The sequence below is a fragment of the Bacillus benzoevorans genome, assembly GCF_014207535.1.
In the GTDB taxonomy this organism is placed as follows: domain Bacteria; phylum Bacillota; class Bacilli; order Bacillales; family Cytobacillaceae; genus Bacillus_BD; species Bacillus_BD benzoevorans.
In genome coordinates, this window is the sequence record NZ_JACHGK010000021.1 from 1 (window position 1) to 57,671 (window position 57,671).

At 39.1% G+C, this 57,671-nt stretch carries 60 protein-coding genes and 1 tRNA gene; 29 read left to right on the forward strand and 32 right to left on the reverse strand.

Annotated elements, in window-relative coordinates; all coding sequences use genetic code 11:
- Positions 1-100 precede the first annotated feature (100 nt).
- From HNR53_RS19655 to HNR53_RS19685, 7 genes are all read left to right on the forward strand, one after another.
- Positions 101-370, forward strand: a complete 270-nt coding sequence (locus tag HNR53_RS19655) for a hypothetical protein (RefSeq protein WP_184529268.1) — start codon at positions 101-103, stop codon at positions 368-370.
- Complete coding sequence (locus tag HNR53_RS19660) at positions 367-621, forward strand: hypothetical protein (RefSeq protein WP_184529270.1); 255 nt, start codon at positions 367-369, stop codon at positions 619-621. Before HNR53_RS19655 ends, HNR53_RS19660 begins: the two co-directional genes overlap by 4 nt.
- The gene (locus HNR53_RS19665) at positions 596-871 is read left to right on the forward strand and encodes a hypothetical protein (protein ID WP_184529272.1); all 276 of its coding nucleotides are present in this window, start codon (positions 596-598) and stop codon (positions 869-871) included. The genes HNR53_RS19660 and HNR53_RS19665 overlap by 26 nt, the downstream gene beginning before the upstream one ends.
- 81 nt (positions 872-952) lie before the next feature.
- A complete protein-coding gene (locus HNR53_RS19670; protein WP_184529274.1) occupies positions 953-1,207 on the forward strand; it encodes a hypothetical protein in 255 nt (84 codons plus the stop codon).
- A gap of 172 nt (positions 1,208-1,379) precedes the next feature.
- Positions 1,380-1,586, forward strand: a complete 207-nt coding sequence (locus HNR53_RS19675) for a hypothetical protein (protein WP_184529276.1) — start codon at positions 1,380-1,382, stop codon at positions 1,584-1,586.
- A 558-nt stretch (positions 1,587-2,144) separates the two neighbouring features.
- A complete protein-coding gene (locus HNR53_RS19680) occupies positions 2,145-2,471 on the forward strand; it encodes a hypothetical protein (protein ID WP_184529278.1) in 327 nt (108 codons plus the stop codon).
- 66 nt (positions 2,472-2,537) lie between these two features.
- Positions 2,538-2,753: a helix-turn-helix domain-containing protein gene (locus HNR53_RS19685; RefSeq protein WP_184529280.1), complete on the forward strand. Its 216-nt coding sequence runs from the start codon at positions 2,538-2,540 to the stop codon at positions 2,751-2,753.
- On the opposite strand, the gene HNR53_RS19690 is transcribed toward HNR53_RS19685, so the two are convergent.
- The 7 genes from HNR53_RS19690 to sspO all read right to left on the reverse strand — a co-directional run bounded on the left by HNR53_RS19690 (position 2,737) and on the right by sspO (position 6,236).
- Complete coding sequence (locus HNR53_RS19690) at positions 2,737-3,459, reverse strand: tyrosine-type recombinase/integrase (RefSeq protein ID WP_184529282.1); 723 nt, start codon at positions 3,457-3,459, stop codon at positions 2,737-2,739. The genes HNR53_RS19685 and HNR53_RS19690 overlap by 17 nt on opposite strands.
- Positions 3,460-3,626: 167 nt before the next feature.
- Positions 3,627-3,700, reverse strand: a tRNA-Arg gene (locus HNR53_RS19695).
- Positions 3,701-3,793: 93 nt separating this feature from the next.
- On the reverse strand, positions 3,794-4,843 hold the full coding sequence (gene selD / locus HNR53_RS19700) for a selenide, water dikinase SelD (RefSeq protein WP_184529284.1): 1,050 nt from the start codon (positions 4,841-4,843) through the stop codon (positions 3,794-3,796).
- A 98-nt stretch (positions 4,844-4,941) separates the two neighbouring features.
- The gene (locus HNR53_RS19705; protein ID WP_184529286.1) at positions 4,942-5,331 is read right to left on the reverse strand and encodes an Hsp20/alpha crystallin family protein; all 390 of its coding nucleotides are present in this window, start codon (positions 5,329-5,331) and stop codon (positions 4,942-4,944) included.
- Positions 5,332-5,508: 177 nt separating this feature from the next.
- The gene (locus tag HNR53_RS19710; RefSeq protein ID WP_184529288.1) at positions 5,509-5,649 is read right to left on the reverse strand and encodes a small acid-soluble spore protein P; all 141 of its coding nucleotides are present in this window, start codon (positions 5,647-5,649) and stop codon (positions 5,509-5,511) included.
- Positions 5,650-5,703: 54 nt separating this feature from the next.
- Positions 5,704-5,964 (reverse strand): hypothetical protein, encoded by a 261-nt coding sequence (locus HNR53_RS19715; protein WP_184529290.1) that lies wholly within the window; start codon positions 5,962-5,964, stop codon positions 5,704-5,706.
- 122 nt (positions 5,965-6,086) lie between these two features.
- Positions 6,087-6,236, reverse strand: a complete 150-nt coding sequence (sspO, locus tag HNR53_RS19720; RefSeq protein WP_184529292.1) for a small acid-soluble spore protein O — start codon at positions 6,234-6,236, stop codon at positions 6,087-6,089.
- A gap of 353 nt (positions 6,237-6,589) precedes the next feature.
- Between sspO and acnA the strand changes: the two genes are divergently transcribed.
- The 8 genes from acnA (at position 6,590) to HNR53_RS19760 (ending at position 14,232) form a co-directional block, all read left to right on the forward strand.
- Positions 6,590-9,292, forward strand: coding sequence for an aconitate hydratase AcnA (gene acnA, locus HNR53_RS19725; protein ID WP_184529294.1), 2,703 nt, complete (start codon positions 6,590-6,592; stop codon positions 9,290-9,292).
- Positions 9,293-9,458: 166 nt separating this feature from the next.
- The gene (locus tag HNR53_RS19730; protein ID WP_184529296.1) at positions 9,459-9,968 is read left to right on the forward strand and encodes a redoxin domain-containing protein; all 510 of its coding nucleotides are present in this window, start codon (positions 9,459-9,461) and stop codon (positions 9,966-9,968) included.
- 148 nt (positions 9,969-10,116) lie between these two features.
- Positions 10,117-10,248, forward strand: coding sequence for an FbpB family small basic protein (locus tag HNR53_RS19735; RefSeq protein WP_184529298.1), 132 nt, complete (start codon positions 10,117-10,119; stop codon positions 10,246-10,248).
- Between the two features lie 128 nt (positions 10,249-10,376).
- Positions 10,377-10,520 carry an acid-soluble spore protein N gene (locus HNR53_RS19740; RefSeq protein WP_184529300.1) on the forward strand — a complete coding sequence of 48 codons (144 nt, stop codon included), beginning with the start codon at positions 10,377-10,379 and terminating at the stop codon, positions 10,518-10,520.
- 157 nt (positions 10,521-10,677) lie between these two features.
- A complete protein-coding gene (tlp, locus tag HNR53_RS19745; protein WP_184529302.1) occupies positions 10,678-10,902 on the forward strand; it encodes a small acid-soluble spore protein Tlp in 225 nt (74 codons plus the stop codon).
- 222 nt (positions 10,903-11,124) lie between these two features.
- Complete coding sequence (locus HNR53_RS19750) at positions 11,125-13,482, forward strand: AAA family ATPase (RefSeq protein WP_184529304.1); 2,358 nt, start codon at positions 11,125-11,127, stop codon at positions 13,480-13,482.
- A gap of 2 nt (positions 13,483-13,484) precedes the next feature.
- Positions 13,485-13,913, forward strand: coding sequence for an acyl-CoA thioesterase (locus HNR53_RS19755; RefSeq protein WP_184529306.1), 429 nt, complete (start codon positions 13,485-13,487; stop codon positions 13,911-13,913).
- 25 nt (positions 13,914-13,938) lie between these two features.
- Entirely contained in the window at positions 13,939-14,232 is a 294-nt protein-coding gene (locus tag HNR53_RS19760; protein WP_184529308.1) for a hypothetical protein, read from the forward strand.
- 57 nt (positions 14,233-14,289) lie between these two features.
- On the opposite strand, the gene HNR53_RS19765 is transcribed toward HNR53_RS19760, so the two are convergent.
- Entirely contained in the window at positions 14,290-15,105 is an 816-nt protein-coding gene (locus HNR53_RS19765) for a CPBP family glutamic-type intramembrane protease (RefSeq protein ID WP_184529310.1), read from the reverse strand.
- 118 nt (positions 15,106-15,223) lie between these two features.
- On the opposite strand from HNR53_RS19765, the gene HNR53_RS19770 reads away from it, so the two are divergent.
- Entirely contained in the window at positions 15,224-15,517 is a 294-nt protein-coding gene (locus HNR53_RS19770; RefSeq protein ID WP_184529405.1) for a hypothetical protein, read from the forward strand.
- Here HNR53_RS19770 and HNR53_RS19775 read toward each other — a convergent pair.
- A complete protein-coding gene (locus HNR53_RS19775; RefSeq protein WP_184529312.1) occupies positions 15,512-15,703 on the reverse strand; it encodes a hypothetical protein in 192 nt (63 codons plus the stop codon). The genes HNR53_RS19770 and HNR53_RS19775 overlap by 6 nt on opposite strands.
- Before the next feature lie 164 nt (positions 15,704-15,867).
- Entirely contained in the window at positions 15,868-16,488 is a 621-nt protein-coding gene (plsY, locus tag HNR53_RS19780) for a glycerol-3-phosphate 1-O-acyltransferase PlsY (protein WP_184529314.1), read from the reverse strand.
- 202 nt (positions 16,489-16,690) lie between these two features.
- Between plsY and HNR53_RS19785 the strand changes: the two genes are divergently transcribed.
- The 6 genes from HNR53_RS19785 to HNR53_RS19810 all read left to right on the forward strand — a co-directional run bounded on the left by HNR53_RS19785 (position 16,691) and on the right by HNR53_RS19810 (position 25,651).
- Complete coding sequence (locus HNR53_RS19785; protein WP_184529316.1) at positions 16,691-18,412, forward strand: glycosyl hydrolase family 18 protein; 1,722 nt, start codon at positions 16,691-16,693, stop codon at positions 18,410-18,412.
- A gap of 142 nt (positions 18,413-18,554) precedes the next feature.
- Positions 18,555-18,968, forward strand: a complete 414-nt coding sequence (locus HNR53_RS19790) for a CoA-binding protein (protein ID WP_221452407.1) — start codon at positions 18,555-18,557, stop codon at positions 18,966-18,968.
- 426 nt (positions 18,969-19,394) lie between these two features.
- The gene (gene parE / locus HNR53_RS19795) at positions 19,395-21,386 is read left to right on the forward strand and encodes a DNA topoisomerase IV subunit B (RefSeq protein ID WP_221452408.1); all 1,992 of its coding nucleotides are present in this window, start codon (positions 19,395-19,397) and stop codon (positions 21,384-21,386) included.
- Positions 21,383-23,827, forward strand: a complete 2,445-nt coding sequence (gene parC, locus HNR53_RS19800) for a DNA topoisomerase IV subunit A (RefSeq protein WP_184529320.1) — start codon at positions 21,383-21,385, stop codon at positions 23,825-23,827. The genes parE and parC overlap by 4 nt, the downstream gene beginning before the upstream one ends.
- A gap of 112 nt (positions 23,828-23,939) precedes the next feature.
- Entirely contained in the window at positions 23,940-24,710 is a 771-nt protein-coding gene (locus HNR53_RS19805; protein WP_184529323.1) for a hypothetical protein, read from the forward strand.
- Positions 24,711-25,429: 719 nt separating this feature from the next.
- Positions 25,430-25,651 (forward strand): hypothetical protein, encoded by a 222-nt coding sequence (locus HNR53_RS19810; RefSeq protein ID WP_184529325.1) that lies wholly within the window; start codon positions 25,430-25,432, stop codon positions 25,649-25,651.
- Between the two features lie 257 nt (positions 25,652-25,908).
- Here HNR53_RS19810 and HNR53_RS19815 read toward each other — a convergent pair whose 3' ends face one another.
- Entirely contained in the window at positions 25,909-26,304 is a 396-nt protein-coding gene (locus tag HNR53_RS19815; protein WP_184529328.1) for a secondary thiamine-phosphate synthase enzyme YjbQ, read from the reverse strand.
- Between the two features lie 165 nt (positions 26,305-26,469).
- Here HNR53_RS19815 and HNR53_RS19820 point away from each other — a divergent pair, with 165 nt between their 5' ends.
- Positions 26,470-27,312, forward strand: coding sequence for a DegV family protein (locus HNR53_RS19820; protein ID WP_246439709.1), 843 nt, complete (start codon positions 26,470-26,472; stop codon positions 27,310-27,312).
- Positions 27,313-27,383: 71 nt separating this feature from the next.
- On the opposite strand, the gene HNR53_RS19825 is transcribed toward HNR53_RS19820, so the two are convergent.
- From HNR53_RS19825 to HNR53_RS19835, 3 genes are all read right to left on the reverse strand, one after another.
- Positions 27,384-27,935, reverse strand: a complete 552-nt coding sequence (locus HNR53_RS19825) for an OsmC family protein (protein ID WP_184529332.1) — start codon at positions 27,933-27,935, stop codon at positions 27,384-27,386.
- Between the two features lie 124 nt (positions 27,936-28,059).
- A complete protein-coding gene (locus tag HNR53_RS19830) occupies positions 28,060-28,725 on the reverse strand; it encodes a Crp/Fnr family transcriptional regulator (protein WP_184529334.1) in 666 nt (221 codons plus the stop codon).
- Between the two features lie 39 nt (positions 28,726-28,764).
- Entirely contained in the window at positions 28,765-29,514 is a 750-nt protein-coding gene (locus HNR53_RS19835; RefSeq protein ID WP_184529336.1) for a glucose 1-dehydrogenase, read from the reverse strand.
- A 221-nt stretch (positions 29,515-29,735) separates the two neighbouring features.
- Between HNR53_RS19835 and HNR53_RS19840 the strand changes: the two genes are divergently transcribed.
- Complete coding sequence (locus tag HNR53_RS19840; protein WP_184529338.1) at positions 29,736-29,891, forward strand: hypothetical protein; 156 nt, start codon at positions 29,736-29,738, stop codon at positions 29,889-29,891.
- 88 nt (positions 29,892-29,979) lie between these two features.
- Here HNR53_RS19840 and mbcS read toward each other — a convergent pair whose 3' ends face one another.
- The 3 genes from mbcS to HNR53_RS19855 form a co-directional block, all read right to left on the reverse strand.
- Positions 29,980-31,566: an acyl-CoA synthetase MbcS gene (gene mbcS, locus HNR53_RS19845; RefSeq protein ID WP_184529340.1), complete on the reverse strand. Its 1,587-nt coding sequence runs from the start codon at positions 31,564-31,566 to the stop codon at positions 29,980-29,982.
- Positions 31,567-31,768: 202 nt separating this feature from the next.
- On the reverse strand, positions 31,769-32,023 hold the full coding sequence (locus tag HNR53_RS19850; protein ID WP_184529342.1) for a hypothetical protein: 255 nt from the start codon (positions 32,021-32,023) through the stop codon (positions 31,769-31,771).
- Between the two features lie 222 nt (positions 32,024-32,245).
- On the reverse strand, positions 32,246-33,199 hold the full coding sequence (locus tag HNR53_RS19855; protein ID WP_184529344.1) for an aldolase catalytic domain-containing protein: 954 nt from the start codon (positions 33,197-33,199) through the stop codon (positions 32,246-32,248).
- 626 nt (positions 33,200-33,825) lie between these two features.
- Here HNR53_RS19855 and HNR53_RS19860 point away from each other — a divergent pair.
- Positions 33,826-34,503, forward strand: coding sequence for a cell wall hydrolase (locus tag HNR53_RS19860; RefSeq protein WP_184529346.1), 678 nt, complete (start codon positions 33,826-33,828; stop codon positions 34,501-34,503).
- 436 nt (positions 34,504-34,939) lie between these two features.
- Here HNR53_RS19860 and HNR53_RS19865 read toward each other — a convergent pair whose 3' ends face one another.
- Complete coding sequence (locus HNR53_RS19865; protein ID WP_184529348.1) at positions 34,940-35,653, reverse strand: DUF4652 domain-containing protein; 714 nt, start codon at positions 35,651-35,653, stop codon at positions 34,940-34,942.
- 481 nt (positions 35,654-36,134) lie between these two features.
- On the opposite strand from HNR53_RS19865, the gene HNR53_RS19870 reads away from it, so the two are divergent.
- The gene (locus tag HNR53_RS19870; protein WP_184529350.1) at positions 36,135-36,476 is read left to right on the forward strand and encodes a hypothetical protein; all 342 of its coding nucleotides are present in this window, start codon (positions 36,135-36,137) and stop codon (positions 36,474-36,476) included.
- A 183-nt stretch (positions 36,477-36,659) separates the two neighbouring features.
- Here HNR53_RS19870 and thrC read toward each other — a convergent pair whose 3' ends face one another.
- The 11 genes from thrC to HNR53_RS19925 all read right to left on the reverse strand — a co-directional run bounded on the left by thrC (position 36,660) and on the right by HNR53_RS19925 (position 52,671).
- Positions 36,660-38,066: a threonine synthase gene (gene thrC, locus HNR53_RS19875; protein ID WP_184529351.1), complete on the reverse strand. Its 1,407-nt coding sequence runs from the start codon at positions 38,064-38,066 to the stop codon at positions 36,660-36,662.
- A 202-nt stretch (positions 38,067-38,268) separates the two neighbouring features.
- On the reverse strand, positions 38,269-39,237 hold the full coding sequence (locus HNR53_RS19880) for a bile acid:sodium symporter family protein (RefSeq protein WP_184529353.1): 969 nt from the start codon (positions 39,235-39,237) through the stop codon (positions 38,269-38,271).
- A 392-nt stretch (positions 39,238-39,629) separates the two neighbouring features.
- Positions 39,630-41,972: an RNA polymerase recycling motor HelD gene (helD, locus tag HNR53_RS19885; protein WP_184529355.1), complete on the reverse strand. Its 2,343-nt coding sequence runs from the start codon at positions 41,970-41,972 to the stop codon at positions 39,630-39,632.
- Between the two features lie 399 nt (positions 41,973-42,371).
- The gene (locus tag HNR53_RS19890) at positions 42,372-43,544 is read right to left on the reverse strand and encodes a sulfite reductase subunit alpha (RefSeq protein ID WP_184529357.1); all 1,173 of its coding nucleotides are present in this window, start codon (positions 43,542-43,544) and stop codon (positions 42,372-42,374) included.
- A 341-nt stretch (positions 43,545-43,885) separates the two neighbouring features.
- Complete coding sequence (locus HNR53_RS19895; protein WP_184529359.1) at positions 43,886-46,978, reverse strand: AAA family ATPase; 3,093 nt, start codon at positions 46,976-46,978, stop codon at positions 43,886-43,888.
- A 15-nt stretch (positions 46,979-46,993) separates the two neighbouring features.
- Positions 46,994-48,196 carry an exonuclease SbcCD subunit D gene (locus HNR53_RS19900; RefSeq protein WP_184529361.1) on the reverse strand — a complete coding sequence of 401 codons (1,203 nt, stop codon included), beginning with the start codon at positions 48,194-48,196 and terminating at the stop codon, positions 46,994-46,996.
- Positions 48,197-48,524: 328 nt separating this feature from the next.
- Positions 48,525-48,779 carry a hypothetical protein gene (locus HNR53_RS19905; RefSeq protein WP_184529363.1) on the reverse strand — a complete coding sequence of 85 codons (255 nt, stop codon included), beginning with the start codon at positions 48,777-48,779 and terminating at the stop codon, positions 48,525-48,527.
- A 273-nt stretch (positions 48,780-49,052) separates the two neighbouring features.
- Positions 49,053-50,036 (reverse strand): SPFH domain-containing protein, encoded by a 984-nt coding sequence (locus tag HNR53_RS19910; protein ID WP_184529400.1) that lies wholly within the window; start codon positions 50,034-50,036, stop codon positions 49,053-49,055.
- Between the two features lie 40 nt (positions 50,037-50,076).
- A complete protein-coding gene (locus tag HNR53_RS19915) occupies positions 50,077-50,880 on the reverse strand; it encodes a TPM domain-containing protein (RefSeq protein ID WP_184529365.1) in 804 nt (267 codons plus the stop codon).
- The gene (locus HNR53_RS19920) at positions 50,880-51,908 is read right to left on the reverse strand and encodes a TFIIB-type zinc ribbon-containing protein (RefSeq protein ID WP_184529367.1); all 1,029 of its coding nucleotides are present in this window, start codon (positions 51,906-51,908) and stop codon (positions 50,880-50,882) included. Before HNR53_RS19920 ends, HNR53_RS19915 begins: the two co-directional genes overlap by 1 nt.
- 94 nt (positions 51,909-52,002) lie before the next feature.
- Positions 52,003-52,671 (reverse strand): PspA/IM30 family protein, encoded by a 669-nt coding sequence (locus HNR53_RS19925; protein WP_184529369.1) that lies wholly within the window; start codon positions 52,669-52,671, stop codon positions 52,003-52,005.
- Positions 52,672-53,136: 465 nt separating this feature from the next.
- Between HNR53_RS19925 and HNR53_RS19930 the strand changes: the two genes are divergently transcribed.
- Positions 53,137-54,036, forward strand: a complete 900-nt coding sequence (locus HNR53_RS19930) for an NAD(P)-dependent oxidoreductase (protein ID WP_246439711.1) — start codon at positions 53,137-53,139, stop codon at positions 54,034-54,036.
- Between the two features lie 112 nt (positions 54,037-54,148).
- On the opposite strand, the gene HNR53_RS19935 is transcribed toward HNR53_RS19930, so the two are convergent.
- On the reverse strand, positions 54,149-55,024 hold the full coding sequence (locus tag HNR53_RS19935) for a DUF1259 domain-containing protein (RefSeq protein ID WP_246439706.1): 876 nt from the start codon (positions 55,022-55,024) through the stop codon (positions 54,149-54,151).
- Between the two features lie 595 nt (positions 55,025-55,619).
- On the opposite strand from HNR53_RS19935, the gene HNR53_RS19940 reads away from it, so the two are divergent.
- The gene (locus HNR53_RS19940; RefSeq protein ID WP_184529373.1) at positions 55,620-55,913 is read left to right on the forward strand and encodes a putative quinol monooxygenase; all 294 of its coding nucleotides are present in this window, start codon (positions 55,620-55,622) and stop codon (positions 55,911-55,913) included.
- A gap of 9 nt (positions 55,914-55,922) precedes the next feature.
- Complete coding sequence (locus tag HNR53_RS23530; RefSeq protein WP_281391877.1) at positions 55,923-56,054, forward strand: hypothetical protein; 132 nt, start codon at positions 55,923-55,925, stop codon at positions 56,052-56,054.
- A gap of 37 nt (positions 56,055-56,091) precedes the next feature.
- Here the strand turns inward: HNR53_RS23530 and HNR53_RS19945 are convergent, their stop codons facing one another.
- Together HNR53_RS19945 and HNR53_RS19950 are read right to left on the reverse strand one after the other, a co-directional pair.
- Positions 56,092-57,006 (reverse strand): VOC family protein, encoded by a 915-nt coding sequence (locus HNR53_RS19945; RefSeq protein WP_184529375.1) that lies wholly within the window; start codon positions 57,004-57,006, stop codon positions 56,092-56,094.
- A 239-nt stretch (positions 57,007-57,245) separates the two neighbouring features.
- Positions 57,246-57,617 (reverse strand): DUF4430 domain-containing protein, encoded by a 372-nt coding sequence (locus HNR53_RS19950; RefSeq protein WP_184529377.1) that lies wholly within the window; start codon positions 57,615-57,617, stop codon positions 57,246-57,248.
- Positions 57,618-57,671: the final 54 nt, after the last annotated feature.

Consider the following 57,671-nt stretch of genomic DNA (forward strand, 5'->3'; position numbering starts at 1 on the left):
CAAAATATTGTTAGAGGCCGTGTCGAAAAATATTTTTTTGACACCCCACCAACGGCTTAAACCGTTGATAAATCAGCATTTATAGAGGGAGGTTATTAGATTGATAGAAGGGAAGGGGCTCGGAGGTAAACGCGTATGCCCGACTAAGCTATCCTTAACAAACAGAATGGATAGTAATTTGAAGCGTTTAGCAACATCATGCGGGATGCCAAAAGCCACATTAGCAGCGTTAATAATTGAAAGGTGCATGAGCGATCCATTATACGTGAGTCAACTGCAAAAGGAATTCAATGTAAATCCTTCTTACCTGGTTATGCCGGTTACGCGAAACGGGGAAGTCGAATTGGTCGTTAGAAGGACGGTGCAGTGATGGACTGGATAACGTTTTTCTCATGGGTACTTGCTATCGCGCTTGCTTACGCTCTATTTTCCGACAATGGAAAGGCGCAGTCGTATGATGGTGATACAAGAGGACGTCAGGCGGGATTGATGTGCGGAACCTGCCGGAAGTTTCAAAAGCATGAGGAAATTGAACCGTATTTATTTGAATGTAAAAAATGCGGTCGTGAAACCGATTTAAGGGGAGGGATAAACCATGAAAGACCAGGAATTACAAGATAGATTGAATGATATTATTTGGCGGAATGTACCATACCACGAACAAAAGCTATTAACGCGCGAATTGGCTGAACGTTTTGTAAAACTCAGATTTTATAAAGAGCCAGGTGAAGCAGCAGAATCATTCGTGGAGGAAGTAAAGGGGGAAATAAGGGACGTTTATTATGGTATTAGTTATATTTTCCTTAGAATATTCGGAAAGAAAAAAGCCATTTCATTTTTACAAAAGAAATACCAAAAAAGTAGATTTTAAGGCGTGTGACTAATCTCGCAGAATGGTGACGCCTGCCGTGTTACGGTTAAAATATCGGAATTAATAGGAGGAAGTAGAGGAATGATTAGAGTAAACGCGTTTTTATTAGAGGAAGCAACGGTCGAGTTATCGCATGATGGAGTTGAGCGCATAATGAAGTATTTATTTAACGATTGGGTTCGGATGGGCTTTCCAGGCACGTTAGAATTGCCGACGGTTCAAGCCGGAACATTTCGCGGATATGTAAATGATAACGGTGCGCCGGTTGGTCAATTTAAGACGGATGAAGGCGCGATATATAAAGTATTGGAGGATAGCGCGGAATTAATTGCGTAAGAATGACGCACCTATGATGCTTGAAGTTTGGACATGCCTTTTGTGGAAGTAGTTAATAAACTAGCAAGGTGAGGTTTTATAGATGAAACGAGTTAATTTAGTTTTGATATCTGACGACGGTGGGAATAACGTTAATTATTACGATGCAGTGCTAATAAGAGAAAACACGATAATGCTCAAGTATAAAAAAGAAAAAAAGTTAGGCATTGAACGGTCAGATTCACCATATAGAGTCGATCAGAACGGACTGGCTCATGAAGTAGGTAAAATCCGCGGAATAGAAATCGAATTAAGCGAAGAAGGATACACAAAGGACCTTGAAGAACTGGCGTCAATGACATTCGCGGAGTTATCGCAGTATTTGGGATTCCCTCGATAATTATTCGGGGATTCTCGCCCGATGAAGCTGCGACAATTGGCGGTGTCGCGTACGGAAAGGCACACAGAAAGGCGCTTAGGCAGATTATATACATATTAACGTTTTGGCGGACGTTAATACATAACGGAAAGCTTGAACATGCGGCAACATGGTCAGGCTTTTTTATTTGTCTTATATTTTCTGAATATTACAACTCAAATTAATCTTGTCCCAAAACGGAGATCGGCGTGGACATTATTATAGTATAGGCAGAATCTTTTGCTAGGTATGTCCCAAAACGGATTATCAAGGTGACATACATTAAGTATAGGCGGTTAAAAAGTTTTACGGAGTTGTCCCAATTTGACGCAGATTGTGGCGATAGTTCTAGTATTGGCGTAAAAAACTTTTATGTCTTATGTCCCAAAATTATCGACGTCATGTGGGTAGTTAGAGTATAGGAGGTAAAAAAGTTTAATGAAAAAGCGCGCGGTTTGGCATGTAGAAACGTCTATTTAAGTGAGGTCAAAAAATTTTACATTCACAGTAAAAATAAATTACAGGAATGGAGCGATTGAAATGAATAACGTTATTAGTCTAGGAGCAGAAAGAATTAAACGAATTACACCGGATGAATGGATTGCTGTTTTTAAACAAGCGCAGAAAGATGTCGCTAAGCATGAATTAGAACTTAAGCGTCAGTTAATAAATTCGGATATGAAGGCGATCAATGAGCCATCAAAATGGAAATATTTATTCGCAGGTATTTTTATGGATGAAGGTGAAACCGATCCGATTTACGTATGGGCAGATTCATCAGATGAAGCGATGCAATACGCGGCCGAATACGACCTTTGGATTTGCGCGAAGGTAGTAAATATTGAAGGGAATCTTGAAGGTTGGTAAAACGCCCGGATTCGGTCGGGCTTTCAGAAATGTGTCACGTGACACAATGGAAAGGGAGGCAATCGTATGAATCCGCAACTATTTAAACTAATGCGTCAGGCTGCCGGCTATTCTCAGAGTGGCCTGGCGGCTGCCATCGGAGTCAGTCCGACGCTTATCTGTCTGACAGAAAAAGGAGAGAAACGGATTAGCAAGCGAGTTGAGAAGGGATTCCGCGAGATAGTGGAAGTCACGGAAGAAAGGGAGATTTTGGCCGGAATGCTACTCAAAAATAAAGCCTAAATTTCCACGTTAATCGTTTAGCTACTTCGCGACTAACTGGAACATCGCGAGCCTTCCGATTCTTTGCCTTATTAGCCGGAATATTAATCTCGCAATATCTTAAATTAATCCGGTCAATCGTAATACTAACCGCTTCTTCGATGCGTAGGCCGCAATCCAATAGGAGCAGGCAAAGCGTTTTATCTCTCCATTGTGCGAATTGTCGTTCGTCAAAATAGTTGAGAATGCGTTCAACTTCTATATCCGTTAGACCTGGAACCTCGTCAACTTCATCCGCCTTCACTTTCCTTACCTTTGCCGCAGGATTAGACGCGAGCATTCCTTCTTCATACCAAAACGCGCACATCGTCTTTAAGGACCTTAAACGTAGATTAATAGTGTACGGTGATAGGCCTTTTGATTCTCGCGCACGCTTTCCAAATTCCTCATAAGCTACGCGATCCTTTGATAGATACGTAATATACTCGCGAATCAGTTTTGACGTTATCTCGTCGATATAGAAGGGATTCCGGTCGATATACCGCATTAAATGCCTTGTATGCTCGCGATAGTTTTCAATGCTACGCGGCCGCAAGCCTTCCGCCTCTTTTGATTGGATAAAGACATCGAGGGCCTCGTCAATGGTATAGCGATTCTTTACATTTTTACTGCGCGGAACTGTGGGACTATCTTTAACGTTTCTTTCACCGATATAGCCTCGTTTCATCGCGTTTTTCACCTCCAAATAAGTCTCACAAACGCGGAAATAATGTCCTACGTATCTTTTTTAGAAAAACGCAAAAAACCCGTCATATCATCGCTTATGTCACCGTTGGTTTAACGGCTTTAAACGTTGATATGACGGGTTTTCCCGTGTGTTTAACGATTATATTACGTCCCAGATAGGATTCGAACCTACGACCTACAGTTTAGGAAACTGTTGCTCTATCCTGCTGAGCTACTGGGACAGTATGTGACAACAACTAATTATACTCATTTTATACCAATTGGTCAATATTTTAACTAAAGAATGATAAGATAAGGAGAGGGAGGACCTCTCTTTATCTTTTTACCGTAATCAATTTATCTTGTTTTTCTACTACTTCTCCGATTATCCAGGATTCCTGACCGGCTTCCTTCATGGCTTGGACATATTTTTCGGCATCAGAATGATTTATGGAAACCAAAAGACCGCCGGAAGTGATCGCATCACATAGGAGCAGCTGTTCCTCCACAGCAATATCCTGATAGTCTACATCTTTCTCCAGCCACTTATGATTTGCTTTTGAACCCCCAGGAACTACTCCTTGTTTAGACAGCTCCAAAGCACCTTCAAGTACAGGAACCTTATTTAGATAAAAAACCAAGGCCACATGGCTGCCGAGTGCCATCTCGCTTCCATGACCAAGCAGTCCAAATCCCGTTACGTCAGTAACAGCATTAGGTGAGAAACTGCTTAGTACTTCGGCCGCTTTTTTATTTAACATTGCCATCAATTCTGTCACTGTTTTTTCCTGCTCAGCAGTTACAGCACCGCGTTTAATTCCGGTTGTCATGATCCCGACACCAATCGGCTTTGTTATAACAAGAACATCCCCTGGTACTGCACCAACATTTCGCCAAAATTTATCCGGGTGAACAATCCCCGTAACGGACAAACCGTATTTCGGCTCCTGGTCATCAATGGAATGCCCGCCGACCGTAATAGCGCCGGCTTCCTTCACTTTATCGGCTCCACCGCGTAAAATTTCAGCCAGTATTTCACCGCCTAATTTCTTCACGGGATAGCCGACCATATTCAGTACAGTTTTAGGTGTACCGCCCATGGCGTAAACATCGCTTAAAGCATTCGCAGCAGCGATTTGTCCAAACATATATGGATCATCTACAACAGGAGTAAAATAGTCAATTGTTTGTATTAAAGCAATAGTATCTGTCAGCAGGTATACACCGGCGTCATCAGATGTTTCATGTCCAACAAGCAGTTCAGGAACTCTCTCTTGTTCAGGTAATAAACGCAAAACTTGCGCTAAGTCCTCAGGACCAATTTTACAGCCTCAACCAGCTTTTGTTGAGAATGAGGTAAGGCGGATTTTTTCATGTTCACTCACATTAATCACCTCCAACCTCAGTATACAAGTTTTACATGAGAAAAGCACATACGATGCTTATGAAAGAAAAGTGGAGGAATTGAGAAAACGGATTTATATTATTGGACAATGAGAACTTTACGAATGATTCCTGCGCATAATTTATTTTTTGCAATAAAAACTTCAAGCACTTCATCATGAAATGCGGCTGTCACCTCATGCTCTATTACTGGAAAAGGAAAAGGTATATTCCTTTGTTTTCTATTATGTTCGGAGCTACCTTTAGAAACCCGTATACTGATATTATTGGTTTCCAAAATAATTTCTATATCTTGCAGCCGATAGGCAGGGAGCAGTGCCTCGATAATATATTCTTCGGCCGTTTCAAATAAGTCGATCCTAAATGCAGCCTCATCTAAATAAGAGGTTAAAGGATCTAAAAAATAATTTTCCAGCCACCGTTCGATATCGTCTACCTTCAGCAGCTGCTCTTTCTTACCATGTACCATGATGTTCGAATCCCCCTTAATATAATTTAAAGTATGCAACATATGGCAATGAGTGAAAGATGTTATCATAAATATGTGAATTAACTAGGGGGGATAAAACCTTTGCAGCGATTCAATCCCAAAAACTCCCAAAGAAGAAGAAAACCATTGGCGGTGAGTGCCAATGGTTTTCTTCTTTTACATATCGTGATGCGAATTATGTTTTTGTCTCGAATGATTACGATTTTTAACCTTTTTAGAACCACTTAATGGCTCAGGCTGACCTGAAACCTTTGGCGCATTCTTGCGCATATCCTGACCGTCATTTTTATTAACCATAGAATAATCCTCCTCAAATTTTATAAAGTGCAAAACCTATCTGGAGGTAAATATTTAGTAGGTTTGATTTACTTCATCTACCATTTTTCGTAAATCATTTTGAAATTGTTCTAATTGTATCCTTTGATGTTCGGAAGCCACTTCCATTGCATTTTCAATTTGCTGATAGGCTTCATTGACTTCTTGTTTTAGGTGCTTTAGCTGGTGGCCGTAGCTTGCGGAATCTTGCACAATTTCATGGTAAACCTCTTCCGCATCTTCCATACCTTGCTGTGCTGCTTGGAATGCTTGCTGCTTATTTTTATGATAAGGCATTTGATTATCCCTCCTTGCCGCTATATACTGTTACATTGCACAATTAAGTGCCTAACTATACAAAATAACAATGAAGATCCATTTAGAAAAAAGCGGATAAATTCATCCGCCTTTACAAAAACTTATTGGTTTTTCTTTCGTTTTTTATTATTCATTCTCTGTGCTGCAGTTAGTGGTTCATTTGCGAATTCCTCGTTATAACCAGCCCCTTTGCCTTGTGCACTTGCCGCATTGGCACCGGGTATAATGTGATTAGCTTTTCGTTTACTCAACTTTCTTCACCTCCACATTTCGCTATTTTCCCGCAATTTTCGCTTTTTATGTCACTTTTTCTGGCGAAAAAGTTCATTGAAAAGATGGATGTAATAATATCGAACATATTGCAAAATATAATTATAGGTCCTGTATTTCAAAAAGGAATTTATTATTTTTATGTAAAAATGGATAAAAAAACAGGATCTATAAGTATAACTTATAAGAAACAATAACTTTCTTGTTATTTACTTATAGAAGTTCCTATATTAAAATGTAATAGTTAGAGAGTTTAGAACAAAAAACAATATTCAAACTTTTCGACAAATGCTATATAATGATATGTGATATTTCATATAGGGGGGTACTACATATGTCAAATGATGTTTTTAATTCTCGTAAATCATTTACTTTAGACGGGAAGAAGTATAACTATTATGAACTTGCTGCATTAGAGCAAGCAGGTGCAGGTAATGTTGCAAAATTACCTTATTCAATTAAAGTCCTTTTAGAATCCGTTCTTCGCCAATTAGACGGCCGTGTCATCACAAAGGAACATGTAGAAAACTTAGCAAAATGGGGTACAAGTGAAGTAAAGGATATCGATGTACCTTTTAAACCTTCACGCGTTATATTACAAGACTTTACAGGTGTTCCAGCCGTAGTTGACCTTGCTTCTCTACGTAAAGCAATGGCTGATTTAGGCGGGGATCCGGATAAAATTAATCCGCTTAAACCAGTGGATCTTGTTATTGACCACTCTGTACAAGTTGACAAGTATGGTAATCAAACTGCACTTGGCGAAAACATGAAACTTGAATTTGAACGCAATGCGGAACGTTACCAGTTCTTAAGCTGGGCGCAAAAAGCATTCAATAACTACCGTGCTGTTCCACCGGCAACTGGTATCGTTCACCAAGTAAACTTAGAATTCCTTGCAAATGTTGTTCATGCACTTGAAAATGAAGACGGTGAATACGAAGCATTCCCAGACACATTAGTTGGAACTGACTCTCATACAACGATGATTAATGGTATCGGTGTTCTTGGATGGGGTGTAGGCGGTATTGAAGCTGAAGCAGGCATGCTTGGACAGCCTTCATATTTCCCTGTACCAGAAGTAGTCGGGGTAAAATTAGTCGGTGAACTGCCAGATGGCGCAATGGCTACTGACCTGGCATTAAAAGTAACTCAAGTATTACGCCAGCATGGTGTTGTAGGTAAATTCGTTGAGTTCTTCGGTCCTGGAGTACCTGCACTTCCTCTTGCAGACCGTGCAACGATTGCCAACATGGCTCCTGAATATGGTGCTACTTGCGGATTCTTCCCTGTAGATAATGAATCACTAGAATATTTACGTCTATCAGGTCGTACGGAAGAACAAATTAAAGTGGTTGAAACATACTGTAAAGCAAACGGATTATTCTTTGATCCAGCTTTAGAGCCAGTATATACAAGTGTAGTTGAAATTAACCTTGCTGAAATCGAAGCAAATCTTTCTGGTCCAAAACGTCCGCAGGATTTAATTCCGCTTTCAAAAATGAAGGAAGAATTCAATAAAGCGATCACTGCACCACAAGGGAACCAAGGTTTTGGTTTAGATGCAAATGAAATCAATAAAGAAGTGACTGTAAACTTTGATAATGGCGATACAACTGTTATGAAAACGGGTGCCATCGGCATTGCTGCTATCACTAGCTGTACAAACACTTCAAACCCTTACGTATTAGTAGGTGCTGGTTTAGTTGCAAAAAAAGCAGTAGAGCTTGGTCTACAAGTTCCTAAATTCGTAAAAACTTCTTTAGCACCAGGATCTAAAGTGGTAACAGGTTATCTACGTGATTCCGGTCTGCTTCCATATTTAGAACAAATTGGTTTTAACGTGGTTGGTTACGGATGTACCACATGTATCGGGAACTCCGGTCCATTAAAAGATGAAATTGAAAAAGCAATTTCTGAAAGTGATTTACTCGTAACTTCTGTTCTTTCAGGAAACCGTAACTTTGAAGGACGTATTCACCCGCTTGTAAAAGCAAACTATCTAGCATCACCGCCATTAGTTGTTGCTTATGCTTTAGCTGGCAATGTTAATGTTGATCTACAAAAAGAAGCAATCGGCAAAGACAAAAACGGAAATGATGTATTCTTTAAAGATATCTGGCCAACAACTGCTGAAATTAACGATGTAGTTAAACAAACGGTTACACCAGAACTATTCCGTAAAGAATATGCGAACGTATTTGGCGATAATGAGCTTTGGAATGAAATTAAAACTAGCAATGAGCCGCTTTATACATTTGACGAAAATTCAACATATATTCAAAATCCGCCATTCTTCGAAGAATTAAAACCAGATCCAGACGAAGTAAAACCATTAACAGCACTTCGTGTTGTTGGTAAATTCGGCGATTCCGTAACAACTGACCATATTTCACCAGCAGGTGCCATCGGTAAAAATACACCGGCAGGAAAATACCTTCTAGATAATGGTGTAGAAGTTCGTGACTTCAACTCTTATGGTTCACGCCGTGGTAATCATGAAGTCATGATGCGCGGAACATTCGCTAATATTCGTATCCGCAACCAAATTGCACCAGGAACTGAAGGCGGATTTACAACTTACTGGCCAACTGGTGAAGTGACATCTATCTTTGACGCTTGCATGAAGTATAAAGAAGATGGAACAGGATTAGTTATTTTAGCAGGTAAAGATTACGGAATGGGTTCATCCCGTGACTGGGCTGCAAAAGGAACAAATCTGCTTGGAATCAAAACAGTTATTGCTGAAAGCTACGAACGTATTCACCGTTCAAACCTTGTATTAATGGGTGTTCTTCCATTACAATTCAAGGATGGCGAAAGTGCAGAAACACTTGGTTTAACAGGCAAAGAAACCATCGATGTTCAAGTGGACGAAAATGTTCGCCCTCGCGATCTGATTAAAGTAACAGCTACTGATGAAGCCGGAAACAAAAAAGAATTTGAAGTGGTTGTTCGTTTCGATTCTGAAGTAGAAATTGATTACTATCGTCACGGCGGTATCCTACAAATGGTACTGCGTGAAAAATTAAAATAAGCCTTTAAATTCAAGACATAAATGCCATACAGTACAAGACTGTATGGCATTTTTTTTAAAACCTATGATTAAAACCTTCCCTGAATAGGCAAAAAGAGTTAATTTAATTTACTTTTTGGGTTAAAATAATGATATAAACATAAAGAAATAGGGGCGGGGGTTTTTTGTGATTAAAAAAGTTATTGCCGGTGTATTATTATTTGGATTACTTGCAGTGGCCATAGTACAGGCGATGGAAAAGGAAGAAAAGCCTGACAATCTACCTGGTTTACGAATTGGTGTAAAAGCACCAGATTTTGAACTAGAGAATTTATCCGGGGAAAAAGTAAAACTTTCAGACTATCGTGGGAAAAAAGTCATTTTGAACTTTTGGGCAACATGGTGCCCGCCTTGTAAAGAGGAAATGCCTGCAATGGAGAAGTTTTACCAAAAGGCAGGAGATGATGTTGAAATTTTAGCTGTCAACATTGATCCGCAATATAATGTGCAGGAATTTATAGACAAAATGGGAATTACTTTTCCTATTCTGCTTGATAAAAATGATAAAGTCAATTCAGCCTATTTGATCATGACGATTCCAACAACTTATTTTATAAATGAAGATGGTCTAATCACGAATAAATATTTAACTTCCATGACAGAAGATATTATGAAAGAATATATTGATGCCATGTAATAGAAAAAGCATTAGCAGTATAATTGCTAATGCTTTTTCTTTTTATAAAGAATAAAGAATAGAGATTAATTTTCGAAAATTTGTAATAATTTAAACATCCGCTGGGCATAATAACCTTTACAATAGTTAATAAGGAAGGTGAAGCCAGTTGAGAAAACCTAGAAAACGCTCTTTTGCAGATCTTGTTAATGAAAATAAACGCCAATTATTAAATGATCAAGAAGCCATTGAAAGAATTGAAAAACGTTTAGAAAAGAAGCATATGAGCAAGGCCCAATAAATGTTATTTTTCAAACTCATTTATGAAAACGCATTCATGGGGGATACTTAACTTGAGGGTAGCATCCGGTTAAAAGCTAGGCAGGATATCATACCTCATCTTAATGAACCCCGAGGAGGCAGAATATAATGGGTAATCCGAAAAAAGATTCCAAACATTTTACACCGGAACATATTGGTACACAGCCAAGAGGTTTTGGAGGGAATAAAGGAAAACAAATGCAGGACAAATCTGGAAAACATGCACAAGTGATCCAGACAAAAGGCGAATAGAAACATAGGAGAAATACTAAAAAGTATTTCTCCTATGTTTCTGTTTACATAATTATATTACGTTCTACTGTATTAACCTTATAATCCCAATCATTTTCTCAGAGAAATTTGACAAACTAATTTTGTACGATAAATTCATTCTTAAGGAGGAATCAATATGACATTCAATAATCGACCGAATCCAGATGACCGCAGCGATAATGTAGAAAAATTGCAGGAAATGATCGCCAATACGGATGATAATATTCGTAAGGCTGAAGCCACGATGAGAAATCTAAGCGGAGATGAAAAAGCTCAGGTGGAAGCTAAAAATGAACGACGCCGTGAAAGTATTACCAGTATGCGTGCCGAAATAAAGGATGAAAACAACAATTTACATTGATGTCAATAAAGCACGGTTTTCAAGTTTTGAAAACCAAGAATTTCCCCCATAATTTCTTATGGTTATTACGCTAACCATTTCCCCCATTGGAAAAGAAAATGCTTTTTCAATGGGGATTTCTATTCTAATCCCTCCAAACAGTTTCTTCTATCAAAGTGTGTTAAAATAATAAAATGACCCCAAAGGAAAAACTACCGATAACAAATATAAGAAGTGGTGCTTATGCAAAGATTTCAACTGTCCAAGCAGCAATTGGAACATGTTCCAATTGAACAATGGGAAAATGACCTTAGTATCCATGGTTTCATTCAAAACGAAGGTGAGTTGCTGCAATTTATAAAAAAGAATAATCTCCACAACGAAGAAAACTGCAAGAAAGCCGCACAGCTTCTAACTATTGTAGCCCGTTCCTTCGCTGGTAAAGGGAAACGTGAATCGCTTATTTTGGCTTTGATGGAGAACGCAGAGCAGCTGGATCCTGATAATCGAAAAGCACAAGAATATCTAGCCTGTTTTAAGTGGAAAAAAAACGATGTACTGCTGGACGAACTGACCTTTCCGCCGCTCCGGGAAACGGATAACCGTCAGGCAAAAAAACAAACAGTAGATTTGTATATACATACCTGTAAAACCTTCCTCAAGTCAGCTGAAGAACATCTAAATCAACTATCAGATTTATCAGACTCGCCCTGTGATATCACAAATGCTGACTCCATGGATGTTTATGAAAAAGTAATTTCTTTACTGGAAGAGGTTAAAAGTGAAACAGAGTCTTTATTACGATCGGCAACGGAATATAAAGATTCGCTCGTTGGTACGTTTCATACTGCAGGTTACCTTGAGGAGATTAAGAAACATCTGAATCATATTGACGAATTAAAATCTCAGTGGAAAGAGTTTTTTTGTGTTAAGGAAGAGCCAAATGAGGAGAAAAACCTGACAGTGCTTGAAGAATTACAAGCGATGATTGGGCTGCAATCGGTGAAAAGCAGAGTAAATGATTTTTACCAATTTTTCAAATACCAGAAACTGCGAAAGGAACAAGGTTTTCAAACAAAAGATGAAGTCAGCCTCAATATGATCATAACTGGAAATCCGGGCACAGGAAAAACAACTCTTGCACGATTATTGGCCAAAATTTATCATGAACTTGGAGTACTGCCAAGGGAAGAGGTTATTGAGACAGACCGCGCACAATTGGTAGGGTCGTTTATCGGGCAGACAGAAGAAAATGTACGTTCCATTGTTGAAAAAGCACTTGGCGGTGTTTTATTTATTGATGAAGCCTATAATTTGAAACGCGTTGGTCAATCTGGAAATGATTATGGACAGACTGCAATAGATACGCTGGTTTCCTTAATGACGGGCTCTGAATTTGGAGGGACATTTGCGGTCATATTGGCTGGTTATCCAGATGAAATGCGGCAGTTCCTTGATGCCAATCCTGGACTCCGCAGCAGGTTTCCATCATCTAATTTCATTGCGCTGCCCAATTATTCCAATCAGGAATTGCTGGAAATAGGAGAGAAATTAGCGGCGGATAATGACTATTTGATGACGGATGAAGCTAAACAGGCGTTAGAGGAAAGCATTGAAAGAGAACGGGTAGACAACACCTTTGGAAATGCGAGAGCCGTTCGGAATCTTGTCCTTGATGCCATCTTTAAAAAAGGCGCAAGGTTCAAAGAAGATCATAAAGGCGGTATTTTAGAGTATTCCCTATTGGATCAAGAGGATTTTTCAATGGATAAAATGGAAATCAGAGAAAGTCCGCAGCAGAAATTGTCATCTCTAATTGGTTTAACCGACGTAAAAGAAGAAGTGAACGCTATTATTTCTTTTGTAAAGATGCAAAAGCTGCGCAGGGACCACGGTTTACCTATTTTACCGATTCAACTGCATGCTGTCTTTACGGGAAACTCGGGTACAGGAAAAACGACTGTTGCAAAAATTTACGCAGAATTATTGAAGGAATGCGGATTATTGAAAAGAGGCCACTTAATCACAACAAGCCGCGCTGATTTTGTTGCCGGATATGTTGGGCAGACTTCGATAAAAACAAAGCGTAAAATCCGTGATGCTCTCGGAGGAGTCCTTTTCATAGACGAAGCCTACTCATTGTTAGGACAAACCATCGGGGATTTTGGGAAAGAAGTGATTGATACACTAGTCGACGAAATGACAAAGCATAACGAAAACCTTGTCGTTGTCCTTGCCGGCTACTCTAATGAAATGAAGTCTCTGCTTGAAAGTAACCCTGGTCTGCAGTCAAGATTTAAAAAATTTATCCATTTTCCGGATTATTCCGACCATGAGTTGCTGCAGATCATGAAGTTATATGGTGATCAATATGATTATCATTTAACGCAAGATGCTGAAAAATATGTACTGGAAAAATTAAACAATAAAGCCTTTAATGGAAATGGGCGCTTTGCTGTCAATTTAATCACCGAAACGATTCAGACACAAGCACAGAGATTGATGGCGCAGACTGCGCACATGACAGAGATAGATAAAGCATTAATCATCGAAGTAGCAGATATTGAGAAAGCATTTAATAAAATGGAAAGAGGAGAATAGCAATGTTAGTTTCGACAAAAGAAATCGCCGTAAGATACGCAGAAACCGATCAAATGGGAGTTGTCTATCATGCCAATTATCTTGTGTGGATGGAGGTAGGCAGAACCGCCCTTATCGAGGATTTAGGTTTCAGTTATGCCCAAATGGAACGGGACGGAATTATTTCTCCTGTTCTTGATATTCAAGCGTCCTATAAAAAGCCGCTGCGCTATGGGGAAAAAGCCATTGTGAAAACATGGATTGAAGAATACGATGGTATCCGCATTACATACGGCTATGAAATCAGTAAAGAAGACGGTGAACTGGCTGTTAGCGGGTTTTCAAAGCATGCTTGTGTGCTAAAAGATTCATTTCGTCCTATTTCCATTAAAAAGAAATTCCCAACATGGCACCAAGCTTATGAAAAGGAAAAAAAGCAGCCTGAACAATGATGGATACAAGAGGGGTGAGAGGAAATTGGCTTTTGGCATTACAAGAAAAGAACTTCAAGAATGGAAAGAGAAAATAGACAAAGGGGAAATTGCCTTTCTAACTCATTATTGGCTCGATGACCGTTTTCCGGAAAGTAAAACCGTCACAAAAGTCGGATGCAATGATTTGCAAAAGTTAATTGAATGGGGCAGTCAATATGGTTTAAAGCCTGAATGGATCGATAAGAGAAAGGATGGGTACTCCCATTATGATCTTTTAGGGACCAAACAGAAAGATATCCTCAAAAAAGAAGGACTGTTACACCATCTATGGACATAAAGCAAATCATTGCCGAAAAGGGCAAAAGGAGTGGACACGTCCTTGAAAATCCACTCCTTATATCGGCAAAAATGTAAAAGCGCCGCTGAGTACCATCAAAATTTGAAAAACAAAATGCCATAGAATAGCTGGAATGATACTGCCTGAACGGGAAGTGAAAAAGGCCCAATAACAGCCAAACAGGGCAATGAGCATACAAATGGCCAGGGAATAGCCGAACATGATATAAGAAAAACCGTACGCAGCACTGGAAAAGATAATCGCAAAGCCCTCATTGGTTAGATTCTTCATTCCTGTCATAATAAGTCCACGCCATAATACTTCCTCCATTATACCGCTGATGACCGCATAGACGAGAATCCAGATGAACCAAGGAAGTTTTATATCCGGTTCTTCTATGATAATAAAAGGAATGTACATGATGATGGAAATGGCTGCTGCTGCTAACAAAAAGTGAAAAACAGAGAGACTAAATAGCTTAGTTGAAAAGAAAGAAAAAGCTACTTGTTGATTCCAGACAGGCTTTTTGAAATATAAAGCTACATCTTGTTTAAATTTGCGGCAAACATACAAGATAATGGCGATCGGAAAGAGCAATAACAGCTTGTCTAACATTAAAAGAACATTGACATGATAAGACAAGCTGTTTAACAATCGATTTCCATATAAATAGAGTAATTCCCCTGTAAAATAGGCAATCGTTATCCAGACAAATATCCGCTGCTTTTCTTGTAAAAAAACAACAAGAAGCAATAAAGCAAACAATATGATAAAAGCAATCGTTATCCTGTTTAATTGAAAAAATATGAGAGTAGTGATAAAAAGAAAAATGAAGGTTAAATTTCTTAATGGATATTCCTTGAAATGCAGCACAGAGCCTTTACACCCCTTTTTGCCTTTTATATCAATATTTTAACGCAGCAGGGCAAGGAATAAAAGGGAGTTTTTTGAATCTTCTCAACTTATTATAAATGATAGAGGACGTGATTTTTTGTTTACTATTACAAATGCAGCACAGGAGGTCCTTGAGCGAGCTATCAAGCAGGAGCAGCAAAACGAGGACGAAAAATTATATGTCCGCTTAGCAATAGGAATAAGCTCATGTACACCCCAATTATTAACCCTTTCTCTTGAAGAAAAGCCCATAAGAGGTGATCAGGTTTATCCATTTGATCATATTGATATTTTAATCCATGAAGATGAATTCAAATATTTTCATCATAAACAATTAGACTATATCCGTGATGCTCTGGGAGAAGCCCGATTTCAATTAATAAAACTATAAAACTTCATCGAGATTTTCAAAGAACGAAATCAATTCATCAAAATTGCGAATGATTTTTTGAGGTCCAGCACCATCTTCATAGTCTTCAGGAGAAAATAGTTCAACAATAAATTCTTCTGGATCCACTGAATATTCGATGGATGTAGAAAAGATATAGTTTTTTTCTTTATCTTGAGACTTTTCCATGTTGAAAACCTCCAATTCCTATTATTTTGTATTATTATTTTATATCAATTTCTTGCGTAATTCGGGTTATTATTTGTCTGTTTTTTAACATCAGTAAGTGTTTGTCAGATTCATGAACAATTTGAACTAAATATGGCAAAAAAGGTGAGACCCTTGCAGGAGTCTCACCTTTTATTCTTGCTAAAATTGTTTGCATTTTTACTTAGCCACGATACTTTGGGCTCTGTTTTATTCAAAATCCGCTTTATATTGGCACGGTGGCGGTAAACAACAAAAGCGGTCAAAATAGACACAACGACAATTAATATCTTGTCCTGAACGATTACTGCATAGAGGATGGCAACTACACCGCCGAACATGGACGACAATGACACATACTTTGTTATATATAAACAAATAAAAAAGCTAGCAATCGTAATCAGAAACATGAATGGGGCATAACAAAGCAGGACGCCTGCTGAAGTAGCAACCGCTTTACCGCCGCGAAAACCGGCAAATATCGGATAAGTGTGCCCGATTACAGCAAAAATTCCGGCAATTAATGGATCCATATCTGTGCCAAATAACAAAGGCAATGCCGCTGCCAGCGTCCCTTTCAAAATATCAGCAGAAGTAACTACCAACCCCGCTTTCACGCCCAAGACGCGAAAGGTATTAGTCCCGCCTAAATTTCCGCTCCCATGCTGCCGTATATCTACTCCATAAAATTTTTTTCCGATAATTAATCCGGAAGGGATCGATCCAATTAAATAAGCTAATACAAAAATAATACCATTCACAACCATGAATAAAAACTCCTTCAGAGGTTTCTCTTTTACCTTCCTGTTAATAGGAAGGTGACCTTCTAATTCAGAATACTTTTGCTGCAAGTGCTTTTTCATTTTACCATTTTATTATTCATTAGAGAAGATTGGTCATATTTGGTTGATAAAAATTTCTTTTCAACGATTGCTAGTTTCGATACGATAATACTGGGAGGGTGTATAAATGGCAAATCTTGTATATCAGCAACAAATAAAGAGGCAAAAAAAATGGGTGCTTACAGGTTTTATCCTGTCATTTATTTTGATCATATCTAGTATTCTATTATTTCTTTATCCCTTTGATGCCCGAAAACAAGCGGATTATTTTACAGGAGAATATCCGATTGTCTTTAACGGGAAACAGGTAGGAAATGGAATGATTGATGGAAAGTCTGTCTATGTTCCGTTTACCTTTATGAAAGAATATATAGATGAACAACTCATTTTTGATGATAAATCCCATTCCATCATCATGACAACGCCAAATAAAGTGATTCAAATGCCGCTCGAATCGTTAACTTATTATGTTAATCAGAAGCATGTATCATTACAAACAGCCCCTGTAAAAGCACTAAATGGGGAAAATTATATGGCGCTCGACACGATTCTATCCATTTACGGAATTCAATATTCTGTATTACCAGAGACAAAGGCGATAGAAATCACCAAGGACGGAATGAAAAAAACGTATGGAACGATTAAAGGTAAGGATATTAATGAAAAAAGACTTCGCCTAAGAACAAAGCCTGACCTTCAGGCACCGTATACAGCTCAGACAAGAGATAAAGATATAATCACCATTGAAAAAGAAGGCGCGCAATATTTTTATGTCCGGAAAGAAAACGGGATTGCAGGTTACTTAGATAAAAAATATGTCATGAAAGATAAGACGGAGACGATTCACATCCAAAAAGAACAGGTTGAAATGAACATTCCACAAATGAACGGTCCAATTAATTTAACGTGGGAGGCCGTATATACGAAGAATCCCAATACCGCTGCCATTCCTGAAATGCCGGGCGTGAATGTGGTATCTCCAACTTGGTTTGAATTAACGAATACTGATGGAACAGTAAAGGACCTTGGTTCGCTGGAGTATGTAAATTGGGCAAAAGCTAGAGGATATCAAGTATGGGCTTTATTTTCTAATGGTTTTAATCCCGATTTAACTCATAAAGCATTAAAGGACTTTGAAACACGGCAAAATATTATTCGTCAGCTCCTCGCTTTTTGTCAAACCTATCAATTGAACGGAATCAATCTCGATATTGAAAATGTCCGGGAAGAGGACGGACCGCTTGTGACCCAGTTTGTGCGAGAAATAACGCCTTATCTGCATCAAGCTGGATTAATCGTTTCAATGGATATTACGTTTATAACAGATGGAAATTGGTCTGCATTTTATGAAAGAGAAAAGCTGGCAGAAACAGTCGATTATTTAATGGTCATGGCCTATGATGAGCACTGGGGAACATCTCCGGAAGCAGGCAGTGTAGCAAGTTTTCCGTGGGTGGAACAAAATTTAAAAAATCTGCTGGAAGTGGTTCCAAATGATAAATTAATTCTCGGTGTACCTTTATATACCCGTTTATGGGAAATCAAAGATACGGGGGAAGTTTCATCAAAATCGATGAAAATGGCTGAAGCAAAGGAATGGCTGGCAGAAAAAGGGGTAACTCCTGTTTATGATGAGGGCAGCGGTCAAAACTATGCTGAATATTATGACACTGAAGCAAAAGCAACGTATCACATATGGCTTGAAGATGATCTATCGTTGAATAAACGAGCTGAACTTGCGGCGAAATATGAATTAAAAGGAATTGCCAGCTGGTCGCGCTATTTTGCTGACGAAACAGCCTGGCTGGCACTTGCAAGCGAAAAAAATCAAGTGGTACAGAATCAATAACATTTCAAGGGAATTCACGACAGTTGAGTTCCCTTTTCTTCTTAGGCAATATATTTTTGATTATTTTACCAATATGTTAGACTAGAACCAGGATGTAATACTAACAATATTCTTAAAATAATCATATTGTGGAGGGATTTCGATGGCAATTGAAAATCCAACGAGAGATGAAATTCGTGAAATATTAAAAAAAGCGAAACGTATTGCAGTAGTAGGCTTGAGTGATAATCCAGACCGTACATCCTATATGGTATCGAAAGCCATGCAGGATGCAGGCTATGAAATCATACCTGTAAATCCAACAGCAGAAACTATCCTTGGTGTTAAAGCTGTTTCAAGTCTGAAAGAAATTGATGGACATGTCGATATTGTGAATGTTTTTAGACGCTCTGAATTTCTGCCAGAAGTAGCAAGAGAGTTTGCCGAAATAGATGCGGATATTTTTTGGGCGCAACAGGGGCTTGAAAATGAAGAAGCCTACCAATTTTTAAAAGAAAAAGGCTATACGGTAGTAATGGATCGCTGCATTAAAGTGGAACATGCGATGACAAAATAAACGAATTTGCTAAACATACACCTCTTGGGTGTATGTTTTTTCATTTGGATCCAATTTTTATGGTATATTTTTAAAAGGATAAGCATAGTTATGCAGAAAAATTTCATTCTCATGAAAAAATCAAATTTGCCAAAATGAAAATAACCGATACAATAAGACATGAACTTTAATTTTAGATATGATATGATAGTGTAAGGAACACACGTTCTTTGCATCAGAACATGATGTAGTTTAATTGGATTCATCATTCTGCTTTTTCGGCCGGATAATTGCTGGTTAAGCTGCCTGCCGTTTACGCGTTGTTATTTTTAGATATGAAAAGGATTGTATACGATTATGATGAATATATACTCTACAGACTTAAGAAGTCGGCAACAAAGAGACGTGTACTAGTAATAGTGGTTATTGTTTAGTAATGAAAGGGGTATGTTCGTGGCAAGAAATCAAGCAGCATCTCAGTATGATTATAATGATGATGCCATACAAGTATTAGAAGGGCTTGAGGCTGTCCGTAAGCGCCCGGGAATGTATATTGGCAGCACGGATTCAAAAGGGTTGCATCATCTTGTATATGAAATAGTGGATAATTCAGTTGACGAAGTGTTAGCCGGATTTGGTGATCACATTATCGTAAAGATACACAAAGATAATTCGATTAGTGTTCAGGACAAAGGAAGAGGAATGCCAACAGGAATGCATAAGATTGGCAAGCCCACTCCTGAAGTCATTCTGACCATCCTTCATGCTGGTGGGAAATTCGGTCAAGGCGGGTATAAAACAAGCGGTGGTCTGCATGGTGTAGGGGCCTCTGTTGTAAATGCCTTGTCTGAATGGCTCGTTGTAACCATTAAACGTGATGGTTATACATATGAACAGCGTTTCGAAAACGGTGGTAAACCAGTCACCACTTTAGAGAAAGTAGGCAAAACAAATCAAACAGGAACCACGATTCACTTTAAACCGGATCCGACTATTTTTTCTACAACAACGTATAATTATGAAACACTTTGTGAACGCCTTCGGGAATCTGCTTTTCTTTTAAAAGGTGTCAAAATTGAAATAATTGATGATCGTAATGACTGGAAAGAGATGTTCCATTTTGAAAAGGGTCTCGCTTCCTTTGTTGAATATTTAAATGAAGAGAAGGATGTTCTTCACCCCGTGATTCCATTTGAGGGTTCACAAAACGAGATCGAAGTGGATTTTGCCTTTCAATTTAATGATGGCTACTCGGAAAATGTTCTTTCGTTTGTCAATAATGTCCGGACAAAAGACGGCGGTACCCATGAGGTTGGACTTCGTACAGCTGTTACCAGAGCATTTAATGAATATGCTCGTAAAGTGAACCTTCTGAAGGAAAAAGATAAAAACTTAGAAGGCTCCGATATCAGGGAAGGATTTTCTGCTGTCATTTCCGTAAGGGTTCCTGAGAATTTACTGCAATTTGAAGGACAGACAAAAGGGAAACTGGGAACCAGTGAGGCCCGCTCTGCAGTTGATTCAGTAGTATCAGAGCATTTAGCTTATTTTCTTGAGGAAAATCCAGATATCAGTACATTATTAGTGAAAAAATCAATCAAGGCATTTCAAGCACGGGAAGCGGCACGTAAAGCACGCGACGAGGCTCGCAGTGGTAAGAAAAAGAAGAGATCAGATGCGCTGTTATCCGGTAAACTCACTCCTGCACAGTCACGAAATCCGCAGAAGAACGAATTATATTTAGTGGAGGGAGACTCTGCGGGAGGTTCCGCTAAACAAGGGCGGGATCGCCGGTTCCAAGCAGTGCTGCCATTACGTGGGAAAGTTATCAACACGGAAAAAGCAAAGCTGAATGATATTTTTAAAAATGAAGAAATCAACACCATTATCCATACGATTGGTGCTGGTGTTGGATCAGAGTTTACGGTTGAAGACTCCAATTACGATAAAATCATTATCATGACAGATGCCGATACAGACGGAGCACATATCCAAGTCCTTCTTTTAACCTTCTTTTACCGCTATATGAAGCCGCTAATCGAGGCGGGAAAAGTATATATCGCTCTCCCTCCTTTATATAAAGTCTCTAGAGGCATGGGAAAAAAAGAAGTGGTTGAATATGCCTGGAGTGATGATGACCTTCAAGATACGATTAAAAAGGTCGGCAAAGGATATATCCTGCAGCGTTATAAAGGTCTTGGCGAGATGAATGCCGATCAATTATGGGATACAACGATGAATCCTGAGACAAGAACATTAATTCGGGTTCGGATTGACGATATAGCACGTGCAGAACGAAGAGTGACCACCTTAATGGGAGATAAAGTAGAGCCTCGCAGAAAGTGGATTGAATCAAATGTAGCCTTCGGTCTTGAAGAGGATGGAAGTATTCTTGAAAATGAGAATATTACAGTAGCAGAGGAGGCTAATCCTTCATGAGTACAACAGAACATTTCATGGAACTCCCATTAGAGGAAGTCATTGGTGATCGATTTGGTCGCTATAGTAAATATATTATTCAAGAACGGGCCTTACCGGACGCCCGCGATGGCTTGAAACCGGTACAGCGCAGAATTTTGTATGCTATGCATGTGGAGGGGAATACACATGATAAACATTTTCGTAAATCAGCTAAAACAGTCGGGAATGTAATCGGTAATTATCATCCGCATGGTGATTCCTCGGTTTATGAGGCAATGGTCCGCATGAGCCAGGATTGGAAGGTACGCAATGTATTAATCGAAATGCATGGGAATAACGGGAGTAACGACGGAGATCCTCCTGCGGCGATGCGTTATACAGAGGCTCGGCTATCGGCGATTTCAGCGGAACTTCTTCGTGATATTGATAAGAGAACGGTAGATTTCGTTCCAAATTTCGATGATACTTCAAGTGAGCCAACCGTACTTCCATCGATGTTTCCAAACCTGCTTGTTAACGGTTCGACAGGGATTTCAGCCGGTTACGCCACTGAAATCCCGCCGCATCATCTTGAAGAAATCATCAATGCTGTGATTCATCGCCTGGATCACCCAGAGTCTACCGTTGATGACTTGATGGGATTCGTCAAAGGACCTGATTTCCCAACCGGAGGAATTATTCAAGGGGTAGATGGGATAAAGAAAGCCTATGAAACTGGAAGAGGGAAGATCATCATCCGCGGTAAGACCGAGGTAGAACCTATCCGCGGAGGCAAGCAGCAAATTGTGATCACAGAAATACCATATGAAGTGAATAAGGCCAATTTAGTGAAGAAAATCGATGAATTTCGTTTTGACCGTAAATTGGAAGGAATCGCTGAGGTACGTGATGAAACTGACAGAACCGGTTTGCGTATTGTCATTGAGTTGAAAAAAGACGCAAATGCTGAAGGTGTCTTAAATTATCTATTTAAAAATAGCGATTTACAGGTGACCTATCACTTTAATATGGTGGCCATTCATAATAAACGACCTATGCTGATGGGACTTCGCGAACTGCTTGATGCCTATATCAACCATCAAAAGGAGGTCGTCACAAGGCGTTCTCAATATGAGCTGCAAAAGGCACAAGACCGATCCCATATTCTAGAGGGCTTAATGAAAGCATTATCGATATTAGATGAGGTTATTGCCACCATTAGGGCCTCAAAAGATAAAAGAGATGCTAAAGTTAATTTATCGGAAAAATTTCAATTTACAGAGCCTCAGTCAGAAGCTATCGTTTCTCTTCAATTGTACCGATTAACGAATACAGACATCACTGCATTGATGGCTGAAGCCGAAGAATTAGCCAAAAAAATAGCGGAATTAACAGCTATTTTAAACAGCGAGACAAAACTTTATTCTGTGATTAAAAAAGAATTAAAGGATGTACAAAAGCGTTTCAGAGACGAGCGCCGCACAAAAATTGAAGCCGAAATTGAAGAGATTAAAATTAATCTTGAAGTATTAATCGCCAGTGAAGATGTTATCGTGACCGTAACAAAGGAAGGCTACGTAAAACGAACGAGCATCCGTTCTTATACAGCTTCGAGCGGCCAGGATTATGGAATGAAGGATTCCGATCGAATCATTGCCCAGTTGAATATGAATACAACTGATGTTGTATTGCTATTTACCAATAAGGGGAATTATTTGTATTGTCCTGTCCATGAACTGCCTGATATCCGCTGGAAGGATATCGGTCAGCATATCGCTAATATCATCCCGATTGAGCGTGATGAGACAATTATTAAAGCTATTCCAGTGCCGGATTTTGAAAAAGAAACCTTCCTATTATTTGTGACAAAAAATGGTATGGTGAAGAAAACAGAACTGCAGCACTATAAAGCTCAGCGGTACTCAAAGCCGCTTGTGGCCATTAATGTAAAAGGGGATGACGAGCTCATTGATGTCCATGAAACAGATGGAAATCAAGAGCTATTCCTCACCACTTATCAGGGATATGCTTTATGGTTTAAAGAAGCAGAAGTCAGTTGTATCGGTGTACGTGCTGCCGGTGTCAAAGGAATCAATTTAAAAGAAGATGATTTTGTCACGGGTGCAAAAGTAAAGGACACAGAACGTCACCCATCAGTCGTCATTGCTACACAGCGTGGTTCAGTTAAAAAAATGAAATTGACTGAGTTTGAAATCACTTCAAGAGCAAAACGTGGTGTTGTCATTTTAAGAGAATTAAAGAACAATCCACACTTTTGTATCGGCTTTGTATTTGCTGATGAGAATCAAGTAATATTAATTGAAACAGAAAAGGGTAAAATTGAAAGTGTAAACTCTTCAACTTTACGTTATAATGACCGTTATTCCAATGGTTCCTTCCTCTATGATGAGAATGAATCTGGCAAAGCAGTAACCATGTGGAACCAAAGCGACATCGAATCCAGTCCAAACGAATCTTAAATGTAAATAAACCACTTGCGAATATGAATTTCGCAAGTGGTTTTTCATTTATTACATTAATTTCCTCCAAATGGATAGAATAGCAAATAGTGTCCATTTAGGAGGAATTATTATGAAAAAGGAATTTGGGCTAGTGCTTATAGCTTTATTTTTTCTGTCTCTAAATAATACATTTACTGCTGTGTATGCTTTAGATAAAGATGGAAAGGAAGTGGTATTAATCGAGGAAAAAGCTGATATTTCAGGTGATGGAAAAGAGGATACTATTTTCTTGAAAGGCATTCCGTATGAAGAAGGGGCTTCCTATTTAAAGGAAATATTTTTGCAAATTACAGGTTCAAATGGAAAATCCGAACGAGTTGAATTGGAAGGTGGATATGAACCAGGCGTCACCTTTGTTGATCTAAACCATGATGACATAGAGGATATGCTTATCAGCATTCCATCAGGCGGCAGCGGAGGGATGACGAATTACTCACTTTTTACGTATAAAGATTTTCAGTTAAAAGAAATAGCACCGCCGGATCCACTTACGATTACAAGTCAATTTCTTGATCAGTATCAAGCTAAGATTACCATTGAGAATACTGGACAATCATACAATTTTGATTTAAAAAGCCGAAAAAATGATTATGATCGATTAGGAATTTATCAAAACGGAAAGCTAAATGAACCAAGGGAACTAATGGTCGATCCCTACAGTACATTAAAACCGGTAAAAATAAACGATAATTCCTATGGATTAAAGGCCATTCAACAGATTAGCGGAGCCTACCATGCTGATGGAATCGCATTTATTGAATCTACTTGGAATTACGAAAACGGGAAATGGCTTCTTTTGGATACAAAGGTAATGGAAAGAAAACAAAGGGTGAAAAGATAAATAAATCATTCGAAGATCAGCATTAGAAGCTGATCTTCGAATGAGCATAAGAAAGTTAGTTAGATTGATTAAAATATAGCAGCAACAGAAGATAATAACTCGTTATGTAAACTAACGGATTAGAAGACAGGATTTGAACAGCTAAAGCATGTCAGATGATCTAATAAGTAATTAAGCAATAAACGAAATGGCGGTTTTGATATATACCTAATAAATAATTCTAATGAAAATACAAGATACTTAGGATGTTTTATTGTGAGGAATTTGAATTTCTAATCCAGCAATTCAAGTTTCAATTTGAATTGCTTAATTGGTATGAAAAATCTTTAGTTTGTCTCACTATTTCAAGTAATCTTTATCATTGAGACCGTTTGGCTCTCTTTAAATATAACTTCCTATAATAGTTATTATGTAAACTAAAAAATAGTTATCAAGTAATTGGTAATTCCCTTCTTTTTAAGGTGTAAATTGATCTAAATAAGGATTGCTGACAATAAAAAAGATTTATTCTTTTATAATTAATTAAATTCCCGACTTCATCTTTATATATCATTTCGGCTAAACGTAAAATATCATTTCGGTCTTTAACATTTATAATTCTTTTTTGAAACATTCCGGACTAAACCAAGTTCCAAAACAATATTTTATTATAAGATGCTGATCGATTCGCTGAATAACAATCCACCCTTTTTATTTCCATTTAGAGGAGTGACGTCAAGATGGTTACGATACAGTATTTTGAAAATAACTCATTATTTTTTAGTCAATTGGTCAAACATGTTCCTGCAGTTGATCATGATATTAAGATCAAAGGACGTAAGGCAAAAGTGATTCGATTGAATGAGATAAACGAAAATCTAGTACAGGTTCATGTTAATCTGGAAAAGAAAAATAAAAAAGTGCTTGTTACAAAAGAAGAATTAAAAAAGAAGAAAAAGTAACGTTCCTCTCAACTGCGCAATCAACTATGCTTGAAAAAGCAAGGAAAAATCAAATTGATTATCCTTGCTTTTTCATTTATGGTTAAGAAATAACATTAACAAGCAATTTGCTTGGTTTAGTTGCTTAACGAGATCGATCATTTGGTTATGAATAAAATTCGGACGAAGAATTTTTATTTTATAATGTGTAATCAGCACAATGTGCCATCTATTTGCGGATTTGGTTTTCAACCCTTGTGAAGCATACGAAACCTTGTTTATATTTTCTTTATATAAAATGTTCTTGTCCGCGGTCCATCGAACTCACAGAAATAGATGCCCTGCCATGTCCCTAGCAAAAGCTTGCCGTCCGTTACGATAACATGCTGGGATGGCCCAACCGCGCTTGCTTTTAAATGTGCAGCCGTATTCCCTTCCATATGACGGTCAAGCGGATGTTCCCAAGGAAAGACTTCATCCAGCCTCCGGAGAAAATCAATCTTCACATCAGGATCCGCGTTCTCATTTATCGTGATTCCTCCAGTAGTATGAGGGCAATAGATTATAACGGTCCCATCTTTTAATTCTGATTCATTAACAAAACTTCGCACATGTTCAGTAATATCAATCATTTGATCCCGCTGATTTGTCTTTAGCATGATTTTTTTCAACATGATATTTATTTCCCTTCTCTGTTTTGATATGGATCTATTATAACTAATGTCCGTATTTATGACATTCTGAATAAATATTAAAATAAAAATGTATATTGCAAATGAACTTGATTGTGTATAATCAAGGAATACATACCACGATACTACATAGGAGGATCTTACTTGATGAAAATTGCCTGGATCACGGATAGTACTTGTTTTATAGACCCGGAATTTGCAAACCAACATCATATCTTTGTAATACCGATGAATATCTCCTTTGAGCAGGAAACCTATCGCGACGGAGTGGATATTACCGAAGAAGAGTTTTATCAAAAACTAACTGCCTCCCCTAACCTGCCAAAATCATCACAGCCGGCACTTGGTGAGTTAGTATCCCTATATGAAGAGCTGAAAAAAGAATACGATTTGGGCATCGCTATTCATTTATCATCCGATTTAAGCGGAACGTGTAATTCGTCCAAGCATGCCGCTGATATCGCTGGCTTTCCCTTGGAATTAGTGGATTCAAGACTCATTTCGCTTCCTATGAAATATATGATCGAAAAGGGACAGGAAATGATCCGACAAGGAATGTCACCTGCTGATACAGCAGCCAAACTAAGAACGATGTATCAGGATAATCAGCTGTTTTTTATGACTGGTTCCTTAGAGCAACTGCATAAAGGCGGACGCGTTAGTGCCCTTCAGCTGCTAATGGGCAGCCTTCTGCAAATAAAACCGGTTTTCTCGTTTCAAGAAGGAAAAGCGGTCCCTTTTGAAAAGGTGCGTTCAAAGAAAAGAGCATTATCTTACATGATCTCCCTTTTGCAAAATGATTTAGAAAAAGGTGTTACTATTAAAAAAGTGTTTGTTTTATCTGGCAGTGCAGCAGAAGAATCATTGATACTTCAAGAACAAATTCGCTCCCTCACTCCGAATATCGAAATCGTTACCGGTCCGCTGGGCTCCGCTATAGGCGTTCATGTCGGTGCAGGGACTATTGCCATTTCATGGTTCAGAGAATAATAAAGAGACAGCCGCAGCTGTCTTTTTATTAAATGCTCGATAATCATTATATAAGTTTCGTTTACAACCTGTTATCGTTCAATAACTAATTCAGGAACCACTGTAATAGCATTTGATATATTCGCCCGATTTGGCGAGTAATCAATGACTTTTTGATGGATTTTCTCAAACTGTTCCCTTGTCCCGTTCCCTTTTACCCGTATCGTATATTTAACATCTTTAAACCCAATTGATGCTTTTGGGTCAACCTCTAAAAAGCCTCTTAAATTTAAACCAGCTTCAATATCAATTTCAAGCTTTTCAAGTGTAATTCCCATAATAGATGCACCAACAGAATAACCGACAATCATACATGCCCCCATGCCGCCCAGTAGATATTCCTGCGGAGTTGGGTAAGCATTTTCTCCTAACAACTGTTCTGGTTCATCCACCAAAAAGGAAAAATTTCTTTCTAAAGTTTGATTTCCTAACATAATCCCTTTTGATGTAACCTTTGATTTAGTACCGCCCTGCCACTCGAGATTTACTTTGTAGTCAATCATAGCGTTTTCGGGCTTCTCTTTTATCTCCTCAATATAATTCTGTAGAGCTGGCACATTAATATCATTGATATTTTTTTCCATAATAACAATCACCTCATTAACCTTTTCTTAACACTTCCTTTACGATTAAATTTTAACAACCTGTTTTATCTGTGTATGTAAGCTTCCTTACAAAAAAGGAAAAAATGTAAAAAGCAAACAAGAATTAAAGATATCGTTCTAATTTATCTTTCTTGATAGAGATTTGTTTACCATTTACCGCAATGACACCTTCCCGCTGCAGAGAGGATAAATTGCTAGTAACCGTTTCACGAGTTGAACCAATCATGGCCGCTAAATCATGGTGGCTCATATCTGAATGAAATTTGATTTCTTGATTACTATTTTGACCCGTCTGCTTTCCAACTTCTGATAAAAGCAAAAGTAAACGTTTACTGACAGAACTATAGGCAATGGCCTGCATCATCTGCTCCGTTTCTTTTATCCGTATGCTGAGCCCTTCTAACCTAGAACGGGTAAACTCGGGATAATGATATAATAATTCTTCATATTCCATTCTCGAAATCAAGATACATTGTGAATCGGTGATACTTTCAACATACGAATCTCTAATAGGACAGGAAAGAATATCTTCTTCACCTATAATCTCTCCTTCATTTAATCTCCTTGAAGCACATGGTTTTCCACAGTTTGTTAAGCGATAAGCTAAAAATTTACCTTTTTCTACAATATATACATAATCATTTGTCTCTCCTGGCTTATATAAAAAGCTCCCTTTATCATATTGTTTACGAAAACATTTCTTACCCAGTTCTAATAATTTCTTACTTGATAATCCATTAAGGCAGTTCAATCCACTCAGTCCATTCAATTTGCCATTCACCCTCACATGATTGGTGATTCCCTTCGTTTATTCCTCATACATCATCTTCCTTGTCATCCCACCGTCAACCACAAGATTAATACCGGTCACAAAATCATTTTCCTTTGCGGTTAAATATAAGCAGGCACGTGCGATATCTGAAGGCTTTCCTACCCGTTTGGAAAAATGTTGTTCATGGTCGATTCTTGTTAATTTTTCATAATCTCCCGTTTCAATCCAGCCGGGGGAAATGGCATTGACGGTGATATAATCGTCGCTCAATGAGGCGGCAAGGGCATGTGTCAGCGCAATAATTCCTCCTTTTGATGCGGCATAGGTCTCTGAATTGGGTTCAGACATGATCGCTCTTGTAGAAGCGATATTGACGATAGCCCCGCCATCCTTATTAGTACACATATATTTCGCCGCTTCTCGTGATCCCAAAAATACGCTGCGCAAATTTGTCTGAATGACATCATCCCACTCCTCTATGGTAATGTCATATAGAGATTTCCAAACGCCTTTACCTGCGTTATTAATCAGAATATCAATCTGACCATAGGTTTGCTCAGCTGTTTTCATTAAATGAACAATATCAGCCTCTTTTCTGACATCTACTGGAACAAATACAGTCTCTCCTCCTTGTGCTTGAATCATCGCTGCTGTTTGCTTCCCGGCTTTTTCATCTATATCTGCCAATACGACATGGGCCCCTTTTTCGGCATATAGCTCTGCAATTCCCTTGCCAATTCCATTCCCGGCACCTGTAATAACGACTGTTTTATTTAAAAATCCCATGATGGCACGTCCTTTCTAAATTTCTCTGTAATTAAAGACTTTGTGCAGCACGAAAATACTCATATACAATCATATTCTACCTAAATATCCCTTTACTAGTAAGTAATACTGCCAATAATATAAAAACTAGCCCAACCATTATTCGAGCCCATACATTAAAAAGAAAATAGCAGGAACACTATTAGTAATGTCAAATAATATTGGAAATAGGAGGTCAAGCCATGGTCAATAAGAAGTCAAACAATAACGAGCCTTCCATTGCACCCGGTATGGATGATAGCGAAGAACTTGAAAAAAATGCTTCCCAAGAAGAAATGAAAAAAGGTGAATTTACCAGCGTTACCACTTTATCCTTTGATGAAGTAGATCCTAGTTAATAAACAGCATATGCGTTTGTCAGCAGTAACTGTGGCATAATTTGAAAAGGGAAGCGATCACGATCGCTTCCCTTTTCATTTAGCATGATTACGTACGAAAGTGGTGTTCCATTTCCCTTTTACGAAGCTCGATTCGTCTGATTTTTCCTGAAGTGGTTTTTGGCAGTTCTGGCAGGAATTCTATTTTCCTTGGGTATTTGTAAGGGGCAGTTAAGCTTTTGACATGCTCCTGCAGTTGTTTTACAAGGAGAGGATTGTTATTATCCACACCGTCCTGCAGAACAATAAAAGCTTTAACAACACTGCCTCTAATTTCATCGGGACTTGCCACTACCGCACATTCTTTGACGGAAGAGTGTTTCACGAGTGCATCTTCCACTTCAAAAGGCCCGATGGTGTAGCCTGAACTGATGATAATATCGTCACCGCGCCCTTCAAACCAAAAATAGCCATCTTCATCCTTTTTCGCTTTATCACCTGTAATATAATAATTGCCCCGGAATTGCATCGCTGTCCGTTCTGGATCCTTATAGTAATGTTTAAACAGAGCCGGTGTTTCAATATGAACAGCAATGTCCCCTACTTCACCTGCCTGGCACGGCTCTCCAAATTCGTTGATAATCTCGACACTGTTTCCAGGGATCGGTTTGCCCATCGAGCCTGGTCTCAGCTCCATCCCCTTTGTAATTCCGACAAGCAGTGTATTTTCTGTTTGCCCATACCCGTCCCGGACATCCACGTGAAAGTACTTTTTAAAAGTATCGATCACATTTACATTTAACGGTTCTCCTGCCGAAACTGCGCTGCGGAGTTTTGCTAGTTTATATTCTTGAAGATTTTCCGCTTTTGCCATGAGACGATATTCAGTCGGTGTGCAGCACAGTACGTTTACATCGTATTTATCCAATAATTGCAAGTATTTTTGTTCTTCGAATTTCCCGTAATAAACCAAACCTGTTGCTCCAGAACCTAATACAGATAAAAAGGGGCTCCAAATCCATTTTTGCCATCCTGGACCTGCAGTTGCCCAAACAAGATCTTCTTCTTCAATACCTAACCAATTAGGGGCAGCGGCTCTTAAGTGGGCATAGGCCCAGCCGTGCGTATGTACAACACCTTTCGGATTCCCTGTTGTTCCTGATGTATAAGATAAGAAGGCCATGTCTTCATTGTCTGTATCAGCAAAAGGCAATACTTCGGAGGCTTTTGCTATTTGTGATTGCAAATCAATCCATCCTTCAACATGTTTTCCCACTACAAATTTAGTCAGTGAAGCGGCCGCGTTTATTTCATTAAATTGAGCGGCATATTGATCATAGCAGACAATGGCTTTGACCTCTCCGTGTAAAATTCGGTATTCTAAATCCTTCGATCGCAGCATTTCAGAACTTGGGATCACAACAAGTCCCGTTTTTAGTGCAGCTAGATACACTTGATAAGCCTCAATTACTCTTGGCAGCATAACAAGAATGACGTCCCCTTTTTGTAAACCATGTTCAAGAAATACGTTACCAATTTTATTCACATTTAAAAAGAGATCGTGATACGTCATTTGTTTTGTTTCCCCTTGTTCTGATTCCCAGATTAAAGCCAGTTTTACCGGGTCGGCGGCGAACCGCTCGATCTCTGACACTAAGTTATATTTTTGCGGCGCTAAAAGGTCTTCACGTTTCATAACATACTCCCTTCTTTTTATAAATGGCAAAAAAACTACATGGTTTCATATCATCCATCTGAAGTCGATCCATGGTATGTTCATTTTACTTATTTCTACATTTTATATAGTTTCCCTTTTTAATAATTCAAATATTCTGAAATTATTTTATGAATCTATAGAAATAAAAAAGGAGCTTTAGCCCCTTTTTTCACTTCATCGATTAATTGATGAATCTTGCCTGAATATCTGATAGTTCTACTTGAAAGTACACTTTATAAACTTCAAAATCTTCTTCAGTACTGTTAGAATGAGTGACATAGTCTCCTTTGTAGGTCTTACACTCCTCATCAAATAGAAAACATTCCTGCCCTTTTTCCGCTGATTCTAGCAAGCTCTGAATAAGATCAGGTTTCTTATACGTCTTTTCACGAAGTATTTCTTGGGTTTCTGCATTATACACTTGAAGTTTATACAATTAAAGCACCTCCCAAATGTTTTCATATATCAAGCATATACTAATTTGAAAGCGTTTTCTAAATGAAATATGTCCTTTTTAAGAACTTTTACACGGTAAACAATACAGCAGACAAAAAAGAGTGAAACTCCACAAAATTAACGGAGGTTCACTCTTTTTATATCATATCGATTCATAAAGTCCAAGAATAATCATCCGACAAATATCGAGACTTCACAGTGACTAATTTTTTTGAATAGTTACTTCTGGTGATGTCACCTGGTCGTAGAATTCTACAAATTTGTCGCGTTCGTCAGTTTTACGGTAAGCCATGGCAACGCGTGGATGTTCGTTCAGGATGCCGGAAATCATGTAAGGGATAATGTAGCCCCACTCCCAGTTTTCACGCATTTCAAGCATATGTTTTTCAATCACACCAAGGATAGGTTTCACTTCGTATTTAGGGTTTTGGATGTAACTGACAAGCAGTTCTGTATTACAGTTCCCTGCTGCACGACCCATACCATACACTGACGAATCTAAAAATGATACGCCGCTTCTTGCTGCCGTTAAAGTATTCGCAAATGCTAGCTGCAGGTTGTTATGAGTATGAATTCCCAGCTTTTTATCCGGCACCATGGCATGGAATTTTTTCACTTGATGCTCGATTTCCGCCGGATCCAAACTTCCGAAGGAATCTACGATGTAAACAACATCTACAGGACTTTTCCTCACTAATTCGAATGCTTCGATAAGCTGGTGTTCAGGAACATGAGATAAAGCCATAATGTTAAGAGTAGTTTCGTAGCCCAAGTCATGAAACATTTGTACTAGCTCTAAACCTTTATCTACTTCGCGGATGTAACACGCAACACGAATCATATCCAAAACGCTTTCTTCACGCGGTAAAATATCGTCCGGATCAACACGACCTATATCTACAAGAGCAGATAACTTTGTGGATTTTTTCACAGGGATAATTTCTTTTAAAAATTTATCATCAAGAAATCTCCAAGGATTAGGCTCCGTCGCATTTAGTAATTTCGGGGAATTCTTGTAGCCGATTTCCATATACTCAACGCCTGCAGCACTGAGGCTATTGTACAAATCTTGAACAAATTCGACACTAAAATCCCAATTGTTAACTAAGCCTCCATCACGTATTGTACAGTCTAATATATTGACACGATGCTCCATCTTTACATAATCCCCCTGTTATTATCACTTTTTTATCAAACCGAAATTTTTTGAAAATACTTTTAATCGTATTTCAATTTCTTACTGTGTTTATATCACTTAAAATCTAAGGTGTCAAATCGTTTTTTTAAAATTCTATTAATTTAAAAACGATATGAATACCTATATAACTATTATTAAAACAGTTTTTCTGAAAAAAGTAAAAAAATCTGCACCAATTTTGTGCAGAAAAAAGCAAACATTGTCGTAAAAATGTGGCTTTTATCAGAATCACGGTTTTTCTAGTAGGTCTTTCATCCATTTTTTTATATGTAGAGTTTGGATTCTTATTGGAAGAAGAAATTTTGTAAATGGTATTTCAAATCATCCCGATTCATCTTCGAATAAATTTTATTTTTTATGAAATCTATGGTTTTAATTGCCGTAAATATTTAGATAAATTGGTAAAAGGCTCCTTATTTTAATAAATATTGGCTGAATTATTACGAATTATGCAGGTATAATGTTACAATTCCTCCTTACTTGTAATATTGTCATGAAACTAAAAAGAACTGTAATTGAACTGTTCTGTAAATTGAATACAATATTATGATAGTGTTTAATACACAAAGTTGCAGGAGGTATTTATGAATAATAATAAGTATATGAAAACGATCATTGCAGCTTGTGTAGCTGCTTTTTCATTAATAGGAGTACAAAATCACACCGTAGATGCGATGACTTTATATCAAGTAGTAAAAGGAGATACTCTCTGGGAACTTGGACAGCAGTATGGATTATCCGCTGAGACGCTTAAACTAGCCAATAAACGACAAAATGATTTACTATTTATCGGAGAAGTATTACAGATTCCTGATAAATCGGAAGAATCAGCCGTACTCCCGGTAAATGCTACAGCATCAGCCGAAACAAATGCTCACAATCCGGCTGTTTCCATTTCAAATGAAGAGAAAGATTTATTAGCACGAATTGTTGAAGCTGAGGCTAAAGGTGAATCATATGAGGGGAAAGTGGCTGTTGCAACGGTTGTATTAAACCGAGTTGAGTCTCCTGAATTTCCAAATAGCATTACAGAGGTTATTTATCAAGTAGTGGGCAAAAGCTATGCATTTTCACCAGTACAAAATGGAGAAATTAACAAACCGGCTTCTGAAGAGTCCATTCGTGCGGCAGAAGAAGCATTAACAAGAACGAATCGCTTAAATGAGGCTGTCTTTTTCTATAATCCGGAAATAGCAACAGACAACTGGATTCTTTCTCGCACCATTGTAGAGACAATTGGAAATCATGTATTTGCAATATAATAGAAGAAAATATAGCCAGCCTGTAAACAGGAACCCTTTTAGGAGATGTTTACAGGCTTTTTTATGACCAATTAGTGAAAAGGCTGCAGCCATATATGGAACTGCAGCCTTTTGTTAAGAATAGTGACAATGACGATTACGATGATCGCAGCAAATAGATCAGGATAAACCTGACATTCCACCTTTCTAATAGTATTAAACGTTTGATATTGCAAAAATAACTAAACACAAAAAAGGAGCCTGTGACCAAAGGACATAGTTATCCCTTGGTGACAGACTCCTCCAAAAAGTTCGTACATCTATATTTAATTGTTTAAAGGTAAATTAACATAAATATTCAAAGAGATAAAGTATTTTGCCCTATCCTTTATTTACCATCATTCAAATGAGCACTTATTCATTTACCATGATCGATTGTTCGATCCTTTTCCATTCATCACTGTGACGCAAGCGGCAGTTTGTTTGAGTATGGTACGGATTCGTTAAAGTTGTCGTCAGTGTATTTGATGCCGCTGTATTTCAGGATTCCATTTTCAATTTTTAAGTCTGTAATTTGAACATCGCCTTCATATTGTGTAAGGGCAGTTTTTTCTTTCGTTTCCAAATTCACTCGGTATATATTTCCGCCTGTAGCAACTGTGCCATAGGCATATCCAATGATTACTAGTACATTTTCATTGTTTTCCCAGATGACTTTTTTCGGAGTTTGCTCGCCTTCAGTTGCGACTAATACATTTTGAGTGCCGTCTTCGAGATTCACGATATAAACATCTCCCGGCTCTTCCCATTCAATTGGAGATACGTAGGCCGCTTTTTTTCTATCAGGTGATTTCACAGGTTCAGAAGCGCTTCTCGCCGCTAAAACTTCTGTATTTCCATCTGCTTTGACTAATTGTACGGATTTTTCTTCGGTGTTATACTTTATATCGAAACCATCAGTTTCAGATGTTTCCGCTTTGTCTGCATTTTCTTCCTGCTGCTCAAGCTCTTCTTTTGCTTCAGTCTTATCAGCTGTTTCGGAATCTGATTTTACTTTTTCTTCCGTTTGTATTTCTTCGGACTTTTTATCCTCCGTCACTTCTGCCCCATTAGCACAAGCTCCAAGAACTAAAATGGCTGCCAGTAATATTAATAATATGTACTTCTTCATAATGTCCTCCAATCATTTTTATGTCCCATCGATCTTATCATAATTGCCTCTAATTGAAAAACCATATTTTAGTAATTAATTATTTTAGGAAAGTACAAATCTCCCCATTAAGATTCATAAACCGGTACTGAAATATAATTACACTCATACTCTTTTCCTCTTAACGAGAACTATCTTTTTACCTATAAAAAACAGCAAAAAAACAATCTATGCACTGTAAAATATGGAGTTAATAGATAATTTTTATTTTTGAAACGGAAATCTTTAACTATAACTAGAAATATAAATGAAAGTTTCATGCAATTTTTTCTTATATCGAAATACCTTATTGACAATTCCAATTATTTATAATAGTATGTTAAAAACATTAAATGAATCTTTTTTCGATTTTTGATTGGGAGTGTCAAAGGGGTAGTCCAAAAGTCTTTAGCACCAGGTTGTTAAAAATGTTGGACAATTGGTAGAAAAAGGGGGAAGTTTGATGAATACGGTTACACATTTAAACACGGACGATTATTTAGATTTATACTTGTTTGCAAAAAAAATGGGGGATAAAATCTGGCAGAATGAAATTGTAGTAAAGCTGCGTGATATTTTAAGCGGGCGTCCTGTAGAAATTGAAAGTCCCGACCTTGAAACCCTTTGGGAAAACTATAAAACGGTGAGCAGTGAAATTGTTGCGCTGTATCGAAAATTGCCAGAAAATTCTACGAATGAAAGACAAACGATAAAAGCAACGATCGTAAAACTAAAAAAGCAGCGCCGGGCAATCATCAAACAGATGGATTTGGCAAATGGCATGAATTATTATAGCAATTATTAATCATTCGCATACTAAAATAATACGAAAAAACCCAAGCTCAAAGAACTTGGGTTTTTTCAAATTTTCGCCATATATTAGGCGCTTCTTGCCCCTGCCAAGGAATTTCATTTTACCATATTTACGTCCCTTCTTAAAGCGAAAAAAAAGACTATCTCCAGAGGAAATAGTCTTTTTCAATCGAAATTATTGAGCGACAGAAGTGTTAAAGTGTTTTTCTAATCTGCTGGCAATGACATCATTGTCAGCTTCAACCACTTCTAGATATTGCGGTTTTTCAAACAATTGATTAATTTGTTCAGGGTATATTTGCTCAATATCACAAAGAGAGATAGACTCATTGAATTTTGCTGGATGTGCTGTGGCCAGTGTTACGCAGACTTCTTCAGGAGCACTGCATGTTTCGTAGGCTGCAACGCCGCAAGAAGTGTGCGGATCTAGTAAATAACCTGTTTCATTATAGTACTTGCTGATTGTCTTTAAGCAATCTTCTCCTGCTACACCATGTGCCGCAAAATCTGCCTGCACTTGACGAAGCTGCGTCTCTCCGACTACTATTTGACCCTCTGCCTTAAATTGATCCATTAATGCAGAAACTTCCTTTGCATTTTCATCCAGTAAGTAATATAGATAACGCTCGAAGTTGCTTGCTACTTGGATATCCATGGAAGGACTGTATGTACTGCGGAACTCTCCTGGTTTGTACACCCCATCCTTGATAAATCGTTCTAGAATATTATTTTCATTTGTAGCAACAATCAGCTTGCCGATTGGCAGACCCATTCTTTTTGCCAGGAACCCGGCAAAAATATCGCCGAAGTTTCCAGTTGGGACACTGAAGTTCAAGCTCTTAATATCGCCCGCTTTTGTTACTTGGAAATAAGCATAAAAATAATAAACAGTTTGGGCTAAAATACGAGCGAAATTAATCGAGTTAATCGCACGAAGAGAGTACTTATTTTTAAATTCTAAATCGGCAAATAGCTCCTTAATGATTCTTTGACCATCGTCAAATGTACCTTTAATGGCTAAATTTAAAACACTTTCGTCATGAACTGTCGTCATTTGCAGTTCTTGAACCTTGCTTACCCTTCCGTGCGGGTGAAGAATACAAATGCGAATGCCATCTTTGCCTCGTACACCTTCAATCGCAGATGCACCTGTATCTCCTGATGTAGCACCGAGGATGTTGATGGTTTCACCTGTTTTCTTGAAAATATAGGAATATAAATTTCCTAAAAATTGCAGTGCCACATCTTTAAAGGCAAAGGTTGGTCCATGGAACAACTCCAGGACATACATATTATCCTTCACTTTTTTAACAGGTGTTACTTCCGGATCACGGAAAGTAGCGTAGCTCTTATTGATTAATTCTTTGAGTTCATCCGCAGGAATTTCCCCTGCTACATAATAAGAAATGATTTCGTAAGCTAATTCTTGATAAGTTAACTGGGACATTTCCTTCAGCTTTTCTGCTGGAATTTGCGGGATTTTTTCTGGGATTAAAAGTCCCCCATCATTTGCCAGCCCCATCATAACTGTATCGATAAAACCAATTGCTTCCACATTCCCGCGTGTACTAATGTATTTCATAATATCCTCCAAGTAAAAAATAAAATATATTACTATCCTTACCTATAATGAGCTTTAAGTCAATATTAGAATAAAAATATTCGCTATTTTACAAACACAAATTTTACCTATTCTGTCCATTGCCTAACGATCCTGTTTTCATTATCTGCTAATTTATTTAAAACCACACTGTTTTTGTGGCCAAATATTGAATTTTCCCTTTTTAACTGGTTACAGAAGGATCCCCTTCAATCTGCTGTTGATATCGCTTGTCGAGAAAACTGCCAAACAGAGAGGCTAATGTCTGCTGAAAGAGCATACTGACCACGACAGGCACGACAACAGCCGGAGGAAAATAGGAAATAGCAATAACGGCACCGGCACTTATATTTCTCATTCCGCCTAAAAAGGTAAAAGCCGTAATCATCCGTTGATCAAACTTCAACGCTTTTCCTAAGAAAAGAGCAAATAAATATCCTGAAAAGGCGATAAAAAAGACAACAAAGATAATCAACAAGAGCTTCCAGTGAATCTCTGCTAAATATGGCGCAACAACGGATCCGTTCAACGCTACAACAATCCCGAGGAAGATTTTTGAGATTGGCGCTAGTCTCGGCTTCCATATAGGGGCAATTTTTCCCTTTGTGATTTCATTTAATAACATTCCAAGAATCGATGGCAGAACAATCATATAGAATAATCCAATCATCATGCTTCCAGTATCCAGTGCCACTTTTTGACCAACTAATAAAGATAAACTATACGGGACAATAAATGGTGATAATAATGCATCCAGCAAAATCGCCGCCAGTGTAACGGCCTTATTTCCTTTTTTCATTGATACCCAAATAAAACTTGTAACTCCGGTTGGAATAACCATTCCAAGAATGATTCCGGTAATCGTCATGGAATCACCATTAAACACCGTATGACTGATTCCCGACGCCCAAAGCGGCATGAAGACATGCAAAAATAGCAAAACGATAATGATTGGTAATGGGTGAATCACGGCGTTTTTTAATGAGCGGAAGTTCATCGATAAACTGCCCTCAAATGTCATAAAAGCAAAAAGCCACGGAACGATAAATGAATAATCCTTTATATAGGCCGAGAAAAGAATACCTAGAATTACTCCGGTTGGGGTAATAAAAGGCAGCATTTTTTCCAGCCTGCGATTAATTTGCTGCAGCATGTTGCCATCCCTTCTGTAAATCTTTTGATTTCTTTGCAAGAAAAACTGAAAAATTTGATATGGCGAAAAACATAGTCATCTGTTTTTTCCTGCATAAACATTTTTCCTAATCTGAAAGATTCATATTTTTTATAAATGCAGTATAGCGCTTAAAACGTGATTATGTCCAATTGAATATAATTAATCAAATTCGCCTCGGCGAATTTGCGCCCGATTTTTTTCACGCTCAGAGCGCCACATCCTGTGGCTTCGCCTGACTAGGACGTCCTGTCCGTCGTCGAGCTCGCTCGAAAAATTTCCTTTGAAAAATCATACTTATTGGTTATCAAAAAATGCTGCTAGTAAAAGATACAGGACGTTCCCCCATCGGAAACGTCCTGTAATATGAATAGTCAGCACTCAAGATGAATAAAACTTTCAACATCCTTGTTGTCTAATAATGGACTTGGTTCACCTACGCAGTATAATCGCAGGTAATGCATGGCGCGGGTACAGGCAGTGTAGAATAGTCTTCTTAAGTTCTCATCACCGTAAACCTTCTCCGATGCGTCATAAATGATGACGGCGTCAAATTCGATTCCTTTAGCTAAATAGGCCGGGATAATGACTACACCCTGCTCGTATTCCGTTGAGTTGCTCTTAATCAGCTTAATGTCTTTAATTTTTTTCAGTGCTTCATAAGCAGTTTCACTTTCAGCGGCAGATTTACATATAATCGCAATGGTGTGATACCCTCGATTTTGTAGCTCAGTTACTTCGGTTATGATGCTGCAATGAAGGTCGGTACGGTTTGACAATTGTGTCCAAACAGGCTTCTCGCCATCCCGTTCAAAAGGAGTGATCCCTTCGCCGCCCGGTACGAGTCTGCGTGTAAATTCAACGATTGGTTTTGTCGATCTGTAGCTGCGTGTCAAATGGATCACTTCTGTTTTATCCGGTCCATAAAGATTCGTAAGACCATCGAAACCAGATGTTTTGCTCGCATGGGCAAATATCGCCTGATTAAAGTCACCTAGCACAGTCATTTTCGCTGACGGAAACAGGCGTTTTAAAAATTCAAATTGAAATGGTGAGTAATCCTGCGCTTCGTCCACTAGCACTTGTTTAATGGAATGGTTCATTTGAAAACCTTGGATCAACTCTTGTAACAGCAAAAATGGAGCAGCATCCTCATAGTACAGTTTGTTTTCATCCAGCATGTTCACAGTCAAGCGGCAAATATCTGCCCACCCTTCAGGTGTTCCGTTAGCCATCAAAGGAGCGTCTCCAATGGAAGCAGAGAAAAGTTGCTTGTAAATACCCTTCATATCAATAAAGCGGAGTTCTTTGATTTTTTTTCTTAGTGGTTTAAATCTCCGGCGAACAATTAATCTCCCGAGTGCTGCGATTTCACTATCATAATCATAAAACGAGTTTTCCGTAAGGACGCGTTTTTTCTGTAAGTAAGTACGAGCTTTTTGGTACTCCTCATTGCTTAGCAGTTCAATTTCTTCTTGTACCCATGGCTTGGTCCTTTCAATCTTTTCAGCCCCCGTCAACATCTTGTTCAGCCAATCTGCTAATTTTTCCAGTCGATTATGGAGGCGGTCCGAGGTGGCACAGTTATAAAACTGATTCGTCATTTGTTCCGCCGTGATGATCGGTTTTCCGCGAAAGGTCATACCTTTGAATAGCATACCGGATGCTTCCAGCGATTTTCTGTAATTTTGTATGAAAGCAAAAAAATCAGTTGATGCCTTAAACTGAATATTCTTTAGTCTAGCCTGATAATCAGGAACCTCACCTTCAGTTAACACATATTCCAATTGTTCATATGGACCTTCCAGTTGAAAAGTGCTGCCTAGGCGATGATCTAAATATTCCTGGAACGTAACCTGCTGCATATTCTCTTCCCCAAGTTCAGGCAATACATTGGAAACATAGCTATTAAACATGGAATTAGGCGAAAACAAAATGATTTGATCGGCCTTCAACCAATCACGGTTTTTATAAAGTAAATAAGCGATTCGTTGCAGTGCCGCCGATGTCTTGCCACTGCCGGCGGAACCCTGGACGATGAGCAGCCGCCCGCGATCGTGGCGAATGATCTTGTTTTGTTCCCGTTGTATCGTGGCTACGATGCTGTGTAAGTGTTTCTCAGTACCTTTGCCCAGCACCTGCTGCAAAATCTCGTCTCCGATAGTGATCCGGGTATCAAACATCGATTCGATTTTCCCGCCACGAATGAGGTATTGCCACTTTTGTTCCAGCGTGCCGTGGATTGTTCCTTCGGGTGTCGTGTACTCTGCAGGACCCGGCGGGTAATCGTAGTAGATGCTCGATATCGGTGCACGCCAGTCGTAGACAAGGAAGTTATCCCTGCTTATATCTGTTAATGTGGAGACGCCAATATAGATATGTTCGGGCATGGAAGTTCCATCTTCAACAAAATCGATCCGGCCGAAATAAGGCGATTCCTGCATCCTCCGCATCGCTTGCAATTTCTTCGAGGCTTGCTTATGGGTACTTTGGTTTACAGACAAGATTTGAGCCTGCTGTCTCAGACTTATGATCGTTTCAAGATAATCATCAAACGAATCTGTGTTCACCTTGACCTCATCCCAAAAGTTTTTTCGGAAAACGTTTACTTCCTTACCTCGGCGTCCAGTTTCGTCCTCCAACTTTTTAATCTGTTCCTTGATCACTTGCATCACTTTGTCTACTCGTTCTTGCTCTTTTCGTAGTTCTGCATCCATTGCCTAGCTCTCCTTTAAAAAAATGAAATGAAAAGGTTGACTGATGAAACATTTTGTTATATAATTAAAATGGAATATTGTACGTTTTTAATTTATTTAAATGCGTTTCTATATTAATTTATCATGATTTCTTATGATAATCAATGGATTTTACATGTTTTCCTCAAGTAAATCTTGCCAAATCTCTACATATTTTGTTTTCCTTCAAACACAGCTTTTATTAAACCGTCCATAAAATTGGTTTTAGCCTATTTCCTTATAAGATTTCCCGTTCAAAATCAAAATGATATTGTTTTCGAAATTAAAAAAAGAGAGACCCCTTTAGACATGAAATGCCAATTAGAGGTTCCTCTTTTTGATCATTTTATTACAAGTTAGGATTACTAATCATTTTAATAATTAGTACACGTCTCTTTGGTAACGGCCTTGTTTTTGCAAATCGTTTAGATAACCTTCTGCATCTTCACGGCTCATATTGCCTTCTTTTTCAATGACACTGATTAAGGCATCATTCACATCTTTTGCCATACGTGATTTATCACCGCATACAAAGAAAGAAGCGCCGCTTTCCAGCCAGTCAAATAATTCTTTGCTGTTTTCCAGCATTCTGTTTTGTACATATACCTTTTGCTCGGTATCACGAGAGAATGCTGTAGTGATTGTTGTCAGAACACCATCTTGCTGATATTGTTCTAATTCGTTTTGATACAGGTAATCACATGCTGCATGCTGGTCACCAAAGAATAACCATGCTCTACCCGGAGCCTTTGTTACCGCACGTTCTTCGATAAAGGAACGGAAAGGTGCGATACCTGTACCTGGTCCAACCATGATAATATCTTTATCAGACTCAGGTAAATGGAAGTGTTTATTAGGCTGAACGAATACTGGAAGTGTATTGCCAACCTGTGAACGTTCAGCAACTAATACGGAACATACCCCTTTGCGATCACGACCGTGGGCATTGTAGCGTACAGCACCAATGGTTAAATGTACTTGACCTGGATGTGCAGCGAAACTGCTGGCAATCGAATAAAGGCGGGCAGTCATCTTTCTTAACATAGAAACAACATCCTGTGCTGTAGCATTCCATGGACCGAATTCGCGCAGCATATCAAGTAAATCACGGCCATAGCAGTATTCTTTTACTTGGTCAGCATTCTCAGGCAATAACAGCTTTTTAAGTTCTTCGTTTTCTGTGAATTCAGCTGCCTGCTGCAGGACTTTTTTGCTCAATAAAGTAATTTCAAAGTAATCTGTCAGCGCTTCCTTTAAAGTCATTGTATCGCCTTGTTTATTAAGGACAACCTCTAGATTTGGATCCCATTTCATTTCCTCAATAATTGCCGCTACTAATTCTGGATCATTGCTAGGCAGAATTCCAAGAGCATCACCGGGATTATAGGAAAGACCGGAACCTTCTAAAGATAATTCCAAATGTCTTGTTTCTTTTGCTGAGCCTTCTCCATTTAAATTAACATTATTCAGAACCTTTGCTTGAAATGGATTGGTTCTAGAGTATGTAACAGACGCCTTTTCGTCCTGTTTTGTGTTGACTACTGTATTTTGCATTTTTTTCACCCCAATAAATAATATGTACATAGTTAGAATATCATAATAAGATATGTAGCTAGAATATCACAAGTTGACAAAATGAGATAGATTTTTGCACAATTTCTTTACAAATGTATGAATTTATTATGAATGAAAGGGGACTGATTTCGTTCATTTAAGGAAAATGGCGCACAAAATATTGTAAAAAAAAACGAAATCAGCGCTGCCCCATTAAGAATTCATTCATGTATTCTGCTATATGAACAGTTTCTCCTCGAAAAAATAAATACCTAACTGTAATTATTTCCTTTTTTTTATGTTCCATATCTGCTTGAATGATTCCGCAAAATTTGCGCAGTTTATCTAATAATAAACTGTGTCTGACTGTGGCCTTCTTTTGTCTTTTTGACTTCTAAAATGGCCGGTATGGCATTTTTGAGCTCCTGTACGTGGGAAATGACCCCAATCATCCGCCCTGATTGCTGCAGATCAATGAGTGTATCGATCGCTTTTGTTAATGACTCATCGTCTAATGAACCGAATCCTTCATCGATAAACATCGTATCAATGGAGACACCGCCTTGGAAGCTTTGAATCACATCGGCCATCCCTAAAGCAAGACACAAGGAGGCATTGAATTTTTCCCCGCCGGATAATGTTTTCACATCGCGGGTTTGTCCTGTATAGGCATCATATACATCCAGGCCTAATCCGCTTTGCTTCCCTCTCGCTTCCTGACGTTCGCTGCGCATCAGGACAAACTGGCCGTTCGACAGGCTCTTCAGCCGTTCATTGGCAGCAACGATAATCTGCTCAAGAAATTCGATTTGTAAATAACGTTCAAAAGAGACTTTGCTGTTGTTCTGACCCCTGACTACATCATATAGGTCGGTGACGACATTAAGACGTTGTTCTAAATGTGACGCCGCTTCATCAGACTCGGAAATTTTATCTTTTAATTTTATGATGTTTTCAAGATACTGCTCCGACTTTCTCAGTATTTCCTGAGCGTTCTCATAGGCCGATTTCAACTGTTCAAGCTCAGATTTTAACCCTGGCATATCGGCTTTCGTTTTGCCTGATAAGGTTGCTTGCAGATCCTTTATTTGCATCGTTAGTGCTGCAATTGTATTGTGATAGGAATCGATTTCTTGTTTTAAGCTTGTCCGCTGTTCTTCTGTCATTTTGGCAATGCGGTAACTAGCTTCATCTTCAAATTGATCCAGATGCAGCGCTTCTATAAATTGCTGTTCTGCTTTTTCTTTTTTCGCGCTGCTTTCTTTCAACTGTAATTGTGCATTAGCTAAGTTTGTTTTTGCTTTTGTTTCGTTTTCTTTTGCGCTTTGCAGCATTTTTTGCGCCGCTTCCCATGCCTGTTCCAATTTTGTTATGCGTGCCTGCGTTTCACAAATTTTCCCCTCTAAGGCAGGTAAATTCCGTAATTCCTCAGGTGTCCGGCTAAGCTGTTCCTGATAGACGGCTTTATTCGATTCAAATGCCGTATTTCGTTCTTGATACGCTTTTGCAGCTGTTTCAAAAGCTGCCTCGAATTTAACCAGTCCCTCTTCCTTCTGCTCAAGTTCCCTCTTTAATTTGCCAAGTTGTTCTTTTTCCTTTAATAAAAGCTCAACCTCTTTATTTACCCTTTTCCCCTCATCAACAAGCTGTGTATAAGCCGTTTCCGCTGCGGTCAGCGGCACACTGAGCCCCAGCACTTCGCCTGCCTTTATTTTCAACTGTTCCTGATTGCTATTCGCTTTTGCCGCGATATCCCGATAGGTGCTGTCCTTTTGATTAAATTCACTTTTGACCATTTCCAGTTCTTCTTTTGTCGGGACAGAATTCTGCCCCAGAGCTTTTTCAGGATGTTCGATACTGCCGCAGACGGGACATGGTTTACCGTCATGCAAGTGAGCCGCAAGAATGCTTGCCTGCCCGCTTATCCACGCAGCCTCAAGCGCTTTATATTGTTGTTCCATAATGTGAAATTCATTGTATTTCTGCTGTACTTCCTTATCGAGCTTAGCTTGACTCTGGTGTAATTTCAAATAGTCCTGCAGCACTCGGGCTTTCTCCCGCATTTCATGTAAATTCAGCTGTTTTTCCGGCAGTGTGTCTACTTTTTGTTCGATTGTCTTAATTTCCTGCCCGAGCTGCGTTTTTACTTGTTTTTCTTCCTGGATGTTCTTTTGCAGTTCTTCCTGATCCTTTGCCAGTTTTTGCACCTGTTTATATTCCGATGCCAACTCCTGCTTTTTACGGTCAATTTCCTTTACAGTTGGCAGCAGTTCCTGATAACGCACAAGCGTTTTGCTTATTTCTTCACGTTCGTCTTTTTTGTTTTCCTCTTGTTGAAAATTTTTCTCCGCTTTTTGCAGCAATTCCACCGCACTGTTGTATTCAGTTTCTGTTTTTCCTACTCTAGACTGCTTTTCTTTTTCATCATTGCGCCATTCAATAACCTGAGTTTCAAAAGATTCCATTTTGCTGGCTCTCTCGGACTTTTCCAGCTTCTGTTCTTTATCTTTAAAAGTAAGACCCTGCTTCGATAATTCCTGCAGCTGTTTTTCTTTTGCTTCGAGCTTCAAAAATTCCCCATTAAGACTCTCCGCTTTGTGGAATTCTTCTAGCTTTATATTGTATGCTGCTCCTCGAGCTTCTGCTTCTTTTTTATGCTCAAGTATCGCATAACCGTAATAAAGTGATTCCTCTTCCATCCCTGTTAAGACTTGATGCGTATTATAGTGTTCCAGAGCAAGGGTCTCGAACAGCCTTGAACCCTCCCTGTTCGGAATTGTGGCATGAATATCCGCCATATAGCGGTCCCGCATCTGCTTTTCTCTTTTGTATTCTTCATCAGCTATTAGTTTTTTTTCCTTAAGACGTTGGCTGATCCAAGTATAGCGTTCTGTTTTGAAAATTTTTCGCAGCAGATCTTCTTTATTCTCTGTTTGCGAGGTTAGCAGCTTGCGAAACTCTCCTTGCGGAAGCATGACAATTTGGCTGAATTGGTCTTTTGTTAAACCAAGCAGCTCTTCTATCTTTTGATTAATGTCAGATACCCTCTGCCGATCGACACAAGGTATTTCCTGATCGTTTACTTTTTCGAAAAATTCATATTGTTCCCCAGTCGCCGTTTTATTCCCTTTTTTCACATGCGGCAGCTGCCTTTTTATCCGGTAGTAACGGCCGCGCAGTTCAAACTCCAGTTCAACGGATGTATGGACATCATCATCGGCAAAGTCACTGCGCATACCCTTCACATCGCTGCGGTCTTCGCCGCTTGCAGAACCATAAAGGGCGAAACAAATCGCATCGAAAATGGTGGTTTTTCCGGCACCTGTATTGCCTGAGATGACAAATAGGCGATTCCCTTTTAGCTCGGAAAAATCAATTACTTCACTATGTTTATACGGACCAAAAGCCGTCAACGATATTTTTAATGGTCTCATCCTTCTGCTCCTTTCTTATAGCAGTTCCTTTGCAGCCGCAACTTCTTTAGACGTTTGTTTGAACTCTTTATGCTCCCCCTGAAGCAGTTCGTGAAGAACCTCGGTAAAAATCGCTTCCGTTTCCTCGGATACCGCTTCATTTTTGACTTCCTGGTAAAAAGCCCTGAATAGTGACAAGTCATCCATTTTATGGCGTGCCACCCGCTCACCGTTCGCTGACTCACTCGCTGTTGCAAGGACAATGTTTCGTTCCACATGCATCGCATTCGGGTAGACAGAGCGTACTTTCTCCATCGGAGACAGAACTGGGGTTTCATCTAACAGACGTACAAATACATAGTCTTCATTAATGGAATGCTTTAATAAATCATCGATTTTTGCTGCAACTGTTCTCATGTCCCTAATGGGTGTCAAAAGCCTTTTCTCAACGGTCATGGCACCTTGTCCGTCCAATTCCACGATGTAATAGCCCTTCTTGTGTTTTTCCTCTGAAATGGAATATTTAAGCGGCGACCCGGCATAGCGTATTTTTTCATCATGGACAAAATGAGCCTGATGCAAATGGCCAAGTGCCGTATAATGAAATGGTGCAAAAAGATTCGCATCCACCTGCTCAGTACCGCCAATCGCAAGCGGCCGTTCGGAATCACTTGAATTCTCCTGCCGCTCGCCATGCGGAGTGACAAAGGCATGTCCAACCAAAACATGACGGGCATTTTGATCCAAATTTGCAGCAATGTGTTCGGTTATCTTTTTCATCGCATCATTGTGGGTACGAACTTCCTCATCCTCAAATTCGTGGCGTACGACACTGGGGTCGGAATATGGAACGAGGTGAAAGTGAACTTCTCCATGTTCATCATTCAGCACGATTGGTTCCAGTTCTTTGGATATCTTTCCAATGATATGACAGCCGTTCGATTTCATGATATTGCTGCCAAAATCAAGCCGGCTGGGGCTGTCATGATTGCCGGCTATCGCTAATACCGGTGTTTTCAGTTTCAGGACAATGGTTTCAAGCACTTCATTTAATAAATTGACGGCTTCAGTCGGCGGTACCGCACGATCATATAAATCACCGGCAATAATCACGGCATCAGGCTTTTCCGCTTCAATATCGTTAATAAACTGCTGCATACAATAGCGCTGATCAGCGGTCATATAAACACCCTGAACCAGTTTTCCAAAATGCCAGTCAGATGTATGGAAAAATTTCATTCCGCTTCTCCCCTTTTTTATGATTATTTCTCTCGTTCATTTGCAATGGTTTATTTGTAAACAAGGCTTGTCCTAGATTGTTTGGAGGATGGTTTAGGTGAATCCCAAAGATGGAAAAATCGTTAAATTTTAGTGAATAGCAATAAATACATTTCCATGTAATAAGAATATCATGAAAATGCACTTTTGCGAACGAATATTCTGCTATAATTATTTTCCATGGAGGAAGATACCTGATACGAGCGAAGACTATATGTGAATTGATGAGCAAAAAGAGGATGAACACAAGGTTTCATCCTCTAATGAAAAGGTATTACAAAATTTGTATCTAAATCATCACTGGTTCTCGTGCTTCAACTGCTTCTAATTGCAGAACTACTGTATAAACTTCAGTATCCCCTTCGTGATGGCTGTAATGCGTGATATATTCCGCTTTATTCAATCTCAGTTCCTGATCAAATAGATAACATTCATGACCTTTTTCAACATAGTCTATTAAACTCAAAGCGGGTTCAGCTGTCTCAAATGTCTTTTCTCGAAGCATTTCATGGGTCATAGCATCATAAACTTGTAGTTTATACAAATAAAACACCTCCCTAATATCTTCATCTAAATCATATACCTAATTTAGCAACTATTGTTAAAAGAAGTTTGAACATTTGTAGAATCTTTAGGAAGGTGGAGAAGGATAGGGAAAGGTTTTCGATTACGTAGCTGGGTGCGGTGCTTTTTGCCATTGTTACCGGGCTTGTCGATAAGAGATAAGGACGAGGAACCGTCATTATTAGATCAGGTTCAATGTAAAAAGCCACTGCACATAGATCTTTGCAGTGGCTCAACATTGACTTCCATATTCTTAAATGAGTTTCTGCCCGCAGTTCGAGCAGAAATTTCCTTCTCCTGTTTTTGTCCCGCAATTCGGGCAGAAGTTTGCTCTCTTCTGCTCTCCTTCCTTCGGCTGTGGTTGAGTCTGTGCTTTTTCTCCATTACCGGAAGACTGTTTCATTTTATCCATCATTTGATTCGCTATGTTCATCCCCATCATCATGCCCGCCATGTCTGACGCTGCCCCGCCACCATTCATCTTTCCAGAGGCCATCGCATTCGTCAAAGAAATCTGCTGATATCGATCTACATTGCCGACCATGCCATGGGAAGCATTTTTGGTAATCATATCTTGGATCTCTTTTGGATAATTGAAGCTCATGATATGAAAACCGGTGATTGTCATCCCGCTTTCCATTAACTGCATGTCTAAATCCTCTTGAATCCCTTTCGCAATTTCGAAAGAGTTCGCCTGCAGATTGAACATATCCTTTCCTTCCTGTGAAATCCATTTCATCAGCAGCCCATCAAGAACAGAGGTGATGCGTATTTTGATATCCTCTACAACATACTGGTCTCTGACGCCGGCAATTTTATCAATCAAGGCTACATAATCATGTACTTTAAAAGTAAAGGTTCCGTTAGCCCGAATCGGCATACCCCCGGGAAGTCCAGGTGCCGGGATATTGATCGCGTTTTTTGTTCCCCATTTCACGACAAAATCCTTCGTGTTCACGAACAGCACTTCCACCCGCATCCCGCTGTTAAAGCCAAACTTAAATCCTTTTAAGGTCGATAAGAAGGGAATAATTTGCGATTCGATATCGTATTCACCCTCATCATGAAAAACACCTTCAATTTTTCCGTTGTTTAAAAAAATCGCATCCTGTCCGGGACGGATGATTAATTTGCTCCCCTTTTTGATTTCATTATTCTTCCATTTATAAAAAATCATATCATCTCTAAATTCCTGCCACTCTACAACGTTGGCAAATTGGTTACGAAAAAAAGACATCATCTCTTAAATACTCCCTTCACTGTATACATATGCATGGTTAAAACTTCCCGCCGCTCCCGCTGTAGGAGTGACCTCCGCCAGTAGTTCCTCCTCCACCGCCTCCTCCGCCTCCATTAGAAGGATTAGATGGTTTTTTCACTCTAGTCACGGTTTCCCTGACAAACTGGTCGTATTCACTAATAACAGCGGATTGCTTTTTATCGATATAGGTACTTCCGTTTACGGTCACTCTGCCTCCGGAGCGGTAGGCCATAAGTGCCACGATGACACCGGCAAGGGTAATCGATAACACCAGCTGAAACCACCATTTAAAAAAGATGTTCTCTGGATTGACACCTGGCTCGTATCCCATATAATCATAAGCAGTCTCGATAAAGGAAGAAAATGCTTTGTCATACGCTCCCTCTGATAAATCCGGGGTTATTTGATTGCGAATCATTTCTAAGCGGACGCTGTCCAAATACTGCTCTGCTTTTTTAAATCCGGCGAGATACACATCTCTTCCCTGCATATCCATGATGAGCAGCGCAGTATTGCCATGCGGCTGATCATACCCTAAAGCCTGTTCGTCGTAAAAATCCTCCATATATTGAACAATCGTCTTTCCTTCTGTGCCATTTAAGGTAATAATGACGAAGGCTGTATTTCTTTCCTTGCTGAGTTCACTTGACAGCAGTTCTAATTGTGTTGTCTCCTCTTTTGTCAGCAGTTGGGCATTATCATAAATAAACTGCTTTTGATTCATTGATTCTGCCTGCGTGAGAACACTCCAAGGCAGCAGTGCCAGCAGGAGAAAGGGCAAAAGAATAAAAAGACTTCGTTTGATCATCCTGGTTCCCATCACCAAAATCCCCCTCCCATCATAAAGGAGACTCCTTTTAAAACAAGCAGGGAGCCGGCAGCAAGACATGAAAACCAAGTGATCACCTTACCCGTGCTAATTGGCGGTTTTCCGACTACTTTTCCGGTCTGTCCATTCATGGCAAAAATATGCTCAGATTGATTGTAATCATAGCTGACCATCCATACAGGCAGTAAAACATAGTCGTTCTTCACATTCCTTGTATCAATATTTTTATGATGATAATGAACAGAATGATAGCCAGATAATGTGGAAGAAATGTAGGACTCAATATATTCGCTTATTTTCTCCTTCGCCCTAGGCAGAAGGTCATCACCTGTATAATTATATTTCTCCGCCATGTATCCGGCTAAATACGGCGTTTTAAAATCTTTTAGCTGCTCGTATGGATAAGGTTCCAATTTATCCATTAACTCATCATTCATTTTTTCTGATGCATCTACCGGGATTTTCACATAATTTAGGTCAATGTCGCGGAAAGCTTCATAATATTTCGTTTCTGTATAAATATACTCACCGCTCGTGTAGGTTCTAACCTTGGTACATTCTGCATTAACCTGCACTTTGCTGTTTAAATCAAATAACCAAAATGGGACATACATTCCGGTTATACTTTTGATGCGATCGGCATTCATAAAGCCTTTCGGAGTAAGAAGGCCTTTGCGGCACCATTTTTTAAAAGCCTTTATCGCCTCTTCCTTACTGATGGTAAAAGGAATGACCTTGGCAGGGGCAAGCTGACCGGACAAGCGATCGGCAATGACCACACCTGCACCGCAAAAGCTGCAGCTTGTCGCCGTTGTCTCTGCCAACGTCAGTAAAACAGCGCCACAGTTCTCACAATGATACTCTTTTGTCTCATCTTCTGAAAATGCTGCAGTCACCAGCTCTTCAGGAAAATTTTCTATATTCTCGTGACTACCACAGCTTTGACAGGATAGATCACCTGAGGCGGGGTCAAAATTCATATCACTCCCGCAGCCGGGGCATTTATAATGAAGAATCATGTTCTAATCTCCTCTTTTAGATCATGGATATGATTTTATGCAGGAAAGCAGGTATTTCTAAACAATAAACTCCAGAAATACCGCCTTCTACTCGTTACTCTTTATTCCTCATTTTTTCTTTTAATGCCTTAAGTTCATCATCAACAGAACTAGATGGTTCATCATATTTAGCAGCTAGATCATCTATGTCATCCTTTGGTTCAGCATTTAATTCCGCCATGGCATTCGCCTCATCCAATGCCCGGTTCACCTTATCTTCCATTCGTTCAAATGCCGACAAAGATTGATCAGGTGTTCCCAGCTTATTTATACGCTGCTGCGTCTTTGCTACGGACCATTTGGCTTTCAGCATCGTTCGGCGTGATTCCAATTCCCCAATGTCCCCCACTAATTTGTCATGTATTTGCTTCATTTGCTGAGAATTGGTTGAGGCCAATTGATAAGCTGACTGTAACTCTGACAATTTTTCGCTTAAAGAAACTTTTCGCTCAAGAAATTTCCTTGCGTCTCCTTCATTCCCAGCTTCCAATGCCTTTCCTGCATAGCGCTCCATTTTCTCTATTTCTTCCTGACATTCATTTACTGCCCGTTTTGCCCGTTGTTCCTCAGCCATGACGGCCGCGGTTTCCGATTTTACTTTCCCCAAATCGCTGTTCAAGTTTCTCAAGTACTGATCAATCATTTTCTCTGGATTTTCCGCCTTATCCAATAAAGCATTGATATTACTGGCCATAATATCTTTAAATCTTGTCAGAATACTCATTCACATCGAACCCCCTATTTTTCAACTAATAAGCAAATCCTTTTAAAAGACAATCATTCTTTTATCCTTGACATTAAACAAAATAGGATACAGTAAATATACTGTTTATCCTTAAGAAAGGTTTCATTATTTTTTTCTTGATGCGTTAGAAGGAGCTGTTAGGGAAGCTCGGAATGTTTCCCTCTCTGCATTCTTCTCAAGGGGTCTCATTTCCTTAGATCATAACGGGCATGTAATGTTGTTTTTCTGGAATAAAAGGGGCGATTTATCCTTACTTTCTATATGTGTAATTAGCACACAATGCTATTTGTGATTGAAAATGGACGGCAAATATTTGAAGTGTACCTGTCATTTAAGTGGATGAGCGGCATAGGATCCAATTGGATGATTACGAAAAGGATATTTCGAATTATTCTATTTATTGAAACTATATGTAATTGAATTCCTAAAAGGAGTGTAATCGTGATGAAAATTGGTTTTATCGGTTTAGGTACGATGGGTCTTCCAATGGCACATAATTTACTGAAAAGTGGGTATGAACTCATTATTTATAATCGTACAAAAGAGAAAATGAGTATTCTTGAAGAGAAAGGGGCCATGATTGCCCGCTCACCTAAAGAAGTGGCAGCGCAAAGTGAATTGGTCTTCACGATGCTGACGGCGGATGCCGCTGTAGAAGAGGTCATTCTCGGAGAAGACGGCATTATAGATGGGGCTTACCCGGGATTAATTGTGATTGATTCCAGTACGATTGCACCGAATACAAGTAAGAAAGTAGCGGAAGAACTTGCACTCCATGATGTAGAAATGCTGGATGCACCGGTAACAGGCAGTGAACCACAAGCGATTGAAGGAACGCTGACGTTTATGGTAGGCGGTAAAAAAGAAATTTTTGAAAAATGTATGGATCTGTTTTTAGTGTTGGGGAAAATCGCCTATTATATGGGGGGACATGGACAAGGCTCCTATATGAAACTAGCGAATAATTCAATGGCTGCTATCAACCTTTTAGCCTTTTCAGAAGCCATCACAATGGCCACAAAGGCAGGCATCGACCCGGAAGTTTTTATGCAGGTAGTAAGCAGCGGGGCAGCAAGAAGTGCCATGGCAGAAAATAAAGCGGCCAAAGTGATCAATCGGGATTTTCATCCTCACTTTATGGCGCAGTTACTACATAAAGATCTAGGTTTGGCCTCTGATACAGCTAAAGAATTAGAAATTTCGGCTCCGGTTCTAGCGCTTGTAAAAGAAATCTTTCAAATGGCAAAGGCAAAAGGATATGGCGCGGAAGACATGTGTGCTGTCGTTAAGTGTTATGAGGAATGGGCAGGAATCAAGGTTACAAAAGCAAGTGTAGAAATTTAATTCGTCATCTGTCTTAATGAAGAGGGGGTAGCAGCTAAATGTGCGTACCCTCTCTTTTTAGGTCTTCTGTTAAGCCCCTGTGAAATTCGCTTTTTCAAAGTGGTTATGAGCATCAACAAGGTCTAATCTCTCTAGTTGTCAGTACCTGCAATGCATCCCTAACATCTTTTGCAAATTGCAGAGGCCGGTCAATCTTCTCAAAATGGATAAACATGAGTCTTGGTCTTTCAAATAACCAATGATTATGAAAGGCTGTTACAATAATCTTATGTTCACGCAGTCTGCTGATGAAAGGGTTCAGTTCTTCTTCCAAAATAACCGTTTCTCCGCTGCATAGTGCCCGTCCGTCTGAGGAAAGAGATTCAAAATTAAACATTTGCGGAACAAGAAGAAATGATCTTCCCCTTCTGCCTAAAACCGTTGGCTTTATATTGTTTCTCGATCTCATAACCTGACAAACACCATTATCAAACGTATGCATTCCGCCTAAAATTCGACCAAATTGATTGCAAAGATCCGCTGCATCCCGATTGACACGATTTCTTCCGGAAATTGGAGCTCTTCTTTTATCTCGATGACCGAGAACCTCTAAAGCAAATCTTACTTTTCGGGCAAAGTTTAATGGTCTATCGATCGCCTCAAAATGAACATACATAAGACGAGGTTCATCAAACAGCCAGTGATTATGAAACGCTGTTACCAGAATACCATTTTGCCGCAACCGGGAAATAAAAGGATTAATTTCCTCCTGAAGGATAACGGTTTCCCCGAGACATAAAGCCCTTCCTTCACTATCTACACCCTCAAATGAAAATGCCTGCGGTACAAACATAAACGATTCAGCCCGGCGTCCCAAAACAATTGGCTGAAGGTCCGTCCGAGAACGTGTCGCGGTACAAACACCATTAATCACAGCCGGTGTAGAGTTTAGTATTCTGGCAAACTCCTGACAAAGTCTGCTTGGCTGCATACTGCCCTTATTTCCCATAAAAATCCTCTCCTGTCCAATAAAGTATTTCGCTTATAGGTTATGCTTGTACCTTTAATTGGACAGGGCTGATGAATACATGCAAATGACTCAATTTAAACAGTTGAAGCAGTAAACCAGTACCTTTGTTTCTACACAATTTGTCATGGACAATTATTAGACGAATTTTAAATGCTTCAGCTATAAAAATTTTAACCATTCTATCCTTTTTCAAAATATTTTTTTATAATAATATTGTTGAATCAATAAGAATCCATTGCATTTGCATGCAAAAGAATGAAGATTTTTTTTCAAAGGGGGTATTAAATCTTGTTGTTGATTCATAAACCGCCCTATGTACATGGACTTGCACAGGATGTGCTGACTTCGATGTTCGCCACAGGATGTGGCGGTATTTAGTCGAAGTTCCTCTGTGAGTTCTTTGTCCCAAAGAAAAGTCGTTTACACCAACCACATAGGGCTAAAATCAACACTGAACTTTAACTGACCCTTTTCAAACAACAGCTTCTACCTCGGTATCGAAGCAGAGTCGGATTCTCCATCATATCTGACAAAATAACAAAGGACCTTAAAATAATATGAAGGAGATAAAAAAATGATTAGAGTTGTATGTAAAGCGAAACTAAAACTAGGAGTAGATGTAGAGGAATATTTAGTACCAGCAAGGGAAATGGTAGCAGAAACGAGAAATGAAAATGGCTGCATTATGTATACGCTTCATCAGGATATACATGACGCTTCCATTTTTACAACAATTGAGGAGTGGGTGGATGAAAAGGCTTTAGCACAGCACAATATGAGTGTACATTGTAAGCAAATCGTACCAAAGCTTAGGGCGCTTCGGGAAAGTACAGAAATCAATGTATATAAAGAAGTAGAATTTGAGTAGTTTCTTCAGATGAAAACGTTTATCCTAAATATGGAATGGATCGAAAACGATTTTAACCATTCAAAAGAATATATGGCTGAACAGGTGTTGAAGCTGGTCAGTTTGCAAACGGATCGGGTTTATGTGAAGTGGAGGAATTAAAATAAGGGTGCCAGGCACCCTTATTTTAGTAGTCATATTACCCCTTGAAGGCTTTCTGTAATTCCGCCAGTTCAAATTTCTTCATTTTAAGAAAAGCTTTCGTGACGCGCTCAAGCTGCTCCGGTGTGCCCTTGCTCATCATTTCGTCCATTTCATTCGGGACAATCTGCCAGGAAATGCCAAACTTATCTTTCAGCCAGCCGCATTGTTCGGCTTGAGGAACCGCAGAAAGCTTATTCCAATAGTGATCAATCTCTTCCTGTCCATCACAATACACCATAAATGAGATGGCCTCGTTAAACTGGAAGTGATGCTGATGAGCGCTATCCATTGCGGTAAACCACTGATTTTCTAGACTGAAATCCGAGAACATGATCGTTCCTTCTTTGTCAGGTTCCATGCCTTTCGGGTAGCGGGCGATATGTCCTAAACTTGCTTTTTTAAATACAGATAAATAAAAATGAACCGCCTCTTCTGCGTTGCCGCAATTATGACCGACAAACAAAAACGACGGTACTATTACAGGCCGCTCTTCTCCTTCCGGATTCGTTAAGAGTAACTGCCAACTTACCCCATACTTGTCCTGAATCCAGCCATACCATTCACTGAACGGATACTGTTCAAGCGGCATTAACGCTGTCCCGCCTTCGGACAATTTATTCCAAGCTTCGCTCAATTTTTCCTTCGCGTCTTTTTCCCGTGCCGGGTCAAAACGCACCGTAAAAGATATCGATGGATTGAATTTGAAAAAAGGACCGGCACTGATTGCCTTGAACTTCTGCCCCATTAGCTCAAAAGAGACGATATCGGAGTCGCCTGATGGTGTGTCGTGGATTGTTGTCACATCCGTAATTTTTGAGTCTGGAAATATGGAAGCGTAAAACTCGGTTGCTTCCTTCGCTTCCCTGTCATACCATAAATGCGGAACGATTTTTTGATCCATTTTCGCCATAGCAATTCCTCCTTCCATTTATCCATATTCCCCCCTAGAAAGGAACTGAATCGAATTAATGCAATAAATGTAAATTGCCGCGATTGGAAGACAATCTTTACTCTATTGTATGGAAAAAAAAGCATCACTATTCTTACCGAATGGTTATACTATTTCCGTTGTCAGATCACGAAAACGGTTACAAATTACACAACAATGACTGCCATACACAAAGTAAACATGCATGATAGAAAGCCGCTTTATTTCATAATTTCTTCCTGATCCCAATTTTTCAACGCCCAAACTACTTGGTCATTTGCGTAAAGACTGACTTCCTTTAAACCTAATTCAACAAATTCACCGTTGATAAAAGCTGCCCAATGAAGATTTTTCTCAGGGTTAGAGTAAACACCATTAATAGAGATGATATTCCCATTGGATTCTTCAATGTCAAATCCCCTTTTCGTGACTGCGTATAAGGATTCGCCCTCTTGAAATGTAACATGAGCAGAAGCGATCGTTTCATTTTTCTCATTTATTATTCGAAAGGTTCCCGTCGTTTCTAAGGCATATGCTTGTGAACAAAATAACAAAGCAAAAAACAGTAAAAATAGGGCTGTCTTTTTCATCATTCTTCTTTCATCTCCTACTTCCTTTTTTCATATTATTTCTTATTTATTTGGAAG

Coding starts and splice junctions, on each gene's coding strand:
- HNR53_RS19685 (WP_184529280.1), top strand. CDS start 2,538: ATGAATCCGCAACTATTTAAACTAATGCGTCAGGCTGCCGGCTATTCT.
- HNR53_RS19810 (WP_184529325.1), top strand. CDS start 25,430: ATGGTTACGATACAGTATTTTGAAAATAACTCATTATTTTTTAGTCAA.
- HNR53_RS19900 (WP_184529361.1), bottom strand. CDS start 48,196: ATGAAATTTTTCCATACATCTGACTGGCATTTTGGAAAACTGGTTCAG.
- HNR53_RS19860 (WP_184529346.1), top strand. CDS start 33,826: ATGAATAATAATAAGTATATGAAAACGATCATTGCAGCTTGTGTAGCT.
- plsY (WP_184529314.1), bottom strand. CDS start 16,488: ATGGTTGTGAATGGTATTATTTTTGTATTAGCTTATTTAATTGGATCG.
- mbcS (WP_184529340.1), bottom strand. CDS start 31,566: ATGAAACGTGAAGACCTTTTAGCGCCGCAAAAATATAACTTAGTGTCA.
- HNR53_RS19785 (WP_184529316.1), top strand. CDS start 16,691: ATGGCAAATCTTGTATATCAGCAACAAATAAAGAGGCAAAAAAAATGG.
- HNR53_RS19835 (WP_184529336.1), bottom strand. CDS start 29,514: ATGGGATTTTTAAATAAAACAGTCGTTATTACAGGTGCCGGGAATGGA.
- HNR53_RS19690 (WP_184529282.1), bottom strand. CDS start 3,459: ATGAAACGAGGCTATATCGGTGAAAGAAACGTTAAAGATAGTCCCACA.
- HNR53_RS19675 (WP_184529276.1), top strand. CDS start 1,380: ATGCTCAAGTATAAAAAAGAAAAAAAGTTAGGCATTGAACGGTCAGAT.
- thrC (WP_184529351.1), bottom strand. CDS start 38,066: ATGAAATACATTAGTACACGCGGGAATGTGGAAGCAATTGGTTTTATC.
- HNR53_RS19820 (WP_246439709.1), top strand. CDS start 26,470: ATGAAAATTGCCTGGATCACGGATAGTACTTGTTTTATAGACCCGGAA.
- HNR53_RS19680 (WP_184529278.1), top strand. CDS start 2,145: ATGAATAACGTTATTAGTCTAGGAGCAGAAAGAATTAAACGAATTACA.
- HNR53_RS19705 (WP_184529286.1), bottom strand. CDS start 5,331: ATGGTACATGGTAAGAAAGAGCAGCTGCTGAAGGTAGACGATATCGAA.
- parE (WP_221452408.1), top strand. CDS start 19,395: ATGTTCGTGGCAAGAAATCAAGCAGCATCTCAGTATGATTATAATGAT.
- HNR53_RS19825 (WP_184529332.1), bottom strand. CDS start 27,935: ATGGAAAAAAATATCAATGATATTAATGTGCCAGCTCTACAGAATTAT.
- HNR53_RS19910 (WP_184529400.1), bottom strand. CDS start 50,036: ATGTCTTTTTTTCGTAACCAATTTGCCAACGTTGTAGAGTGGCAGGAA.
- HNR53_RS19775 (WP_184529312.1), bottom strand. CDS start 15,703: ATGGAAAAGTCTCAAGATAAAGAAAAAAACTATATCTTTTCTACATCC.
- HNR53_RS19790 (WP_221452407.1), top strand. CDS start 18,555: ATGGCAATTGAAAATCCAACGAGAGATGAAATTCGTGAAATATTAAAA.
- HNR53_RS19925 (WP_184529369.1), bottom strand. CDS start 52,671: ATGAGTATTCTGACAAGATTTAAAGATATTATGGCCAGTAATATCAAT.
- HNR53_RS23530 (WP_281391877.1), top strand. CDS start 55,923: ATGAAAACGTTTATCCTAAATATGGAATGGATCGAAAACGATTTTAAC.
- HNR53_RS19930 (WP_246439711.1), top strand. CDS start 53,137: ATGAAAATTGGTTTTATCGGTTTAGGTACGATGGGTCTTCCAATGGCA.
- HNR53_RS19945 (WP_184529375.1), bottom strand. CDS start 57,006: ATGGCGAAAATGGATCAAAAAATCGTTCCGCATTTATGGTATGACAGG.
- HNR53_RS19915 (WP_184529365.1), bottom strand. CDS start 50,880: ATGGGAACCAGGATGATCAAACGAAGTCTTTTTATTCTTTTGCCCTTT.
- HNR53_RS19755 (WP_184529306.1), top strand. CDS start 13,485: ATGTTAGTTTCGACAAAAGAAATCGCCGTAAGATACGCAGAAACCGAT.
- HNR53_RS19715 (WP_184529290.1), bottom strand. CDS start 5,964: ATGCCTTATCATAAAAATAAGCAGCAAGCATTCCAAGCAGCACAGCAA.
- HNR53_RS19670 (WP_184529274.1), top strand. CDS start 953: ATGATTAGAGTAAACGCGTTTTTATTAGAGGAAGCAACGGTCGAGTTA.
- HNR53_RS19950 (WP_184529377.1), bottom strand. CDS start 57,617: ATGATGAAAAAGACAGCCCTATTTTTACTGTTTTTTGCTTTGTTATTT.
- HNR53_RS19920 (WP_184529367.1), bottom strand. CDS start 51,908: ATGATTCTTCATTATAAATGCCCCGGCTGCGGGAGTGATATGAATTTT.
- HNR53_RS19665 (WP_184529272.1), top strand. CDS start 596: ATGAAAGACCAGGAATTACAAGATAGATTGAATGATATTATTTGGCGG.
- HNR53_RS19935 (WP_246439706.1), bottom strand. CDS start 55,024: ATGGGAAATAAGGGCAGTATGCAGCCAAGCAGACTTTGTCAGGAGTTT.
- HNR53_RS19710 (WP_184529288.1), bottom strand. CDS start 5,649: ATGGTTAATAAAAATGACGGTCAGGATATGCGCAAGAATGCGCCAAAG.
- parC (WP_184529320.1), top strand. CDS start 21,383: ATGAGTACAACAGAACATTTCATGGAACTCCCATTAGAGGAAGTCATT.
- HNR53_RS19870 (WP_184529350.1), top strand. CDS start 36,135: ATGAATACGGTTACACATTTAAACACGGACGATTATTTAGATTTATAC.
- HNR53_RS19840 (WP_184529338.1), top strand. CDS start 29,736: ATGGTCAATAAGAAGTCAAACAATAACGAGCCTTCCATTGCACCCGGT.
- HNR53_RS19750 (WP_184529304.1), top strand. CDS start 11,125: ATGCAAAGATTTCAACTGTCCAAGCAGCAATTGGAACATGTTCCAATT.
- HNR53_RS19880 (WP_184529353.1), bottom strand. CDS start 39,237: ATGCTGCAGCAAATTAATCGCAGGCTGGAAAAAATGCTGCCTTTTATT.
- tlp (WP_184529302.1), top strand. CDS start 10,678: ATGACATTCAATAATCGACCGAATCCAGATGACCGCAGCGATAATGTA.
- HNR53_RS19805 (WP_184529323.1), top strand. CDS start 23,940: ATGAAAAAGGAATTTGGGCTAGTGCTTATAGCTTTATTTTTTCTGTCT.
- HNR53_RS19815 (WP_184529328.1), bottom strand. CDS start 26,304: ATGTTGAAAAAAATCATGCTAAAGACAAATCAGCGGGATCAAATGATT.
- HNR53_RS19940 (WP_184529373.1), top strand. CDS start 55,620: ATGATTAGAGTTGTATGTAAAGCGAAACTAAAACTAGGAGTAGATGTA.
- helD (WP_184529355.1), bottom strand. CDS start 41,972: ATGGATGCAGAACTACGAAAAGAGCAAGAACGAGTAGACAAAGTGATG.
- HNR53_RS19740 (WP_184529300.1), top strand. CDS start 10,377: ATGGGTAATCCGAAAAAAGATTCCAAACATTTTACACCGGAACATATT.
- HNR53_RS19865 (WP_184529348.1), bottom strand. CDS start 35,653: ATGAAGAAGTACATATTATTAATATTACTGGCAGCCATTTTAGTTCTT.
- acnA (WP_184529294.1), top strand. CDS start 6,590: ATGTCAAATGATGTTTTTAATTCTCGTAAATCATTTACTTTAGACGGG.
- HNR53_RS19855 (WP_184529344.1), bottom strand. CDS start 33,199: ATGGAGCATCGTGTCAATATATTAGACTGTACAATACGTGATGGAGGC.
- HNR53_RS19890 (WP_184529357.1), bottom strand. CDS start 43,544: ATGCAAAATACAGTAGTCAACACAAAACAGGACGAAAAGGCGTCTGTT.
- HNR53_RS19895 (WP_184529359.1), bottom strand. CDS start 46,978: ATGAGACCATTAAAAATATCGTTGACGGCTTTTGGTCCGTATAAACAT.